The organism is Paraburkholderia sp. J10-1 (genome assembly GCF_905220165.1).
In the GTDB taxonomy this organism is placed as follows: domain Bacteria; phylum Pseudomonadota; class Gammaproteobacteria; order Burkholderiales; family Burkholderiaceae; genus Paraburkholderia.
Map to the genome: position 1 here is coordinate 115,344 of NZ_CAJMYW010000011.1, position 56,503 is coordinate 171,846.

Genomic DNA, 56,503 nt, shown 5'->3' on the forward strand with positions numbered 1-56,503 from the left:
GTTGAATCGATGAGGAGTGCAGGGAAATACGCTGTTGAAGTGCAGAGCAACACGTAGTTGAAGAGCAGGGCAGCATGCAGTTGAAGTACCGCGTCATCCAGCACTATGTTATTGCAGGTCCAGGCCGCTTACATCGGAACGGGTGTAAGCGGCCGTTGTTCGTTGCTACGTGCCGAGTGCCTGTTTCCTTTCGATCATTGATTCGCTGCGCCATTAGCGCTACCTTTACGTCTATCCTGGTCGTCGAGTTCCGGTCAACGAGAGGAGAATCGTTTCGTGAAGAGAGCGTGGGCTTTCCCCTGCATCGTTGCCTTGAGCGCGATCCTCTGTGGATGCGGCAAGGAGAGTTCGCGAAACGCCACGGAGGCATCGGGCGCGTCTGCAAGCCAGGCGCCGGCTCAGCCAACGCAGGGCGCAAGCGGCACACCCGCCGCATCGGGCGCGCAAGTAGCGGGCACGCTGGGCACCATCACCAGGACACAGTTGCCGGCGGAAGGAACCGAGACGCTACGGCTGATCAAAGCGGGCGGGCCCTTCCCTTTCGCAGACGACGGCGTGTTGTTCCGCAACAGCGCCGCTTTGCTGCCGAAGCATCCACGTGGCTACTACCACACATACACGGTTCGCACCCCTGGCATGACGGACCGCGGGCAGCGCCGGATCGTGTGTGGTGGACCGCGCAAGCAGATTGGCGACTGTTATTACACCGAAGATTACTACGCCAGTTTCAAGCGCATTGCGGAGTGAAGCGGGACTCTGATCTTCGTGAAGGGCTATTGTTTCAGCGAAAAGGGCCCTGGCGGCGAATGGCAACGGCTACGCCAGTCGCAAATCCCACAACACATCCAGGACGTGTTGCGTGGAACGCTCAACGTACCCCGCACGATATGCAATACCGAGCCGTCGCCACAAGGCTGGGCGCAGCGCACGCATGACGATGCGCTTGTCGGGCAGTGGCGTCGTGGCCTCATGTGGCAACAGCGCGGCGCCGTAACCTGCCGCTACCAGACTCTTGATCGCGTCGTTGTAGTTGAGCTGAATGCGCGGCGCAGGATGATGCCCTGCGGTCGCGAACCACTCCGCGGTCAGACGCGAGAGACGCGTGGTCGCGTCATTGAGGATGAGCGGTTGGGTGGCGAGCCATTCAGGCGTAACGCGGGCCGGACACCGCCAATGCGCCGGCACGAAGGCCATCACAGGGTCGCGGCGCCAGGGCTTGATCACGAGTCCGGCCACCGGGGGCTGAGGCAGCGCGATCAGCCCGACATCCAGCGTTCCCTCCACCAGCCGGGACAGGGTTTCTTGCGAAGTCAGCACGGCAATTTGAATGTCGATGGCGGGATGGTGCTTGCGCAGGACCTCGAGCGCTTGCGGCAGCAGGTGCGCGATCACGCCCGTGGACGCGCCGAGCCGCGCACGCCCTTCGAGCCCCTCTACCTGGCGCTGGATATCGTCTAACGCCTGCTCCGCGTCGGCCAGCAGCCGGCGCGCGCGTTCCACCAGCACCTCGCCGATAGACGTCGGCCCCACATGTCCGCGCTTGCGTAACAGGAGCGGAGCCCCAATGCGGTCTTCGAGTTCCGCGATATGAAGGCTGACCGTTGGCGGCGCCAGGTGCAATGCGCGCGCCGCATCGGCAAACGAACCACGGTCGGCAACGGCGACCAGAGTGCGCAAGCGGTCCAGGCTGATCTCTCGCATGACGGCGTCCAGATTCAGAAAAATTGAATGTTTGCGTTATGAAATTCAACTTTCTCTATTCTAGCCGTCCGCGCAACATAGGGGCTCGCTTTACCCGATACAACCCATAGTCAGCGGAGTCATGCACGTATGAGCTCTCCCGTAGTTTTCATCGACGGCGACCAAGGCACCACCGGGCTGCAAATCCACGAGCGGCTGCGCAACCGGACCGACATCAGACTGTTCACGCTAGACGCTGCGGAGCGCAAAGATTCGCGGCGTCGCGCAGAAGCCATCAACGCCTGCGACATCGCCATCCTCTGTTTGCCGGACGCCGCGGCGCGCGAGGCAGTGGGCGCCATTGTCAATCCTGCCGTCCGGGTGATCGACGCGAGCTCCGCCCACCGCACGCAGCCGGACTGGACTTACGGTTTTCCGGAAATGACGCCGGGGCAGGCTGAGCAGATTGCGAACGCATGTCGGGTCACCAATCCCGGTTGCTATCCGACCGGCGCAGTTGGCCTGCTGCGCCCGTTGGTGCAGGCCGGGCTCATACCGGACAATTACCCGATCAGCATTCACGCAGTATCCGGCTACTCCGGACGCGGGCGCGCCGGCGTGGAGGAGCATGAGGGGCCGCGAGCGGCCGACGCGCCTTCCTATCAGGTCTATGGTCTGGAACTCGCGCACAAGCACACGCCGGAGATCCAGCAGCACGCCTGCCTGGCGCAGCGTCCCATTTTTGTTCCAGCGTACGGAGCGTTCCGCCAGGGCATCGTGCTGACGGTGCCGCTGGCGCTGCGGCTGCTGGCACCGGGCGTGGATGGCGGCACGTTGCACGCTTGCCTCGCACGCCACTATGCCGGGGTCCCTCACGTACGCGTTCTGCCGCTGCACGAATCGAGCGCCTTGAAACACCTCGACCCGCAAGTGCTGAATGGTACGAACGACATGCACTTAAGCGTTTTTCATGACGTGGAACACGAGCACGTCCTGCTGTCCGCGGTCTTCGACAATCTTGGCAAAGGCGCATCCGGGGCTGCGGTCCAGAACCTGGACCTCATGCTCACGCGGCAGTAGTGGCCGATGGCTTGCGCTAGCGTTCGGCCGCGCGTGCGCCGTGCGGCCATTGCTTCGTCAGGCTCTTGTGGGCGGTCGTAAAAGCGCACCGTGAGGCACGCTTCTTCTTCTCGCGACTCAGCGATCGGCTTGCCGCTGCGTGAGATAGCGCTCGAGCGCATCCATGCTGCCACCCCAACCTTGAGACATGCTGGCGTGCGAAGCGTCAAAGATGGCTTCTTCGGCTTCGCTGGCGTCCAGCGCGCGCCATTCGAGGCGCATTAGCGTGCCACCTGCGACTTCGCTAAGCGTGGTTGTCGATAGCGTATACAGCGGCCACTCGCTGGCCATGGGGTGTCGCGTCACGCCACCCTCTGCGTCGCTGAATTGCACGACGACCACGATGCGCTCGGGGGGCGTCAATTCGCGGAACGTCCACTTGCCCCACATGGCAGAGGCGTCGGGCGCGCCGCTCGGCTTCATCGCGTAGTGAAAGACGCCGCCGACACACGCGTCCACCGTGCAGTGGGACATTTCCATTCCCGGCGGGCTCATCCATGCGGCAAGATGCCGGGCTTCAGTCAACGCGGCGTACACGAGTTCCCGCGGCGCGGAGAAGCGGCGCTCAAGGATGAAGGGTGCGGACACTTTTTCAGTCATGGTTGCGGGGCTTCCTGGTACGGGGTGAAGAAACGTTGGTGGTCTTCGCGTTGGGCTTCTTGGGTGCGTCCTTGACCTGCGCCTGTTGCAGTTGCTGCAGGTAGCTGTCGAGCTGGTCGAGGCGCTGTTCCCACAGCGCGCGATATTGCAGCGCCCAGTCGGCCGCCTCCTTTAGCGGCTCAGCCACAATGCGACAAGGCCGGAACTGACGGTCTCGTCCTTGCGTAATCAGTCCTGCATGCGCGAGAACACGCAGGTGCTTGCTGATTGCCGGCGGACTCAAGTCGAAGGGCTTGGCCAGATCGCCTACCGTCGCTTCGCCTTGCGCCAGCCTCGCGAGGATGGCGCGGCGCGTCGGGTCGGCCAACGCAGCGAAGGTGGCACTCAGGTGATCCGATTCCAATTACTTTTCCGTTTGTTTAATTAACCGATTGGCGAAGTATAGATGGCGCGGATTTTCGATGTCAATCTGGATCGGCAATTCGTAACCGCCTGCTCGCGAATTTACCCCCTTGCGGCAACGGCAATGCCCCAGCAAATCAGCAGCGCTCCCTGCGCGAAAGGAAGCCATCGCACTTGCGGAAGCATTTTTTCGAGCATCACGTAGATCGACAGCACGGCAATCCAGAGCACGTTCATCACGCCAAATACGAAGAGGAGCGTCATGAGTAGTCCGCAGCAACCTACGCAATACGCCCCATGACGAAATCCCATGACCCAGGCGCCGAAGGTGCCGTCGCGCCACTCGGTTAGAAGAAAGCCGAGCGGGGACACGCACCTGGCAAGGCACGCATGCTTCGCAGGCGTCAACTGGAAGACCCCGGCAATGACCAGAAGAGCGCCTGCAAGCCACGGCGTCGCGCTCACCATCATCGGCGTAACGAGTCGTGCCTCGAGCAAGCCCCACTGCACGAGCGTCGCAAAGAGGCTGAAGCCGGACCAGACGGCGAGGTAGCCGAGAACGAACACGCTAGTCTGCACGTATGGCCGATGTTGCCCGCGCCGCCGGCTGCTCATGGACGCGAAACCCAGCACCGTTGGCACGATGGACGGAAGCATCATGGCGGCCATCATGACGGCCCACATCGCCAGGACCAAAAGCAGGTCGATGGTATGCCAATGTGTCATGCGCGGCATGATGGCCATGGTCGCACCTACCTCCATGTGCTCCATGCCCCAGCTCATATACAGGAGGTAGGCCCACGCGAGCGCTGCGGCAGCCGTGAGCCCGGACAGCGCGACCGCCTGGTCGCGCCGCGGCCACCATCGCGTCGCGCGCGTACCCAGCAAGCCAGGTTCAGTCATGGTAGACGAACGGAGAATAAAAGCCGTTTCGGTCCGAGATTTCTCTGGTGAATCCGTGGTCAGTGAAGCGAAATTCCTTCGATTTTCCGATGACCGCCGCGAACCCCGGGACAGGCGTAAGCGGGTGATTGCTGATCGTGACGTCGCCACCGTCCTGACCCGCCAAGGCTTCGATTTCCATGGCTGCCACGTCGGGAATGTGGAGGCTGCGACGCTTCCCGTCCTGCTGATAACTGATGGCGGCCGGCCTGACGCCCATGACCTCGCCAATCATCGGGCCGAGCGCCGAAAGCGGTCCGCCGGCCTGACCGGAAAATATCTTGCCCAACACGTCGAGTTGCTCAGATGTGCCGCGTTCGTCCAGGTAGAGGGCGACTCTCCACTTGTTTTGCAACATGTGGCCCGGCGAATACGCAAACAGGGCAATGTTGAGGCCGTCCAGCGTCACGGCGGCGAACTTCCCCTGATCGATGTGCCAGCCGATCAGCACCGCGCAGTCTCCATCCGAAGGCGGTCCCAGGCAAACGCAACTGCAAGGGGCATAGCAATTGCAGCTCTCGAAATACGTACCGGCAACCTTCCAGCTCTCGGCCATTGTCTTCACCTCCGACGTCGGTCACGGACAGGATGTGCTCGCGTTCGGGCACGGAACATTCGCGCGCGTGAATATCGACTCCGGCACACCGGATCAAGCTTGCGAATTCCTTAAAGTCTAGGTCGAAACGGTCCAGGGTGAGCGTGCTTCATGCCTCGAGCTTTTTCGCTACTGCAGAAGCGGTGTATGTCCGCAAACAAGCTTGTCCTATTCACAATGGTGCGGGAGAAGCGCCAATTGAGAAAACCGGATGTGACGCCGGCACGGGGTCAAACCGTCGCCACGAGAATCGACTCGCCGCTCGCCGGTTTCAGGCCATCGCTACGGCCTGCGAAATAACGTGCGGTGAGGTCCGCGGTCGAAACATGCCGCGCATCGCGCAATCCCGCAACGCGTGCGAGCGCAAGCATCTCGTCCGGCGCAAAGAAGCTCACGAACGGCGTGCCCGCCGCCCGCGCGCGTTCATACACTGCGGCATGCTGCGAGCGCTCGGGCTCGTCGATGAGCTCGAGCGGCAAAAGAAACGTCATGACGAGCGTCGAGCCCGGGGCGAGCTGCGCGATCTGCCGCAGCGTCGCGAGGTTCGCTTCGCGCGTGAGGTACATCGAGACACCCGTCGACGCGATCACCGCGGGGCTCGCGGCATCGAACCCGGCCGCGGCGAGCCGTTCCCACCATGTCTCGCCAGCTTCGAAATCCACCGGCACGAAGCGCAGCCAGTCCTGCTCGCGAAACCCCAGCTCCATGAGCCGCTGACGCTTCCACGCCTGCGTGCCCGGCTTGTCCACTTCGTACACGTGCAGGCGCGAGGCGATCTCGGGATGGCGCTGCGCGAACGTGTCGAGTCCCGCTCCGAGAATCGCGTACTGTTGCGCGAGACCTGTTGCGGTCTGCTCGGCCACGAGGTCTTCGACGAAGCGCGCGCGCCCGACGATCGAAGCGCGATACCCGCGCGTGCCTTCGGGGTGCATGTCGGGCCGCTCGCGCCAGTTCGATGCGGGCGCGGCGATCTGCATGCCGGTTTCGTCTTCGAGCACGTAGGGCGCGTCGTCGACCTGGACGTGCAGCGCGCGCCACAGCGCGACGCGAATGGCAGTGCTGTCGGGAGCGGCGCTCTGGCTGGCGGTCATGGTTCGGTCCTCTGCGGCGGGTTTCGTCGCACGATTATCGCGCGCCGGGCTCCCGGCGGTGGGCCCCGTAAATGTCGGCGCTCACTTGCCGCAACGCCTCGATCATCACGCTCGCCGCAGGCGTGAAGAGGCGGTCCGCGCGCGTGATGATGCCGAAGTCGTCCATCTGGCAATCCATCGGCACGGGCAGGATCGCGACCATGCCGTGCGCCGCGTAGTAGTGCGCCACGTCTTCGGTGAGCACGGCGATCATGTCGCTTTGCTCCAGCACGCGCGTGATGAAGAGCAGCGCGGGCGTTTCCACCACGTTCGACGGGGGCGCGAGGCTCGCGCGCTGGAACATCAGCTCGAAGCGATGGCGCAGCACGCTGCCCACCGGCGGCACGACCCACGTGGCACGCGCGATATCGGCGAGCGCGATCGGGCGGGCTTCATCCGCGGCCTGCCCGAGCATCGGATGCCCCGGCCGAACCACGGCGCATACCGGCTCGCCCGCGAGCGGCTCGTAGCGCAACTGGAGCTTGTCGTGCTCGGCGGAAAGGCGGCCCAGCACGACGTCGAGCTTGTCTTGCGCCAGATGTTCGAGCAGCACGTTGCTGGCGTCGATCTCCACGGAAACGCGCAGGTTGGCATGTGTGCGCTTGACCGCCGCGACGGCGGCCGGCAGCACGCGCACGCCCGGCGAGGTGATCGCACCCACCGCGACGTGGCCAAGGCGCCCCGCCTTGAGCGCGCTCAGTTCCTCCTGCGCCTGGTCGAGGCTGCCCAGCACGGCGCGCGCGTGGCGGATCAGGGCGTCGCCGTACAGCGTGGGCCGCATGCCGCGCGGCATGCGCTCGAACAGCACTGCGCCAAGCATGTCCTCGAGCTCGCGCAGGAGCTTCGACGCGGCGGGTTGCGTCATGTTCAGCGCCGCCGCCGCGCGGTGAATGTTGCCTTCCTCGGCCAGCGCCACGACGAGGAGCAGTTGCCGCGTTTTCAGCCGCGTGCGCACGTACCAGGGGCTTGTATCGAGCATGTCTCCACCTGATTTCCCAAATAGTTTTAGGTGTTTATACCAATGCCGATTTCGATATCGGAAGCGTCCATTTTTTCATTGGAAGGTTATCAGACTTCTCCCTAGACTGTGCCGAATCCATCGCCCGGATGCATCGGCGAACTACCCGCTCCACAAGACGAACACGATGTCGGATACCAAACCCAAACTGCGCTCCCAACAGTGGTTCGGCACCACGGACAAGAACGGCTTCATGTACCGAAGCTGGATGAAGAATCAAGGCATTCCCGATCACGAATTCGATGGTCGCCCGATCATCGGCATCTGCAATACCTGGTCGGAACTCACGCCCTGCAATGCGCACTTCCGCAAGCTCGCGGAGCACGTGAAGCGCGGCATTTATGAAGCCGGCGGCTTCCCGGTCGAGTTCCCGGTGTTCTCGAACGGCGAATCGAACCTGCGCCCCTCGGCCATGCTCACGCGCAATCTCGCCTCCATGGACGTGGAAGAGGCGATTCGCGGCAACCCCATCGACGCCGTCGTGCTGCTGTGCGGCTGCGACAAGACCACGCCCGCGCTGCTGATGGGCGCCGCGAGCGTGGACGTCCCCGCCATCGTCGTGACGGGCGGCCCGATGCTCAACGGCAAGCACGAAGGACGCGACATCGGCTCGGGCACGGTGGTGTGGCGGCTGCACGAGGAGCTGAAGGCGGGCGAGATCGACTTGCACCAGTTCCTTTCGGCCGAAGCGGGCATGTCGCGCTCGGCGGGCACCTGCAACACGATGGGCACCGCTTCGACGATGGCCTGCATGGCCGAGTCGCTGGGCGTTTCGCTGCCGCACAACGCCGCGATTCCCGCTGTGGATGCGCGCCGCTACGTGCTCGCGCACATGTCGGGCATCCGCATCGTGCAGATGGCGCTGGAAGACCTGAAGCTCTCGAAGGTCCTCACGCGCGAAGCGTTCGAAAACGCGATTCGCACGAACGCGGCCATTGGCGGCTCGACCAACGCCGTGATCCACCTGAAGGCGATTGCGGGCCGCATTGGCGTGGACCTCGAACTCGAAGACTGGCAGCGCGTTGGCCGAGGCACGCCGACCATCGTCGATCTGCAGCCTTCGGGCCGCTTCCTGATGGAAGAGTTCTATTACGCGGGCGGGCTGCCGGCGGTGCTGCGCCGGCTCGGCGAAGCGAACCTGCTGCCGCATCCGGGTGCGCTGACGGTCAACGGCAAGTCCATCTGGGACAACGTGCGCGAAGCGCCCAACTACAACGACGAAGTGATTCGTCAACTCGACAACCCATTGATTGCCGACGGCGGCATCTGTATCCTGCGCGGCAATCTTGCGCCGCGCGGCGCGGTGCTCAAGCCTTCGGCGGCGACGCCCGAGCTGCTCAAGCATCGCGGCCGCGCCGTGGTGTTCGAAAACTTCGACCACTACAAGGCGACCATCGGCGACGAATCGCTCGATGTCGACAAGGACTCCATCCTCGTGATGAAGAACTGCGGCCCGCGCGGCTACCCCGGCATGGCCGAGGTCGGCAACATGGGTCTGCCGCCCAAGCTGCTGCGCCAGGGCGTGAAGGACATGGTGCGCATTTCGGACGCGCGCATGAGCGGTACCGCTTACGGCACGGTGGTCTTGCACGTTGCGCCCGAAGCGGCGGCCGGCGGCCCGCTCGCGGCCGTGCGCAACGGCGACTGGATCGAGCTGGATTGCGAATCGGGGCGCCTGCATCTCGACATCAGCGACGAGGAACTCGCGCGCCGCTTGAGCGATGTCGATCCGGCGGCCGCGCCTGGCGTGGCGGAGCAACTGGGCAAGGGCGGCTACGCGCGTCTGTATGTCGATCACGTGCTGCAGGCCGACGAAGGTTGCGATCTCGACTTCCTCGTGGGCAAGCGCGGGGCGGGCGTGCCGCGGCATTCGCACTGAGCGGTTGAGGCGCTGAGGCAGGGCGCGCCGGCGCCCTGAGCGCGCGGAGTCAGCAAAGGCGCGCGCCGGCGAGAAGACAGGCAGAGTTAGGAGACACGATGACAAATCCGCAGGTGCTGCAACACGATCAGCCCGCTGCGCTGGCAAGCGCCAGCAGCGAGGAAAAGCTCATCGTCGGCCATATCGCGCGCCGGCTTCTGCCTTTTCTCGCGCTGATCTACGTGGTGGCGTACGTCGACCGCACCGTGGTCGGCTTCGCGAAGCTGCACATGAACGCGGCTGTGGGCCTTTCCGACGCCGCCTATGGCCTCGGCGCCGGTCTCTTCTTCATCGGCTATTTCCTTTGCGAAGTGCCCAGCAATCTCGCGCTCGCGCGCTTCGGCGCACGCGTGTGGTTCGCGCGCATTCTGTTCACGTGGGGCGTGATCACGATGCTCATGGCGCTCGTGAGCGGCCCGAAGAGCTTCTACACGTTGCGCTTCCTGCTGGGCGCGGCGGAGGCGGGGCTCTATCCGGGCATTCTGTATTTCCTCACGCAGTGGTTTCCCATGCGCCACCGCGCGCGCGTGATCGGCTTGCTGGTGCTCGCGCAGCCCATTGCGGGCATCATCACCGGGCCGATTGCGGGCGCGCTGCTCGAAACGCACGGCTTTTTCGGCATGTCGAGCTGGCAGACGCTCTTCGTCGTGAGCGGCCTGCCCGCCGTGCTGCTGTGCATTCCCACGCTGCGCCTGCTGCCCGAGTCGCCCGCGCACGCGCGCTGGCTCGACGACACCGAGCGCCGCTGGATCGAGCGCGAACTCGCCGCCGACCACCGCGCCTACAGGCTCGACACGCACCGCAACCCGTTCAGCGCGCTCAAGGACCGCCGCGTGCTGCTGCTGGCGCTGCTGTTCCTGCCGTTTCCGCTGTGCATCTATGGTTTGTCGCTCTGGTTGCCTACCATTATCAAGGCGTTCGGCGTGAGCGATTCCACGGCCGGTCTGCTCTCCGCGGTACCGTATCTGTTCGCGGTGGTGGGCTTGCTGAGCGTGCCGCGCCATTCGGACAAGCATCGCGAACGCTATGGCCACATTGCCGTGGTCTCGGGCGTCGCGGCGCTGACGATGGCCGCGAGCGCGTGGTTTCACGCGCCGGCGCTGCAATTGCTGTTCATCTGCCTGACCGCTTTCTCGATCTACTCGATTCAGGCCGTGGTTTGGGCGCTGCCCGGCGAGTTCCTCACCGGCGCGAGCGCGGCCGTGGGGATCGCGACGATCAACTCGCTCGCGAATCTCGGCGGCTATCTCGGCCCCTATGGCATCGGGCTCATCAAGGACGCAACGGGCAGCCTGGCGGCCGGGCTTTACTTTCTCGCGGCCACGCTGGTGTTTGCGGTGCTCGTGACGTTCGCCGTGCGCGCGGTGCTGCGCACGCCCGGGCGCGGCACGGCAGAGCTGGCGAGCGAATCGTGAAGGCGCGGCCTGTCACCCTTTCTCAAGCAGGACTGAAGACATGACTACGAGCCGTACGCCCCGCTACCGGGGCATTTTTCCCGTCGTGCCGACCACGTTCACCGAAACCGGCGAACTGGATCTGGCAAGCCAGAAGCGCGCCGTCGATTTCATGATCGACGCGGGCTCGGACGGCCTGTGCATTCTCGCGAACTTCTCGGAGCAGTTCTCGCTCTCCGACGACGAGCGCGAACTCATCACGCGCACCGTGCTCGAACACGTGGCGGGCCGCGTGCCCGTGATCGTGACGACCACGCACTACGGCACCTCGATCGCCGCTGCGCGCAGCAAGCGCGCGCAGGAGCAGGGTGCGGCGATGGTGATGCTCATGCCGCCGTATCACGGCGCGACGTTCCGCGTGCCCGAACAGCAGATCTACGACTTCTACGCGCGCGTGTCCGACGCGATCGACATTCCGATCATGATTCAGGATGCGCCCGCGAGCGGCACGGTGCTCTCTGCCGCGTTCCTCGCGCGCATGGCCCGCGAGATCGAACAGGTTTCGTACTTCAAGATTGAAACGCCGGGCGCGGCGAACAAGCTGCGCGAGTTGATCAAGCTGGCCGGCGAAGCGGCCGAAGGCCCATGGGACGGCGAAGAAGCGATCACGCTGCTCGCCGATCTCAACGCTGGCGCGACCGGCTCGATGACGGGCGGTGGCTTTCCGGATGGCATTCGCCCGATTATCGAAGCGCATCGCGAAGGCCGCACCGACGACGCATTCGCGCTCTATCAGAAGTGGCTGCCGCTCATCAATCACGAGAACCGCCAGGCGGGCCTGCTGGCCTGCAAGTCGCTGATGAAGGAAGGCGGCGTGATCGAGTGCGAACTGCCGCGCCACCCGCTGCCCGCGATGAATCCCGCCACGCGCGCCGAGTTGATCGAGATTGCGCGCCGCCTCGATCCGCTCGTGCTGCGCTGGGGTAAATAAATCGTTCGTCATCCAGAATAAAAAATTTCCCTGAAACGAAGGGGCGGAGATACGTCATGAAAGCGTCCTATACGTTGGGCATCGTCGGCGTGGGCAAGATTGCGCGCGACCAGCATCTGCCGGCTATCGCAGGCAATCCCGGGTTTGAACTCGTTGCGGCCGCGAGCCGCAATGCAGAAGTGGAGAACGTGCGCAACTACAAGGACATTGGCGCGCTGCTGGCCGCCGAGTCCGACCTCGACGCCGTGTCGCTGTGCGCGCCGCCGCAAGTGCGTTACGCGCAGGCGCGCGCCGCGCTCGAAGCAGGGAAGCACGTGATGCTCGAAAAGCCGCCGGGCGCGAGCGTGAGCGAAGTCGAGGCGCTGCGCGAACTCGCACAGAAGCGCGGGCGCACGTTGTTCACCACGTGGCATTCGCGTTGCGCGAGCGCCGTGGAACCCGCACGCGCGTGGCTCGCCGCGCGCACCATCCGCGCCGTGCACGTGCGCTGGAAAGAAGACGTGCGCCGCTGGCATCCGGGTCAACAGTGGATCTGGGAACCGGGCGGCCTGGGCGTGTTCGATCCGGGCATCAACGCGCTTTCCATCGTCACGCGCATCCTGCCGCGCGAAGTGCTGCTGCGGGGCGCAACGCTGCATGTGCCGAGCGACTGCGCGACGCCGATCGCCGCTGAACTCGACTGCATCGACACCGACGGCGTGCCCGTGCGCGCCGAGTTCGACTGGCGCCACGGCCCGGTCGAGCAATGGGAAATCGATGTGGAGACAACGGATGGCCTGCTCTCGATCGCGGAAGGCGGCAAGCGCCTCGCGATTGCGGGCGAGCCGGTCACGCTCGAAGCCGAGCGGGAATATTCTGCGCTCTACGAGCGTTTTCACTGGTTGATCGCCCACGGCACCGACGACGTGGACGTACGCCCGCTGCGCCTCGTGGCGGACGCGTTCCTGCTTGGCAGGCACGTCGAAGTCGAGGCCTTTGGCCACTGAGCGCTTCTTTTATCACGATACACACGCAGCAAAACCACACCTGAGGAGACAGGAGCATGACCAGCAAGATCCGCCGCTTGACCCTTCGTGCCGCATTCGCGGCGATGTGCATCGCCCCGCTCGGCATGAACGTGGCGGCGCACGCCGACTCGCCCGTGAAGATCGGCTTCCTCGTGAAGATGCCGGAACAGGCATGGTTCATCAACGAGCAGAAGGCTGCCACGGCGCTCGGCCAGAAGGAGAACTTCTCGGTGGTGAACATCGGCACGCCGGACGGCGAGAAGGTGCTCGCCGCCATCGACAACCTCGGCGCGCAAGGCGCACAAGGCTTCGTGATCTGCGCGCCCGACGTGCGTCTCGGACCGGCCATTCAGGCGCGCGCCAAGCGCTACAACATGAAGTTCGTGACGGTGGACGACCAGCTCGTGGACTCGTCGGGCAAGCCGCTCGCCAACGTGCCGCACCTTGGCATGTCGGCGCTCAAGATCGGCAATCAGGTGGGCCAGGCGATCACCGACGAAATGAAGCGCCGCGGCTGGAAGCCGGAAGAAGTGGGCGCGCTGCGTATTACCGACTATGAACTGCCGACGGCCAAGCTGCGCACGGACGGCGCGACGCAATCGCTGCTGGCGGGCGGCTTCAAGAAGGAAAACATCTTCGACGCCCCGCAAAAGACCACCGACGACGAAGGCGGCTTCAACGCGGCGTCGCCGGTGCTCGCCCAGCATCCGAACATCAAGAAGTGGGTGGTGTTCGCGCTCAACGAAGAAAGCGTGCTGGGCGCCGTGCGCGCGACCGAGCAGCTGCACATTCCGTCGGCTGACGTGATCGGCGTGGGCATCAACGGCGCGGGCGAAGCGTTCGCCGAGTTCCAGAAGAAGCAGCCCACGGGCTTCTACGGCACGATCGCCGTAAGCTCGACGAACCATGGCAAGGACAGCGCCGAGAACCTCGTCGACTGGATTCGCGACGGCAAGCAGCCCGCCGCCGACACGCAGACCACCGGCAAGCTGATGACGCGCGAGAACTGGACGGCTGTGCGCAGCGAGCTGGGTATCTAAGGACTGCGTAGAAAGATCGACGCGATGCAAAGGGCAGGGATGCAATGACTGAAACGATGACGGATGCGAACGCGCAGGCAGCGGCGAACGCAGCGCGGGACGCAAGTGCGGGCGCTCAACAGGGGAATCGCGCGTATCTGGAGCTCGACGGCATTACCGTGAGCTTTCCGGGCGTGCGTGCGCTCGACCGCGTGGCGCTGGAAGTGCGTGCCGGCGAAGTGCATGGCTTGATGGGCGAGAACGGCGCGGGCAAATCCACGCTGCTCAAGGTGCTCTCGGGCGTGAACGAGCCGCAGGAAGGCACGCTGAAGCTAGGTGGCGTGGAGCAGCGCTTCACGACCACGAAGGCGGCGCTCGAAGCGGGTATCGCAATCATCTATCAGGAACTGCATCTCGTGCCCGAGCTGACGGTGGCGGAAAACCTGATGCTCGGGCAATTGCCCAACCGCTTCGGCGTGCTCGACGAAGGCACGCTCGTCAAGCGCGCGATGGATGAACTCCAGCGCCTTGGCGAGCGCATCGATCCGCGCACGCCGGTGAAGAATCTCTCGATCGGCCAGCGGCAGATGATCGAAATCGGCAAGGCGCTCATGCGCGACGCGCGTGTGATCGCCTTCGACGAACCGACCAGCTCGCTCTCGGCGCGCGAGACCGAGAACCTCTTTCGCATCATCAACGCACTGCGCGCGGACGGCCGCGCGATCATCTACGTCACGCACCGCATGGACGAAGTCTATGAGCTGTGCGACCGCGTGACGGTGTTCCGTGACGGCAAGCGCATCGAAACGTTCGATTCGGTGCAGGATCTCGATCGCAATCGCCTGATTGCCGCGATGGTGGGCCGCTCGATCGAGGACGTGTACGGCTATCGTCCGCGCGAAGCAGGCGAAGTGCTCATCGAAGCGAAAGGCCTGCTCGGGCCGGGACTGACCGAGCCGGTGTCGTTCACGGCGCGGCGCGGCGAGATCGTCGGCTTCTTCGGGCTCGTGGGCGCGGGGCGCTCGGAACTCATGAAGCTGATTTATGGCGCGACGCGTGCGAGCGCGGGTCACGTCGAACTCGGCGGCAAGCGCGTGAATTTCGCCAGCCCCCGCGACGCCGTGCGCGCGGGCCTCGCGCTATGCCCGGAGGACCGCAAACAGGAAGGCATCGTCGCGATCGCCTCGGTGGCCGACAACCTGAATATCAGCGCGCGCCGCCACTTCAGCCCCGCGCGCTTCCTGCTCGACGCCCGGCGCGAGCGCGATCTCGCGCAGGACTACATCAAGAAACTCGCGATCAAGACGCGCAACGGCGACACGGCCATCGGCACGCTTTCGGGCGGCAACCAGCAGAAGGTAATTCTGTCGCGCTGGCTCGCCGAACGCATCGAGGTGTTCCTGATGGACGAGCCCACGCGCGGTATCGACGTGGGCGCGCGCGCCGAGATCTACAACCTGTTGTACGAGCTTGCGGAAGCGGGCAAGACCGTGATCATGGTGTCGAGCGATCTGGCCGAGGTGATCGGCGTGTCGGACCGCATCATCGTGATGCGCGAGGGCCGGATAGCGGGCAGCCTGCCCAAAGCCGAAGCCTCACCCGACGAACTGATCAAGATGGCGCTGCCGCGCTAGCGCGCACGCTTTTTGTTTTTTGCCTTGCCGGTTGCGCGCGCAGCGAAATGAAGCGAAGCAGCGCAACCGATCCGAAACGATGAACCAGAAATGAGTGAAGCCATGCAGCCACAGGGCACGCCTACCGTCAACGAAGCCGCCGCGCCCATTACCCCCCAGCGCGCGCGTGCATGGGACATGATCAACAAATCGGGCATCGTGGTGGTGTTCGTGGTGCTGTTTGCGGTGCTATCCGCAACGGTCCCCGACTTCCTCACGACCCGCAACATTCAAGGCCTGCTGCTCTCCGTCACGCTGATCGGCTCGATTGCGGTCACGATGATGTTCGTGCTCGCGCTCGGCGAGGTCGATCTTTCGGTCGCCTCGATTGTGGCGTTCTCGGGCGTGGTGGCCTCCACGGTCATCACGCAATCGCATAGCGTATTGCTCGGCATTACGGCGGGCGTGCTCGCGGGCGGCGCGGTGGGGCTCGTGAACGGCGTGCTGATCGCGCGCTTCAAGATCAACTCGCTGATCGCCACGCTGGCGATGATGGAAGCGGTGCGCGGCCTCGCGTTTCTCACCTCGAATGGCGACGCCGTGATGATCTCGGAAGAGCGCTTCTTCGATCTGGGCGGTGGCTCGTTCCTCGGCATTTCGTTTCCGATCTGGAGCAATATCATCGGCTTCGTGGTGTTCGGCTTTCTGCTCAAGAAGACCGTGTTCGGCAAGAACGTGCTCGCGGTGGGCGGCAATAGCGAAGCGGCGCGCCTTGCCGGCCTGCCGGTCACGCGCATCAAGATCACGGTGTTCGTGCTGCAAGGGCTCATTACGGGCTTTGCGGGCGTGATGCTGGCTTCGCGCATGAGCCTTGGCGACCCGAAGACGTCCGTTGGCCTGGAACTCGGTGTGATCTCGGCATGCGTGCTGGGCGGCGTGTCGCTCACGGGCGGCGTGGCGACGATTTCGGGCGTGCTGGTGGGCGTGCTCATCATGGGCGCGGTGCAGGATGCCATGAGCCTCATGAACGTGCCGACGTTCTATCAGTATCTGATTCGCGGCGGCATTCTGCTGCTCGCGGTGCTGTTCGACCAGTTCCGCCGCAGCAAGCGCGCGGTGTGAGACGGGCAGCGGTTTTGATTCGCATCGGTTGCGGGTGAGGCTTCAAAAAACAAAAAATTGGATCTGTCGGCAGGGCGTTTCCTGGAGCGAACGGCGTGGCTAGCATGCTGGAGCGCTGTCAATCACGGCTTCAGGAACCCCGACCGATGCAGTTACATCCACCCGCTGGCATGGCACGACATGACGCTTTGCGCGGTCGATACGATCAACGTGCCGCTCGCCGCACGCGCGATCGACAAATCGCTGTCCTGATGCGCTTTCGGCGACGCCATCCTGTTCACGGACGTTATCGCGCCGACGCAAGCGCGCATCGCGACCATCGATCGCCTGCGCTACCGAAGACACTGGAGTGCCCGGGCGTTTCTTGAAGGCCTCGTGCGCATCGGCGTACAAGGCGAGAAAGCACGGCACAACGCGAACCTGTGCGAAAGCGCGTGAAGGGTCTTCCGGCGCAAGCGAGCTTGTTTGTCATCCGAAGTTTGCAAGCATCGCTTCAGTGTGCCGAAGCGGCACGAACGATGCGCGCGTAGCGCTTTAGATCCGTGCATCGCGGTGCAACGCCGCCATTGATGCCATTCGCATAAAGCGCAAACTGCACGCGCCGCCTTTGTTCGCTGGCGTACATTCTCGGCGCGCGTTCGCGGTGTAGTTTTTTCTTGCAAGATCCCCCAACAGTCCCGCGTTACGCAACTGGGATTCCGCGCTCCGCGCCGCTCGGCTAGTCGCTTCGTGCGCAGATTCTGTCGTCAGGCAGACCATTCAGGCAATGAAGTCGCGCCGTCATTTTATAGAGGATGCCGAAATGGTAGCGAATGGCGATTTTTCTCAATCCCTGCCGGTCGGAACGCATGCCTTCGATTGTGTGACGCCTGTGTCTTCCAGTGCGGCTTCAGGTATGAAGGCAGCCGGTTTCGGCGCCTGCATCCGCTATCTTTCGCGCTCGGAGACGCAGGGGGCTGTCGACCTGAGTTCCAGCGAGGCCAATGCGGTGCTCGGCGCCGGTCTTGCGCTCGGCGTGGTGCAGCACGTGAGCGCCGAGGGCTGGTCGCCTTCCGCAACGCTAGGCGCGACCTACGGAGCGAATGCGGCCGGCAATGCCCAAGCGGTTGGCGTGCCGCCGGATGTGACGGTATGGCTCGATCTCGAAGGCGTGAACAAGGCCGTGGGTTCCGGCGACGTCATCGCCTATTGCAACGCGTGGTTCGCAGCGGTCAAGAGCGCCGGTTATCAACCCGGCATTTACGTGGGAGCCAACTGCGGCTTGACGGGCGATCAGTTGTTCTGGAATTTGCAGACGCAGCATTACTGGAAGTCTGGCAGCACGGTACCCACGCTCCCCGAGCGCGGCTATCAGATGACACAGCGCATTACCGCAGCGCCAGACATGCTGTGCGGGCTGAACATCGACAGAAATCTGGCGCTTGCAGACAGCCTGGGTGGTCAGGCGACATGGTGGTGCCGCTGAGCGACAACGTTCGCGTTGCATGAATTGTTGAAGTGGATATTTAGTATGACTGCGTAATGGGAGAGAATCTCATGATCGCGAAAACGAAAGAGGAGGCGAACCGGGAGTGGGCGCAGCGCCTGTTCGCGGAAACGCACTGGTTAGCGAGGGGGCGGCTGTGGCTGCTGGTGCTCGTTGTGATCTTCGTGAACCTTGCGGGCGATGCCATTGCGTTGTTCGCCGTGAACTTGCCGAGCGCGCGCATGTCGTCTACGTCTGCAAGTACGGGTGCTGTTGCCGGCGATGCAGCGAAATCGAAAGCGGAAAATGCAGGGCAGAAAGCCGCGAACGCGCCTGCGCTGCAACCCGCGAAGGTCGCGTCCCAGACACCGCCCGCAGGTGCGCCGAAACTGGAAGGACGTTCGCACCGGTTCAGGATCAAGGTATGGCCGCTGCCGACCTTTCTGCTTGCGGCCCTGACCACGGCGCTCGCGTCGGCGCCGTTCGTCGCTTTTCTCACGCTCGGCTGGTATGTGCGCTATCGTGAGTTTGAGAATAGCCTCAAGTGCGCAGCGCTTTCTGCGTATCTCCAGCGCTTCTGGTCAAAGTGGCTGATCGATGCGATCAATGGTGCATTTCCGGGCACGATAGCTTCGACCTCGGCAACCACAAACGCCGCGCCGTCACAAGGCGACAGCAAGGATTGGCGCGTCCAGGCCGATAGCAACCTCCAGCTATGCGACCAGTTGTTTTCGCACATCTACCACCAGCAATACGGTCTCGGGCCTTTCGTGCCGCCGTATTGCATTCTCGTCGTAATGGTCTATGCAGCGTCCGCGATTGTGGGTTGGGTTTATATGTGCGCGCCGTGCGGCAGCGCGAGCGCAGCCACCTGCCTGTTTGGATTGACCGTGCCGGGCATTCTGGCCGCGTTCGGCGGCGCTTTCTTCTTTGTCGCGAGTGATTCCGTTCTTGCGGTGAGGCGCCGCGCGCTCAACGTTTCGGATATCTACTGGTATTCGCTGCGGCTTCTGCTCGCCATTCCGTTCGCATTGATAGCGGGCGCGATTGACGGCGCAGGCACGGGGGCGACGCTGCTGACATTCGTCATCGCCACCTTGCCGCTAGGCGAGATTGTGAAGCAGGTGCGGCGCGTAGCGGCAAAGAATGTGACGACCTTTGAGGCGGAAAAGGATCAACCCGATCAATTGTTGAATCTGAGTGGCGTGACGAAGTCCGTTTCGCAAGCGCTGCAGGTCGAAGGCATCGAATCGATCGAGCAGGTGGCGTCGGCGGATCCCGTCACACTCTCCATTCGCACCGGGTTCCCGTTTCGCTTCACATTGCGCCTGGGTTCGCAAGCGATCGTGCGCCGTCATTTAGGGGACGACGCCGCGAAACTGCTGCCAATCGGTTTGGGCGATGTCGTACCGATTTATCTGCTCGTGCAGGCAATGGACGGCAAGGGGGCGCCCGCCATCCCCTTGCCGCCTGGCGCCGTGCCTCAGCCCGACGAGAAGGACCTCGTCATCACGAACGCCGCCGCGCGCCTCTTTCCCAATGACGTCCCTGCGCAGCGCGAGGCCATTGTGAAGATGAAATTCCGCCAGATCGCGGCCGAGGAGTACACGCTCATGCTGGCGAAAATCACGCCGCTCGACCCCGCCCTCTAACGCACGGTGAAATTCGAAGGAGACGACCATGTCTTTCGACTACCCGTTGGCCGTCCTGCAGCCAGGCGACCTGAACAATGCGCGCGGCGACGTCCTGACCGAATCGACGTGGCGCTTCCTCGCGCAAGGCGACTCCTGGTTCTCCATTGGACAATTGCCGCCCTGGGCCACTTCGAACATCCTTTTCAGCCTGCGCTTGCCGAACAGCGCGGCGGCGCTTTCGCTCGCTTCGCCGGGAAAAACGCTCGCGCAAATGGTGGATTGGACCCGAGAGGTCAAGTTCGTCACCTACCTGGCGGGCGGAACGCTCTCGTACAAATGGGATGCCATTCTGCTCTCGGCGGGCGGCAACGATCTGTTCGACGCAATTCTGACGTTGCCGACCGAAACCGATCCCGCGAGAGCGGCAGTACGCGTGCTTCAGGCGCCCAATCTCGTGCCCGCGGGCACGGATGTGAAGCGTTACGTGAGAAGCGCCGGGCTGAGCGCGTTTTTCAACCTGCTGGTGGGCTACTTTGCGCAGATCGTGGCCAAGCGCGACGACCCGAAAAGTCAGTCCGCAGGCGTGCCGATTTTCGTGCACACCTACGATTGCCCACAGCCGCGCGACGCGCAAGCCGGGCCCGGTGTCGGCCCCTGGCTCGCACGCGCGTACACCGCCTATCAGATTCCGGCCGTGGACTGGCTGCCGCTCACCACGTATCTGATTCAGCAATGGGCGCAGTTCCTGGCGTCACTGAACGGTTTGCTCGCCGCGAGAGGCGTGGCGAACGCGAACTTCCGCCCGGCCTATCTGATCGGTACGCTCAACCCCGCGCCGGCAAGTTCGCGCGGGCCGACGGGCGACTGGGAAAACGAAATCCACCCGTCGCCGCAAGGCTACGCGAAGCTCGGCATGGCGTTCGAAAAGCAGATCAACCTCGCGTAGCCCTCGAATCAGGTTTCCAGTCCCGCTCCGCCCAGAATCGATTTGGCATCGGCGCGCGCGTTGTCGAGCTGCACGACGCTCGCTTGCCGTGCCGCGAGCGCGTCGCCATGCTCGATGGCCGTGAGAATTGCCTTGTGGCGCGGCAACGAAAGCGCATGCGTGTTGGGATGGCGGCTCGTGAGTTTGATCGACTCGGAAAGCGCGAGTGAGAGCATGTTGCCGATATACGCCAGCATGTTGTTATGCGTGGCGGCCATGATCGCGCGGTGGAATTCCAGGTCGGGCTCGAGCAGGTCGGCGGCGGTTTGCGCCTTTTCCATGCGCGCGTACGCAGCGGAGATGCGCGCGCGGTCTTCGTCGGTGGCGGAAATCGCGGCAAGCGCCGCGGCGGCGGGCTCGATGATCTGCCGCACGGTCATGAGCGAGCGGAAGAACTCGCCTTCGGGAATGCTGTTGACGGTCCAGTACAGCACGTCGGGGTCGAGCATGTGCCATTCTTCGCGCGGCCGCACCACACTGCCCACGCGCGGCTTCGATACCACGAGCCCTTTGGCGACCAGCACGCGCGTGGCCTCGCGCAGCACAGGGCGGCTCACGCCATAGGTTTCACACAGTGTGGGTTCTGCGGGCAGGCGCTGCCCGGGGGCGAGCGTGCCACCCACGATCTGCATGCCGAGCTCCTGCACGATGCGCGCGTGCATGCTCTTGCGTTTCTCTAGATTGCGGTAATCCATGATTGTCCGGCCGGGGGCTACCCGATCGGAGCGTCCCCCTGTTTGTAGAGCCCTTTACGCGCTGGTGGCGCGCATGGCCCGATATTCCCGCCGCACGATGTCCATCAGTTCAGCCACCGATGTATTGGCGCTGTGCTGTTCGTATGTCACGCGGCCTCGCTGCATCAACATGATGCGATCCGCTATATCGAGCGTCTGCGCATAGTTGTGCATGATCATGATAATCGATAGGCCGCCTTTTTCCTTCAAACGCATGATGAGATCGATGATCAGACCCGCTTCCCGTGCGCCCATCGCGGCGAGCGGCTCATCGAGCAGGAGGATTTTGGCGTTCGAATGGACGGCGCGCGCCACCGCGATGGCCTGGCGCTGGCCGCCCGAAAGCCGCTCCACAGGCAGATCCACAGAAGGCACGTGCACGCCGATGTCGTCGAGCAGTTGCGCCGCACGCGCACGCATCTGCTTGTGGTCGAGCAGTCTGAAGGGGCCGCGCCGCACGATCTCGCGGTTCAGGAACATGTTGTGATAAATGCTCAGCGAATTGGCGAGCGCGAGGTCCTGATAAACGCATTCGATGCCGAGCGAGCGCGCATGATCCACCGAGCGCAGCAGCGTTTCGGCGCCGTCGATCTGCAGCGTGCCGCTTGTCTGCTGGTGAAAACCCGTGAGGATTTTCACGAGCGTGGACTTGCCCGCGCCGTTGTCGCCGAGAATGCCGAGGATTTCGCCGCGGCCGAGCGTGAGCGAGACGCCGTCGAGCGCCGTGACCGCGCCGAAGCGCTTCACGATGTTGTCGCCGCGCACGGCGAGCGGGGCGTCGGCTGTGGCGCTTGCCCCGCTCATACCGGCCGGGGAGGCTTGCGATTCGTCCATCATCGGCTCCCTTTGCGGCGCAGGCGCCCAACGTGGATGTTGAAGATCATGGCCGCGAGAATGGCGGCGCCAAGAATGATGTTGAACGTGAATGCGTTGATGCCGATGAGGGTAAAGCCGTCGTTGAGAATGCCGAGCACCGCCGCGCCGATCAGGCCGCCCACGATCGTGCCCGAGCCGCCCGTGAGCGGCGTGCCGCCGATCACGGCCGACGCCACGGCGAGGAACATGATCTGGTTGCCGCCGGCCTGCGGGTCGATCGAGGTGATGCGAAAGCCTTCCAGAATGCCGGTGAAGCCCGCGAGCACGGCGGCAATGATGAAGTTGCCAAGGCGCAGACGGTTCACATGAATACCGGCTTCGCTCGCGCCTAGCGGATTCGCGCCCGCCGCCTGCGTATGCAGGCCCCAGCGCGTGTGGCGCAACAGCACGTGCATGGCGAACGCGATCGCCACCGTCCAGAGGATCTCGCTATAGCCCCACGCACCCATGAAGGCCGCGAACTCGGGCGAGCCCGGCGTCTGCACCGGCGTGCCGCGCGAGACCGTGAGCGTGATGCCGTTGATGAGAAAGAGCGTGCCGAGCGTGGTGACGAACGAGGGCAGCCGCAGCCACACGGTCACGGCGCCATTGACGAAGCCGATGATCGCCGCGGCCACGAGCCCCGCGATGACAGCGAGCCACATGGGCGCGCCGGCGTCGTTGGCGAACACCATCATGAACGGCGCGAAGGCGAACACCATGCCTGCCGAGAGATCGATGTCGCCGCCGATCATCAGCATGATTTCGCCGAACGCGATGATCGCCACCGGCGCGATGAACTGCGAGAGGTTGACGAGACTCGCGTTGGTGAGCAGAAAATCGCGGTTGGAAAATTCGAAGTACGCCGCGAGGATCACCGCTACGAGCAAAATGCGCAGCTCGGGCGCCCACGCGGAGAGCCATTGCCCGCGCGGGCGGGCAGCCCGCGCGGAGACTTCTGCCTTGCCGGTTTCGTTCACAGAGTTCATTACGCGTCGTTCATTGCCCGTGGGTCGTTACGACTTGATCCCGCCGCTCATCGGCACGATTTGCGGCTTGGTGGTCTTGCCTTCGTAACGCGTCGAGGTATTCAGGTACGGCTCGACGGTGTCCTTCGTCACGAACTTCAGGCCCGTGTTCGTATCGGCCGGGCCGACCAGGCCGCCCGATGCGAGCGTCACGAACGCCTGCATGACCGTATAGAAGCCCTGCACGTACGGTTGCTGGTCGATCGTGAAGTCGAGGAAGCCTTCGTGAATGAGCTGGACCGTCGTGGGCAGCAGGTCGAAGCCGCCGCCATGCACGCCCTTCGCGGGCAGGTTCGATTCCTTCATCACCTGTGCCACGCCCTGGGTGCTGCCCGCGTCCACGGCGAACATGCCCTTCACGTCCTGGTGGCCGAGATAGAACGACTTGATCTTCGAAAGCTCTTCGTTGACGGTCGCGCCCGTGGCCACGGTCTGGATGTCGATCTTCTTGCCGGACTTCTTGATGGCGTCGCTCGCACCGTCCAGGCGCGGCTGGATGTTGAGCTGGCCGGGCGTGGCGATGAAGAGCGCAACCATGCCGCTGTCGATGAGGCTCACGATGCGCTCGCCCATCTGGTAGCCCGAGAGATACAGGTCCTGGCCGATATAGGCGAGGCGCGGATTCTTCTTTCCGCGCGGCGCATCGGCGTTATAGGCGAAGACCGGGATGCCCGCGTCGAGCGCCGCCTGAATGGGCTTGTCGAAGGCGGTGGGGTCGACGATCGGCACCGCGATCGCGTCGGCTTTGGCCGCAATGGCCGAATTCACGGCGCGCACCATTTCGCCTGCGTCGGACGTGGCGGAGCCTGTCCACTGATAATCCATGTTGAGCAGCGAGCAGGCGTCCTGAATGCCGTATTGCGTCGGCACGAAGAACGGATTCGTGGTGACGTGATTGACGAACACGATCTTCCACTTCTTGTGCGAAGGGAACCCCGATTCGGCCGCCTGCGCCGTGGAAATCAATCCGCCGCCGCCCACGGCGCCGAGCAGCGAAAGCGCCGCGCCCAGTCCCGCACCCTGCATCAGGCCGCGCCGGCCCGTGTCGATCAAGCTCTTGCCGTCTTTTGCGTCATCCCGATCCTGCGCCATGTCTTCCTCCGGTCTTGTCTTCGTGGTCGATGTAGTCGACTTTTCGTCGAAAAGCGTGCAGATACTGGCCAGTACCGGGGTTCGCGTGCGCATGGCGCTCATTGAATCGAGTCATCACGCGCGAGACATCCGTAGCGAACGCGGGTTCGCCAGGCGCCGACGGTACCGCAAAAATCTTAGTGCAGCGTGATGAGGCCTCCTAATCGATGTATACCCGTAACTAATCCATAAGGCCGCAGCGACGATGACAAGCGCCTTACGCGCCGCCCTTCGCTTCCTGCATGTGTGGCGGCGGGCTGGCGAGCTTGGCCTGGTCCATCGGCGTGGCGGTTTGCGTGCGCGGACCGGCAGTGCGCGGCGCGCCGCGTCCCGTGCCGGTGGACTTGCGGCGCGCGGCATGGCGCTCTGTCGCGCGCTGCATGAGGCAGAACGCGCAGAGCAGCGCGCCGATCACAATGCGCGTCCACCACGAACTGAGCGTGCCGTCGAAGGTAATGAGCGTCTGGATCGTGCCGAGGATGCCCACGCCGAACACCGAGCCGATCACATAGCCCACGCCGCCCGTGAGCAGCGTGCCGCCAATCACCGTTGCCGCAATGGCGTCGAGTTCCATGCCTTGCGCCTGCAGCCCGTAACCCGAGAGCACATAGAGCGTGAACACCACGCCTCCGAGCGCCGAGCAAAAGCCCGAGAGCGCGTACACGCCGATCTTGGTGCGCGCGACCGGCAGGCCCATGAGCAGTGCGGAGCGCTCGTTGCCGCCGATCGCGTAGACGTTGCGCCCAAAGCGCGTGAAGTGCGCGATGACGATGCCCGCAACGAGCATGGCGATGGCCGTGAGCGACCCCGTGGTGAGCGAGCCGCTGCCTACGGGGATGTTGAATTCGGAGAGCGCGTGAAAGCCGGGGTCGTTGATCTGGATGGATTCGGTGGTGATGAGAAAGCACGTGCCGCGCGCGAGGAACATGCCCGCAAGCGTGATGATGAAAGGCTGCAGCCGGAAGAAGTGGATCAGCGCGCCCATTGCCGCGCCGTAGAGCGCGCCGCAGAGCAGCACAAGCGGCACGACCACGAGCACGGGCCAGTGCAGCTTTTCGGTGCCCACGGCGCAGAGAATCGTGGTGAGCGCGACCACCGCGCCCACCGAAAGATCGATGCCGCCGGAGATGATCACGAACGTCATGCCGATGGCGACGATCAGCAGGAACGCGTTATCGACCAGCAGGCCGAACGCCACCTGCAGCGAGAAGAACCCGGTGTACATGACCGAGCCGAAGCCGAACAGCACGGCAAAGAGCACGACGGTCACGACGATGGGCAGCACGCGCGGATCGACGAAGCGGGTCGCGCCGCGCCGGCACGCTGCGAGCGTGTTCGAGAATGACAGGGCAGGGCGGTTCATGCTCGGCTTCCCCCGTATGGGTGCGCTTCGTGCTCAGGCGCGCGCGCGGCGTGCGAGAGCAATACGCTTGAGTTGTTGGAACGCGAAGGTGCGCGCGGCGGGCGACTGGATCAGGCACACGAGCAGCACGACCACGGCCTTCACGACGAGCGTGGCCTCGGGCGGCACGCCGATCGAATAGGTGGTGTAGGTGAGCGTCTGAATGATGAGCGCGCCGAGCACCGTGCCCGCCAGGCTGAAGCGCCCGCCCAGCAGCGACGTGCCGCCGAGCGTCACCGCGAGAATGGCGTCGAGTTCGAGCAGCAGGCCCGCGTTGTTGCCGTCCGCGCTGCGCACGTTCGAACTGATGAGAATGCCGGCAATCGCTGCGGTCACGCCGCAAAACGCGTACGCGCCGAACACCACGGCTTGCGACGACAGCCCCGCGAGGCGCGCAGCCACCGGATTCACGCCGATCGAGCGGATGAAGAGCCCAAGCGCCGTGCGGTTGACAATGAGCGCGGTGAGCACGGTCACGGCGAGCGCGATCCACACGGCGCACGGAATGAGCGCGAAATAGCCGCCTCCCGCGAACAGATAGCCCGGCGCGCCGATCGGGATGATCTGGCCGCCCGTGAGCAACTGCGCCACGCCGCGCCCCGCCACCATGAGAATGAGCGTGGCGATGATCGGCTGCATGCCGACGAACGCGACGAGCAGCCCGTTCCAGATGCCTGCAAGCAGACCCACGGCGAGCGCCGCGCCGAACGCCATGCCCACGCGCGAAGGATCGGCGGAGAGCACGGTGGCGGCCGCTGCACCCGCAATCGCCACGACGGCGCCCACGGAAATGTCGATGCCGCGCGTGGCGATCACGAGCGTCATGCCGAGCGACACCACGACGAGCGGCGCGGCGCGCATGAGAATGTCGATGGGCGCGCCGAACAGGTGGCCGCCCAGCATCGTGATCGAGAGGAAGTTGCCGCGATGCGCAACATCGACGACGAAAAGGGCGATGAGCGTGACCGCGGGCCACACCAGCGGATGCCGGAGGACGAGCGAGAGCCAGGCGGGAAGGGCGGGGCGCGTCATCGACGGTCTCCGGCAATGAGGTCGTAGACTTCGTGCTCCGAGCGCGCCGCGCCCGAAAGCTCGGCCACCTTGCGGCGGTCGCGCAGCACGGCAATGCGATCGCTCACGCGCACCACTTCGCTGATCTCCGACGAAATGAACAGGATGCCGAGGCCTTTCGCGCAAAGCGCGCGCACGCGGTCCATGATTTCGAACTTGGCGGCGACGTCGATGCCGCGCGTGGGTTCGTCGAGTATCAACAAACGCGGCCGGGTCGCGAGCCAGCGCGCGAGCAGCACCTTTTGCTGATTGCCGCCCGAAAGCAGACCGATGGGCTGCTCGGCATCGCGCGCCTTGATGCCGAGTTGCTCGATATATTCGTTGGCCAGTTCGCGCTGGCGCGAGCGCCGGATCATGCGCCACCAGCCCAGTTGCGCCTGCAGCGCGAGCACGATGTTCTCGCGAATCGACAGATCGGCGACGATGCCTTCCTTCTTGCGGTCTTCAGGACAATAGGCCATGCCGTGACGCACGGCGTCGCGCGGCGAGGAAAGCTTCACGGGCTTGCCGTTGATGTGCACCGTGCCAGCATCGGCTTTATCCGCGCCGAAAAGCAGGCGCGCGGTTTCGGTGCGGCCCGAGCCGAGCAGGCCTGCCAGGCCCAGAATCTGGCCCGGCTGCACTTCGAGATCGAGCGGATTGAGCACGCCGCGGCGCGCCACGCCTTGCGCGGCGAGATACGGTTCGGCATTCGTTGCCGCCGTTTCGCTGTGCGCGGCTTCGGCGTGCGTGAGCCGCTCGCCTGCGTTCTGCAGGCCCACCATCTTCGCGACTAGCGTTTGCACCGGCAGATCGGCCGCGAGATAGTCGCCTTCACGCTCGCCGTTGCGCATCACCGTGATGCGATCGGAAATGGCGTAGGTTTGCTCCAGAAAGTGCGTGACGAACAGAATCGCAATGCCCGACGCTTTCAGCTTGCGCAACACGTCGAACAGGCGCGCGACTTCGCCTTCGTCGAGGCTCGAAGTCGGTTCGTCGAGAATCAGAATGCGCGCATCGACGGACACGGCGCGCGCAATCGCCACCATCTGCTGCATGGCGATCGGGTAGGTGTCGAGCGACTGCGTGACGTCGAGCGAGAGATTCAGTTCCGCGAGCGCTTCTTCAGCGCGGCGATGAATCGTTTTCCAGTCGATCAGGCCGCGCTTGCGCGGCTGGCGGCCCGCGAAAATGTTCTCGGCAACCGAGAGGTTGGGGCAGAGATTGACTTCCTGGTAGAGCGTCTGGATGCCGGCGGCCTCCGCCATCTGCGGCGTCGGGAAGTGCACCGCCTGGCCCGCGAGGCGTATCTCGCCAGCCTCGGGCTGGTGCACGCCGGTCAGCACGTTGATGAGCGTGGACTTGCCGGCGCCGTTCTGCCCCATCAGCGTATGAATTTCGCCGGGGTACAGACGAAAATCGACCCGGTCGAGCGCGCGCACGCCGGGGAAGGTTCGGGTAAGACCGACGGTTTCGAGTATCGGGGAAACGCTCATGGGCAACCGTGAAAGAGGCCAGCGCAAGCCCGTTATTCATGTGAACAGGCCCTCGAGCGCGCGGGGCGCCTCGTGAACCCTTTAAATACTAAGGGCTACGAAGCACACCGCGCCGCTTGCACCGAGTTTAGTACTTGCGCGTCGGCAGCACCTGCGCCGCCACGTCCATCGGGAACACCGTTTCGTTCGTCACGATGCGCTTGGGCAACTGCTTGCCCGCCACCACGTCTTTCACGGCGCTCATGAGTTGCGGCCCGAGCAACGGGCTGCACTCGACGTCAACATTCATCTTGCCGGCGATCATCGCCTCGAAGCCGCCCTTGGTGGCGTCGAACGACACGACGCTGATGTCCTTGCCCGGCTTCATGCCGGCTTCTTCCATGGCCTGGATCGCGCCGAGCGCCATGTCGTCGTTATGCGCGTAGACCACGTTGATCTTGTTTCCATAGGTCTTCGCGAACGCTTCCATGACCTGCTTGCCGCCAGCCAGCGTGAAGTCGCCGCTTTGCGACGCGATGATCTTGAACTTCGGATCGTTCTTGATCACTTCCATGAGGCCCGAGTGACGGTCGTTGGCCGGTGCGGAACCCACCGTGCCCTGCAGCTCGACGATATTGATCGGGCCGGGGTTGTCCTTGTAGTGCTCTTCAAGCCACTTGCCCGCGCGGCGGCCTTCTTCCATGAAGTCCGAGCCGATCATCGTCACGTAGAGCGACTGGTCTTTCACGTCGATGTTGCGGTCCGTGAGAATCACGGGAATCTTGGCGCGCTTGGCCTCCTGCAGCACCGGCTCCCAGCCCGATTCGACCACGGGCGAGAACGCGATCACGTCCACCTTCTGGGCGATATACGAGCGAATCGCCTTGATCTGGTTTTCCTGCTTTTGCTGGGCGTCCGAGAACTTGAGGTTGATGCCGGCGTCTTTCGCGGCCTGTTTGACCGACACCGTGTTTGCCGTGCGCCAGGCGCTTTCCGCGCCGACCTGCGCAAAACCTAGCGTGATCTGCTTGTCTTCGGCGTGTGCAACACCCGCCGCCAACGAGAAAGCGGCCGCCGCAGCGACCAGCCCGCCTACCATGCGTGTTGCCAGTTTCATGCGTGTCTCCGATGTAGCTCTGTGCGTTGTATTTCTTTAATTCATGGCGCTACACCCGCGTCCATCACGGCCGGACAGTATCACGAGAAGTATCGCGCCATCCCTGGCCTCCGGTTATATCCTTTCGATATACCGTTGGCCGCCCCTGCTGACCACAATAGACAAACTATATGCAACGTCAGGAACGGTTTCGATTAGCGTTTTCCCGATAAGCCTGACTCATATAGTCATGCTATTTATTGGACTTTCTCACTAAGTGGGCAAAGCCATGAACACCCGTAAGCCCAAGCTTCGCTCGGCCGCGTGGTTCGGCACCACGGACAAAAACGGCTTCATGTACCGGAGCTGGATGAAGAATCAGGGAATTCCGGATCACGAATTTGCCGGCAAGCCGATTATCGGCATTTGCAATACGTGGTCGGAACTCACACCCTGTAATGCGCACTTTCGCAAGCTCGCCGAGCATGTCAAGCGAGGCATCTACGAAGCCGGCGGATTTCCTGTCGAGTTTCCTGTGTTTTCGAACGGCGAGTCGAACCTGCGGCCCACGGCCATGTTCACGCGCAACCTCGCATCGATGGATGTTGAGGAATCCATACGAGGCAATCCCGTCGATGCGGTCGTGCTGCTCGTAGGTTGCGACAAGACCACGCCGGCGTTGCTGATGGGCGCGGCGAGCTGCGACGTGCCGGCGATTGCCGTGACGGGCGGCCCGATGCTCAACGGCAAGCACGAAGGGCGCGATATCGGCTCGGGCACCGTGGTGTGGCAACTGAGCGAGCAGGTGAAGGCGGGCAAGATTTCGATCCACGAGTTCATGTCGGCGGAGTCGGGCATGTCGCGTTCGGCGGGCACGTGCAACACCATGGGCACGGCTTCGACCATGGCGTGCATGGCCGAAGCGCTCGGCGTTACGCTGCCGCACAACGCCGCGATTCCGGCTGTGGACGCGCGCCGCTACGTGCTCGCGCATATGTCGGGTATGCGCATTGTGGAGATGGCGCTTGAGGACCTGCGTCTGTCGAAGCTGCTCACGCGCGAAGCGTTCGAGAACGCGATTCGCACGAACGCGGCCATCGGCGGCTCGACGAATGCGGCGATCCACCTGAAGGCGATTGCGGGCCGCATAGGCGTGCCGCTCGAACTCGACGACTGGACGCGCATTGGCCGCGGCACGCCGACCATCGTCGATCTGCAGCCCTCGGGCCGCTTCCTGATGGAGGACTTCTATTACGCGGGCGGCTTGCCTGCCGTGTTGCGGCGCCTCGGCGAAGCAAACTTGTTGCCGCATCCCGACGCGCTTACCGCCAACGGCAAAACGCTCTGGGAAAACGTGCGCGAAGCGCCCATTCATAACGCCGAAGTCATTCGCCCGCTCGACAATCCGCTCGTGCAGGACGGCGCGTTGTGCGTGCTGCGCGGCAACCTCGCGCCGAACGGCGCGGTGCTGAAACCTTCGGCGGCCACGAAAAAACTGTTGAAGCATCGCGGGCCCGCGGTGGTATTCGAGAACTTTGACGACTACAAGGCGCGCATCGCCGACCCCGAACTCGACGTCACGGCCGATTCCGTGCTCGTCATGAAGAACTGCGGGCCCAAGGGTTATCCGGGCATGGCCGAGGTGGGCAACATGGGCTTGCCGCCGAAGCTGCTCGCGCAAGGCGTGACCGACATGGTGCGCGTGTCGGACGCGCGCATGAGCGGCACGGCGTATGGCACGGTGGTGCTGCACGTCGCCCCTGAAGCGCGCGCAGGCGGGCCGCTTGCGATCGTGCGCGACGGCGACTGGATCGAGCTGGACTGCGAGAAGGGCGTGCTGCGCATGGATATCGGCGACGAGGCGATCGCTGCGCGGCTCGCCGAATGGGCCGCGAATCAGCAGCCCATTCCCGCCGATCGCAGCGGTTATCGCAAGCTCTACGTCGAGCACGTGCTGCAGGCCGACGAGGGCTGCGATTTCGACTTCCTGGTGGGCTGCCGCGGCTCGGACGTGCCGAGCCATTCGCATTGACCTCTCTCGCGCGGAACTTGCGTTGCGGCAGACGTAGGTTCCCGTCCTTGCATCGAAAATTAAAACTTCGACGAGTCTTTGTCGGCGTTTCCCTACCTTCGTTTTCCTGATTGTTTAAGGTCTTGCGCAACGTTTGATCGTGTGCACGCAAAGGCTTGTCATGCGTCATATGCGGCGGTCAACGCGAAAACATGGGTCGCGTTAAGCGGAGGCCAGCCGGCGGGCTGGCGCCTGTGACCTATTCAGCCATTCGCGGAGATTCGCCATGAAACAACGATGCATGCCAACCCGTCTTCGCTCATGGCGATGGCGCACGAGCGCGGCGGGCGCACTCGCCGCGCTGGGGCTGCTTTCGGGCTGTGTCGCCCAGCGGCCGTTCAGCATGCCCAGTTACGAAGCCGGGGCATGTGTGAGCGCCGCCGCCGGTTACTACTGCGTGCAGCCCGGCGATTCGCTCGACTCGATTGCGACTTCGTTCGGGCGGCGGCCTGGCGAGATTGCGCAATGGAACGCTATGGAGGCGGCTTCCACCGTGCGTGCAGGGCAGATGCTGCGCGTGGGGCCGCCGTCGGGCGTTGCGAGCGTTTCGCCCGCGCCGCCGTTCGCGGCCGCGCAGCCTGAGGGCGCCGCGAATCGCTTCGTCTGGCCAGTTGCAGGCACCGTGGTGCGCGAGTTCGGTGCGCAAGGTTCGCGCGGCATCGAGATCGCCGCGCGCCCCGGCACGCCGGTCAAGGTAGTGGATGGCGGCCGGATCGTCTACGCCGGCGACAAAATCAAGCAATACGGCCTCATGGTCATCGTAAAGCACGACGACCACTTCGTCACCGCGTATGGCAACAACCGCCGGCTCATGGTGGCCGAAGGCGCGAGCGTGCCGCGCGGCACGACCATCGCCGAGATGGGGACGGGCCGCGACGGCCAGGCGGTGTTGCAGTTCGAAATGCGTGAGGATGGCCGCCCCGTGGACCCACTCGCGTATTTGCCGCCGGGGTCGGGGCCGGTCACGCCCTGATGGTGCCTTTCGATATGATTTGGAATCCGTAACAAATCGGCTGGCGCGCAAAAGCGCAACCGTCAGGCCGCTTTTGGCGCACGCTCATCGACGCCGAGGCAGTCCAGGCCCAGAAGCGTGGCCTCGACGGCTTCGTCGAGCGGCGTATGAGGCTCGCGCCCGAGTTCCCTCACGAGCCGGGCGTTGTCGAGCTGCAACGGCTCGCGCCACAAATAGCGCATCTCCATCAGTTCGCGCAGCGTCGTCACGAAGGGCGAGATGGCGCGCACGAAGGCCCAGGCGAAGGGCTTGCTTTGCGGCTTCAGCCCGTGATTGCGGGCGACGCGGCAAATCGCTTCGACGATCTGCGAGCCGTCGGCGTCCCAATGGCCGGCCATGTGGAACGTCGCGAACGCGGGCAGCGTGTCGCGCTTCCCGATCAGTTCGAGCATCGTGCGCGCGACGTCGGGCACGTACGACCACGCGTGGCCCACGCCGCGCGTACCAGGCTGGCGCACGACCTGCACCGGCGCGCCACGCTTCACGAGCCCTTGCGCAAACCAGCTATTGCCCACGCGCGGCCCGAAAAAGTCACCCGCACGCACGACGATCGAGCGCACGCCATGCTCGCTCGCGGCCCGCATGCGCCGCTCCAGTTCCACACGAATCGCGCCCTTGCGCGTGAGCGGCTGCTGCGGCGAGTCCTCGCGCAGCAACGGGAAGGTGTCGGGCCCGAAGTTGTAGACCGTGCCAGGCAGCACGACGGTCGCGCCCGCGGCGGCCGCGGCGGCGAGCGTGTTGTCGATCATCGGCAGCACGACCTGCGCCCAGCGCCGGTAGCCTGGCGGGTTCACCGCGTGCACGATCACCGAACAACCCTGCGCTGCGCGTACCACTGCTTCGTGCGAGAGCACGTCGCCGTCGAGCCATTCGATCGCGCTTGCCGCAACGGCACCCGTGGCCGGCGCGCCGCCGCGCCGCAGCGCGCGGACTTGCCAGCCGGCGTCGAGCAACTGGCGCGCGACCTCGCTGCCGATTCCGCCGTTTGCGCCAAGCACGAGCGCGCGGTTCTGTCGATGGATGGGGCTGGCGTTCATGCCGGTTCTCCTTGCGGGTGAGCTGTCATGAAGGGCATTCTGCGCCGCTTGCCGTCAATAGAAAATTGCCGAAAATAGGCGATAGGCTATACATTTACGTATAGCCTGCGATCTGAATAGGGAACCGGACATGGCCGACAAGGAACCGAACTGGGAGTGGTACAGGAGTTTTCTCCAGGTCCTGGAGAGCGGCTCGTTGTCGGCCGCCGCCCGCGCGCTGGGCATCACGCAGCCGACTGTCGGGCGGCACGTCGACAGTCTGGAAGGGGCGCTGGGACTCACGCTGTTTACCCGTTCGTCCGATGGATTTTCGCCAACCGCGGCGGCCAATGAACTGAGGCCGTACGCTGTCGACATCGCAATGACCACGGCCGCATTGCGCCGCGCGGCAAGCAGTCATGGGTCGGGCGTGCGCGGTACGGTGCGGCTGACGGCGAGCGAAGTCATCGGCGTTGAGGTTCTGCCGCCGATACTGGCAGCCCTGCGCCACGACTATCCGGAACTGTCGATCGAACTGGTGCTATCGAACAAGGCTGACGACTTGCTCCGTCGTGAAGCGGACATCGCGATACGCATGTTCCGGCCCGTGCAGGAGGCGCTGGTCGCCAAACGGATTGGCGCGATCGAAGTCGGCTTGCACGCCCACGAACGCTATCTGGCGCTTCATGGCGCGCCCAAGTCGATGAAAGAGTTGGCGCGCCATACGATCATCGGCTTCGATCAGGAAAACGCGTTCATTCGCTCGCTCCAGTCCAGGTTTCCGGCCTACAACCGCAACAGCTTTGCATTTCGGGCCGACAGCGATCTTGCCCAGTTGGCCGCGATACGCGCGGGTTTCGGTATTGGCGGGTGCCAGTCGCCATTGGCAGCAAAAGACCCGAAACTGGTCCGTGTTCTGCGCAAGGAGTTCTCGCTGACGCTCGATACGTGGGTGGCGATGCATGAGGACTTACGCACGAGCGCGCGCTGCGCCGTGACCTTTGCAGCGCTTGCGTCGGGGCTGAATGCGTATATCCAGGGACAAGGCGCGTAGCGGCCGCCTCAACGCGGCGCGCGTCCGGCCCGCGCATACGAAGCCAGCATCGTCGCGAGTTCCTGCGCGGCAGGCGTGAGCGGCACGGCCGCGCGCTGGAGCAGACAAACCTGCTGCGCCGCCGGCCGCTCGGCGATCTTGATGCGGGCAAGCCGTTCGGCAAACGGCCCGCGCCGCGCGACCACCGACGACTCCAGCGCAAGGCAATCCGTCTCGCTGACCCAATGCAGCGTTTCGAAAAGCCCCTCAACCGTCGCGACGATGCGCGGCGGCGGCAAGCCGTGGTCGGTGAAGAACGTCGTGAGCCGGCTCGAAGCGAAGGCGTCCGCGATATTGGGCGAGCGCGTTGCGAGCCAGTCGCAATGCGTGAGCGCGCGCAGCGAGCGCGCGCCCGCCTTCGGATGGTCGCGGCGGCAAACGACCACCGGGTCCGACGGGTAAAGCTCCGTCACCGAAAGATCGGTCGTATCGGTCTGGTCCGAAACGAGCGCGAGCGCGAAATCGAGCGTGCCTTCGCGGATCCACGAAATCATCATGCGTGAGGTGCCCGTGCGCAGGCGCAGCGCCACGCGCGGAAACCGCGTGCTGTACTGGCCGAGCACGGGCACGAGCGCGTCCATGAGCGGGTCGGTCGTGAGGCCGAACGCCACTTCGCCCGCGTAGTCGCCGCGCAACTGCTGCGCCTCTTCGCTTGCGCGCTCGCACTCGCCGAGAATCGACGCCGCGCGCACCAGCAGGCGCTGCCCGAGCACCGTGAGTGTCACGCCGCGATTCGTGCGCGTGAGCAGGGCGCCGCCCAGTTCGGCTTCGAGATTCTGCAGCTGCTGCGTCACGCCGCTTTGCGCCACGCCGAGCGCGCGCGAGGCCGCCCGCACACTGCCGCGCTGGGCGACGGCGACGAAAACACGCAACTGGGAAAGCGTGAGACTCATGGGCGACGATTTTCGGTGATCGGTAGATGTGATCATGATAGATGAATCCGGGCTTTTCCCGAACGCTGCGGCGTCCTACCATCGGGCGGGCAAGAGACTCCCTACTTTCCGCCGCCGTTCATCACGCGTTCATCATGAAAAAAATCCCGTCGATCTTGCTTTCCCTTGCACTGGCCTTGAGCAGCGGTGCCTTCGCACGCGAGGGCGACACCGTGCGCCTCGGCATTGATCCGACTTATCCGCCCATGGACGCCAAGGCGCCCGACGGCTCGCTCAAAGGATTCGACGTCGATCTCGGCAACGAGATTTGCCGCCGCATTCACGCGCGTTGCCAGTGGGTCGAACTGGAGTTCTCGGGCATGATCCCGGCGCTGCAGGCGCGCAAGATCGACGCGATCATGTCGTCGATGGCGATCACCGCGAAGCGCGAGCAGCAAATTCTCTTCACGTCGAAGCTATTCCAGTTCAAGTCGCGGCTCGTCGCGCGCAAGGGCGCCCCGTTTGGCGCTACCGCGCAGTCGCTGGCCGGCAAGTCGGTCGGCGTGCAGTCGGGCACGCAGTTCGAGACGTATGCGCTCGCGAACTGGGCGCCGGCGGGCGTGCACGTGGTCACCTACAAGAGCCAGGAGGAGGTATTTGCCGACCTCGTCAACGGCAGGCTCGACGCTGCGTTGCTGGGCTATGTCGAAGCCGACTACGGCTTCCTGCGCACGCCGCAGGGCAACGGCTTCGCGTTTGCCGGCGGCCCGATTGCGATGGGCGACCGCGGCACGGGCATCGGCATGCGCAAGGACGAAACGGCGCTTGCCACGCAGATGAACGACGCGATTGCGGGCATGCTGAAGGACGGCACCTACGCGCAGATCGCGCGCCGCTATTTCGACTTCGATCCGTACGGCAACTGAGCCGCCGCACACTTCGCCGCTCACTTATTTGAAACCGCATTAAATCCATGAACCAGCAATCGACTCCGCTTTTGAGCGCCACGCCGGGCACGCACCGCGAACTGACCAGCTTCCATTTCGGCCCCGCCGACGCGCACCAGAAGATCTATATCCAGGCGTCGCTTCACGCCGACGAAACGCCCGCCATGCTGGCGGCAGTGTTGTTGCGCGCGCAGCTGGCGGAACTCGAGGCGCAAGGCGCACTCGCCGCGCAAGTGGTGCTCGTGCCGCTCGCCAATCCCGTGGGTTTGAATCAGCACGTGCTCGGCCAGTTCATCGGCCGGTTCGATCTTGCGAGCGGCAAGAACTTCAACCGCCATTTCCACGCGTTTCCCAAGCTGCTCGCACGCGCGAAGGAGACGCTCGGGGCGGACGTCGATCGCAACCGCGATCTGATCCGGCAGCTGATGCGCGAAGCGCTGGACGCGCAGGCGCCGCTCACGGAATTCGACTCGCTGCAGTTGGCGCTGTTGAGACTCTCGCACGACGCCGATCTCATCATCGACCTGCATTGCTCGCTCGAAGCGGTTATGCACGTGTACACGAGCGAGGCCGGCTGGCCCGATGTCGAGCCGCTCGCCCGCTACCTCGGCTCGCGCGCGCAGCTGCTGGCGACCGACTCCGGCGCGCAGGCATTCGACGAGGCGCATAGCCTGCTGTGGTGGCAACTGCGTCAACAGATGCCGGCCACGCAGCCCGTGCCCGCCGGCCCCACTGCGGTGACGGTCGAGTGCCGCGGCCAGCGCGACGTGTCGTGGGAAAGCGCGCAGCAGGACACCGATGCGCTGATCGACTACCTGCGCTGGCGCGGCGCGCTCGTCGGCGGCGACGTGAAGCCGCTGCCGGAACTGCTGATGCCGGCCACGCCGCTCGCCGGCAGCGCGCAATTCTATGCGCCGCGCAGCGGCATTCTCGTGCACCGCGCGAAGATCGGCGACTGGATCCGCGAGAACGACCCGCTCTTCGATATCGTCGACCCGATGACAGGCGAGACGCAGACGGTGAAGAGCACCGCGGAAGGCGTGTTCTATATGCGAAGGGCGATTCGCTTTGTCACGGCCGGTGCGCCTCTCGGCCGTGTAACGGGCACGCGGCCGATACGCAGCGGCGTGCTGCTCGGGGCTTGAGGCGAGGGGATGCCCGTCAGGCTTGACGGGTTTTGTGCATCGGCACGATCACGCGCACCCAGAGTCCGCCCTCGGGGTGATTGCCGATCTTGAGCTTCGCGTTGCACAGGCGCGCAAGGCGCCGCACGATCGACAGGCCCATGCCCCAGTGCGAGTCGAGCCCGAGGCTTGCCGCGCGCGAGGCGAGCATCGGCGGCGCCAGCGTGCCGCCCTCGGGCAGGTTCGCGCCGGTGCCTTCGCCGTGATCCCGCACGCTCAAGGTCCACGAGCGCGGCCCGCGCGCCGTGCAGATTTCGATGGGCGGCTCGCCGTGCGCCTGCGCGTTGCCGACGAGATTGTCAACGAGCCGCACGAGCGCGGAGCGCGGCAGCGAGAACGCCTCGCCGGCGTCGAGGCGAAGCACGATGCTCGCGTCCGCGTTCGCGCCGTAGACGAACCGGTCCTTCAGATACGCGTCTACGTTCACCGGCGCATGATTCGCGCCGCCCTGGCCGGCGGTGTCGACGAACTGGCGCGCGAGATCCTGAAAGAGGTCGATGTCCTCGACGAGGGCCACGCGCAGATTCCAGCGCGTGACGGTCATGGCATAAGCGCGCAGCCGCGCAACCCGCGATTCGACCTGCCGCAGGAAGGCGGCGAACGTGGCCGACTGGTCTTCGACCGTGCCGCTGCGGCGGCACAACAGATCGCCGATCGCGCGGGCGAGGCCGTGCAGTTTGCGCGGGCAGTCCACGAGCGTGGGGGCGGGCCCGGTGCCGCTCGTCGCGATGCGCAGCGTCGCAATCATGACGAGCAGATCATGGCGTACCGTCCGTAGCCACCAGGCGCGCAGCGCGAGCAGAACCACGCAGAGCGCCGCCATGAGCGCCACGAATCGCGCATCGAACCAGCGGGCGACTGTTTTCAGGCGCGTGACGCCGGACGAGCAGGCTTCGCGCAGATACGAGCCGTTCGGCGCCGCCCCCGCATGCGGTGCCCAAATGGCATCGCGCAAATGCGGCAACGCCTCGCCGCCTAGGTCGACAATGGTCGGTTTGATCGACACCAACGGGGCGATCCCACGCACGCTCGCGCCTTGCGCGGCCAGTTCCAGTTGCAGTTCGGCTTCCTGCTGCTGTGAGGCGTGCGTCGCGGCGGCCGGATCGAATGCCGTTTTGCCGAAATTCAAGGGCGAGTCGGCATCGAGATATCGAAAACCGGCTTGCAACAGCATCAACGACGCAATCCATAGCAGGAAAATGCGGGCAAACAAGACAATCACCTTTCTTTTTTTGACATCGAAGTTTGGTTTGCGCCTGCGGGCGCACGGTTGAGATAGCCGCAAATCCGGCTATGACGGGTATTGTCCTCGAAGCGCGAGAACTTCGATTCGTGGAAAAGCGCTGGAATATGCGCCGTTTTTCCCTTTGAGCGGCGCTGGTGGCGACTCGCCGAACAGTATTTGGGAAGGGAGGCGTCCGTGGCAGGCGCTCGAACGCGCGGTGATCGGGGTTCTTTCAGCCAGCGGGGTGGCGTGAGCATTCGGAGTCCTTGATAAAATCGCCGGACTCTCGAAAGCTCACGCATGCCCTGTTGCGTCAGGCCGGCTGGCGCAGCGTCCTGAACGTCGCGCGAACTTCTTCCGTGAACGCAGCAGGCTGTTCCCATGCCGCAAAATGGCCGCCCTTAGGGAGTCGGTTGTAGTGGATGAGCTTGGGGTAGGCGCGTTCCGTCCAGCTCCTGGGCGCGGCGTAGATTTCGTCCGGGAATACGCTCACGCCAACGGGCAGCTCCACGTGCTTGGGCTCGAAAAAGTTGAGCTTGTTTTCCCAGTACAGGCGCGCGGAGGAGACCGCCGTCTTCGTCAGCCAGTAGAGCGTGACGTTGTCGAGCACGTCATCTTTCGTCAGGCCTTCGGGCTGGCCTGCGAATACGCGTGCGATCAGCGCCTGTCCGCTCGCGTCGTGGTCGAGCATCCACGCAGCGAGGCCCACTGGCGAATCCTGGATGCCATAGAGCGATTGCGGGCGGTTCGCCATTTCGAGCGCGTAGCCCAGACCGTGCTTGTAAAAGTAATCGAGCTGGTCGTATGCGTGCTGTTCCTCCGGCGAAAGTCCGGTGGGAGGCGGCGTGCCGTCTTTGAGCGATCTGGCGATAGCGTCGGGCACGGTTGCGGGCATGTTGGTGTGAATGCCCACGAGTCCCGCAGGCTTGAGCAGCGCCAGCTGTTCCGTCACAGCGTTGCCCCAGTCGCCCCCTTGCGCCGCGTAGCGCGTGTAGCCGAGCCGGTTCATCAGCACGGCCCAGGCGCGAGCGATACGCTGGGGGTCCCAGCCGGTCTTCGTCGGCTTGCCCGAAAAGCCGTAGCCGGGAAGCGAAGGAATGACGACATGGAACGCGTCGGACGGACTTCCGCCATGATCGGTCGGATTGGTGAACGGCTCGACGATCTTCAACTGCTCGATGATCGAGCCGGGCCAGCCGTGTGTGACGATGATCGGCAGCGCGTTCTCATGCTTCGAGCGCGCATGGATGAAGTGAATGTCGAGCCCGTCGATTTCCGTGACGTATTGCGGCAGTGAGTTGAGCTTCGCTTCCACCTTGCGCCAGGTGTAGTCGGTGGCCCAGTAATTGGCGAGCCTTTGCATGGTTGCGAGCTGCACGCCTTGCGATGCGTCGTCCACTGTTTCGCGCTCCGGCCATTGCGTCGCGACGATCCGGCGGCGCAGATCGGTCAGCGCCGCTTCCGGCACGTGCACGCGAAGCGAACGAATGGAAGACGGATCGCCGGCAGCAATCTGCGTGATGCCGCTCGCGGAGGGCTTCGATTCTGCGAAGGCGAGCCGGCTCATTGCGACACCTGCGGCCAGCGTTGCTGCGGCGCCGATGAAGCGCCGGCGCGAAAGAGGTGCGGGATGAAGATCGTTTGACATGCCAATTCCTGATAGAGATGTTGTACCGTGGTGGGCAGGAAACATCAGGCGTGCGCACGCACCTCGGCAAACAAGGTATGCGTCGTATTCCTAACTATTTACGCTAGAAACCGGGCTGCAAAAAACTGCGCGCGCCGGTGCAGCGGCTATTCGGTGTCGAGCGAACGAATCAGATTGGCGCGCAGGTTCACGATCGCCTTCTGTAGCTTCATGAAGTCGTCGGGACCCAGTCCGGTGGCTTCGGTGAGATCCGCGATCTTCAGGCTCTTTTCGCGCAGCTTGCGGCCGCTGGCGGTCAGGCTCACACGCACCTGGCGCTCATCCTCCGGATCGCGCCGCCGTTCCACATACCCCATCGCTTCGAGCTTTTTCAGCATCGGCGTGAGGGTGTTGGATTCGAGAAAGAGCTTCTCGCCCAGGCCGCTCACCGTCTGGTTGTCCTGCTCCCAGAGCGCGATGATCGCGATGTACTGCGGATAGGTCAGCCCGAGTTCGTCCAGGATCGGCTTGTACGCCTTGCCGAAGGCCAGATTGGTCGAGTACACGGCGAAGCAAAGATAGTCTGCGAGCGGCGCGGGCTTGGCGCCCGGCGCCGGGTGATCCGTCGATTTCATGGTCATCCTCTTCAGACGAAGGCCTCAATGGCTCGCAAACTTGAATAAATCGCTTGCGATTATATCGTAGGCCGACACCGGTTTCGCCGTACACCGCCACTGCGATGCCCGGCGAAACAGCCACCACGCGGTGGCGCGATCAATGGTGGGCGAAGAGGCTGTTTCGCTCCATTGAGACGCGGCTGCCCGCGTCCGTGCCGACATCGGCCATGCCGCCGAACGCGGTGGCTGCGCTGCCGCCTTCGGTGCGCTCCGCGGCGAGCGTTTGCACGCTTTGGCCGCGTTGCGAAGCCGGTGCGCCGACTTCGGGGCGATAGGCCGGGGCCGGGCCATAGCCGCTGGCGAATGCGGGGGCGGCTGCGCTAGCCGAGAGGGCAATGAGGAGTGTGGCGATGAGTCGGGTTTTCATGATGATGTCTCGCTAAGTGAAGTTCAGTGGGTTTCGGTGAACGCGGTCATTGCGTTTGCCGCTCACGCGGTCACGACCTTCAGGCTCACGTCGATGTTGCCGTGCACGGCCTTCGAGTACGGGCAGATTTGATGGGCGCTGCGCGCGATGGCCTCCGCCACGTTCTGCTCGACGCCCGGCAGCGTGACAGTGAAGTGCGCGCCGAGGAACCAGGCGGCGCCGGTCTGGCCGATATCGACCTGGATGTCCACCGCCGCGTTGGGCGGCAACGTAACTTTCTTCAGCGAAGCCGCAATGCCGAGCGCGGAGATATAGCAGGCAGACCATGCGCCCGCGAACAGCTGTTCGGCGCGCGGGTGCGGTTCGGTGCCGACGATGTCGAGCGTTTCGCCGCTTGAAGACGTGAGCTCGAGGTCGACCACGCCGAATTCGCCGCGTTGCGCCGCAGGGTCGTGGTTGACGGTGGTGTGGGTGTTGCCCGAGAACAGGACTTTGTCGATCGTTGCCATGATGCGTTCCTCAATGAAATCAGGGATTTAGTGCTATGCGTCGCATAAGATCGAATCGCATGCGATGCATAATGGACGAGGGATTCCGCTTTGTCAAGCGCATAAGATTAAATCGCATACGATTTATATGGGGTTGCTTCGGGAGAGAATCGTGCGCTGAGACGTTATCGATCGTTTGAGTGATCGTTCTCGATCGAGCCCTTTTGGGGCGGCGCGTCAGGGAGGCGGCGCGGCTGCCCGAGCCGCCTCAGAAGAATGCGGGCGCCTACGCGGCCAGTTCGATGGCGGGCTCGCAGAGAATGGGGAAGTTCACTGAATTGGCGATATAGCACTGCTCGTGCGCCGCATGATGCAACCGTTCGGCGAGGCTGCGGTCGTCGCTCGCGCGGATCGTCACGCGCGGGCGCAACACGATCTTCGTGAACGCGCCGCGCTGCGGCGTATCGGCCATCGTGCCTTCGGCCGTGTCTTCGTAGGCGAGCACCGCGATGCCCGCCTCCGCGCACAGATGCAGATACCAGAGCTTATGGCACGCCGAAGCGGAAGCCACGAGCAGGTCCTCGGGATTCCAGCGCGCGGCGTCGCCGCGAAAGGCCGGATCCGACGAGCCCGGAATGTCCGGCTTGCCGCTCGCGCGTATCACGTGATCGCGGTCGTAGTCGCGATAACCCGAGGTGCCCGTGCCGCGATTGCCTGTCCATTGCACCGAAACGCGGTAGGTGTGTTCGCCATGCGCCATGCTGACTCTCCGTGTTGCATCGAAAAGGGTACGTCATTATGAACGCTTTCGGCATTTTGGTATACCATTATGCCGAAATCGCCCAAATGAAAAACCAGCCAGGAACCGGCCAGACACACATGGAAACACGATTCGACTCTACAGCGGACGCGGTTGCGTCCGGGTTGCGCGATCTGATCGTCAGCGGCGAGCTGGGCGGTGGCGAGCGCCTCGTTGAGCGCGACCTCGCGGAGCGTTTCGAGGTGAGCCGCATTCCGCTGCGCGAAGCCATCCAGCGGCTCGCGCGCGAGGGGCTCGTCGAGATTTTCCGCAATCGCGGCGCGGTCGTGCGCATGCTCACGGCGCACGACGTGGAGGAGATCTACGGCTTGCGCGTGCTGCTCGAAGGCGACGCGATCTTTCACAGCGTCAAGCGCATCGACGACGAAACGCTCGCACGCGCGGAACTCGTGCACCGGCTGCTGGGCGAGGCGGCCGCCACGCAAAAGCAGGGCGATCTCAACCGCGAGTTTCACGAGCTGCTCTATGGCGCATGCGGCAACGCTCGCCAACTGGCGGCTATTCGCGAACTGCGCGCGCAAGTGGAACGCTACGAGCGGCTGCAGAATACGCTGCTTGCCGATACCCCCTCCTTTCAGCACGAACACGAGGCGATTCTCGAAGCGTGCCTCGCCCGCAACGCGCGCAGCGCGCGCGCCTTGACCGTGGCGCATATCGATTCGGCGAAGCGCGTCGTGCTCGCCGTTGTGGAGCGCATGGCGGCACAAGGCTAGGGCGCATACACCGCGGCGTTCACGCGCATTGCACCGGTTTTTACGACATTTTTTCTTGTGACCCTTCCGGGCAATCCCTAGACTGGCTGCATCGAAACGACAGGAGACGCCATGTCGATCTCGCGTGCAACCCAGCGCCCGGATGAGCCGGTCACCTCCGTGCTGCCCGGCCTTGGCCGGCTCGTGCTGAGGCGCTTCGATCCGCGCCACGACTCGTGGGAAGCGCTCACGCGTTTGCTGCATCGCGCGTTCTCGCGGCTCGCATCGCTCGGATTGCATTGCGCCTGCGCCGACCAGGCGGCGAGCCTCACGCGTGAACGCGCGCTGGCGGGAGACTGCTTCGTTGCGCTCTGCAATGGCAGGATCATCGGCACGCTCACGGTGGAAGGTCACGATAGCCATTCGCAGTGCGAACATTATCGCCAGCGCAGCGTGGCTTCGGTGCATCAGTTCGGTATCGAGCCTAAATGGCAAAGCCGCGGCATTGGCCGTGCGCTGCTCGATTTCGCGGGGCGTTGGGCGGCTGCGCGCGGCTACACGCAGCTCGCGCTCGACACGCCGTTTCCCGCCGCCCACCTCATCGCGTTCTACCGCGCGCAAGGCTTCAGTCTCGTCGATGTCGTGCGCTTTGCCGGCCGTGGCTACGACAGCGCCGTACTCAGCAAAGCCGCTGCGGCGCGTTGCAGCGTGGAGTTTGCACACCTGCACGGCGCGTTGCGGCACTGCACGTCGCCGGGCCCGCTCGTCTGAGCGTGCGCCACCCTCACGCCTTGTGCGTGCGCGCCGCTTCGCGTTCCAGATAGCGCAGGAATTCGTCGGCGGGCATGGCCTTCGCATAGAGCCAGCCCTGCGCGTACTGCACACCGTGCTCGCGCAAGTATTGCGCTTGCGCTTCGGTTTCCACACCCTCGGCGACCATCAGCAGGTCGAGGCTGCGGGCCATGTCGATCACGTGCGGCACGATCTTGTTCATTTCCTCGCCGCTCGCGAATGAGCGGATGAACGAGCGGTCGATCTTGATGCCATCCACCGGCAGTTCCTGCAGATACGAGAGACTCGAATATCCCGTGCCGAAGTCGTCGATGAAGATTCGGTGGCCCGCCGCGCGAAACGCCTCGATAACGGGCGCGGAGCCGGCTGTGTCGATGAGCGTGCGCTCGATCGCTTCGAACCAGATCTGCTCGGGGCGCACCGCATATTTTCCGAGAACGGGCTTGAGGGTTTCGAGCACGCGCGTGCCGGCGAGATCCTTGCCGGCGAGGTTCAGCGAGACGTGCAGATCGCGGCGCCGGGCCAGCACGGCGCCCACGCTCTCGAACACCGAGCGCACGACCTGGTCGGTAATGGGCTCGACGAGACCGAGCGATTCCGCCATGGGAATGAACGTGTCTGGCGCGACGACGGAGCCGTCTTCGAGCTTCCAGCGCACGAGTGCTTCGGCGCCGACGCAGCGCCCGCTTTCCAGCGAGACGAGCGGCTGCAGCCACGCGACGAACTGGCGCCGCCGGATGCCCTCCAGTATCGCGCTGCGCGGCGTGCGCAGCTTGCGGCGCCAGCGCATGACGAGCCACGTGCCGAATACGCTCAGGACGAGCGCCGGCGGCAACAGCGTCTGGAGTTGCGCGGGCAGGTCGCGGCGCATGCGGTTCTCGGGCTCGTACGCGACCACGGCAATGGGAAAGCGGCTCGAGCGCTCCACGACGTAATAGCGGCCCTCGAAATACTGGCTGTTGCTGGTGCGCTTGAGCGCTGCGCGAACAATCGCATCGTCGACGTGTGCCCAGCTTGTAATGATGCCGCCGTCCTGCGTTTCGAGCACGGCCAGCTGGATGGCGTCGTCGAGCGGCACGATGTCGAGGTAAAAGCGCGGATCGATCACCACGACGTGATTGCCGAGACGCAAGTTGAGCATGCGCCGCTCGTTGTCGCGCTTGCCGACTTCGCTATGCCAGGCGGTGAAGCCGTCGGCGTAGGTCCATTCGGGTGGCGGCAACGCGGTATCGACGTCGCCGCGTTGCGAGCTGCAGCGCAACCGCGCGCCATCGGTCCAGACGACTTCGCGAATGTATCGAAACTGTTCTTCGACATGGCGTAGCCGCTGCAGGTGGTCGCTCGTGCAGGGATCGTCGCCGTATGGCATGAGCTGGTGCAGCGCGGACTCCGCTTCGGCCGTCACGAGTTCGGCGCGCAGCAGCGCGCGGCTCGAAAAGACATCGACCTGGTCGCGCTTCTGGCGTTCGTCGACGGCGTCCGACGCGTACACCGCGGCCATGAGCGTTGCCAGGACGGCGAACGCCACGACACAAAACGTCGTCAGGGCGGTGAGTCGGCTGCTCATGATGGACGGTCGGGCTCCGGCGTCGCGAACGAGGGCGACGCGCGGCCTTCGACGTTCGCCGTTGCCGATGGTAGCGTCTTTCCGATGGCGGCGACGCGCTGCTGTGCGGTGCGGGAGCACACTCGCAGGGCGGCCGGCTCTCCCGCTCATGCATGGCGCATGAACGTGGCCTGCGCAATCGTCAGGCTCGCGCCGGATCGATCGATCGGGAATCCTCTGCAACGACGCGATTGCGCCCGCCTTCCTTCGCGGCGTAGAGCCGCCGGTCGGCCACCGACATGAGCGCTTCGTAGTGGGCGGGGCAATCGGCGGGACTGGCCGCCACGCCGATCGAAACGGTGAATGCGATCGCATCCGCGTCCTGATTTGCGGCGTCGCCCGGCGCGCTGGCCGCGTGCGCTTCGACCGCGCGGCGGATGCGCTCGGCTACGGCCGCCGCCGTGGCGAGATCGGCGCCGGGCAGCAGCGCCGCGAACTCCTCGCCGCCCACGCGCGCGGGCATCTCCGCGCTGCGCAGGTTCTTGCGCAGGATGTCTGCGAATATCACGAGCACGCGGTCGCCCGCCGCATGGCCAAAGCGGTCGTTCACGCGCTTGAAGTAGTCGATATCGAGCATCAGCATGGCCACGGCAGGCGTGGCCGCGTCGCTGCCGCCTTCGCGGGCGGCGCGCTCCAGCGTCTCGTCGAAGACCTCCTGGAAGCGCCGCCGGTTCGCGAGCCCGGTGAGCGGGTCGCTGCGCGCGAGCGTTTCGAGCCGCGAACTTGCCTCGACGTACTGGCCGAATATGTTCTTGACGATGAACAGCGTGCCGACGAGCAGCACGGCGATCGCCAGCCACGCGACGATCAGCGGGCTGCTGAACACGCGGTGCGCCGCCGCGAGCGTGAGCGCGGAGTCGTCCGTGCTCGCGAGCAAGATCCAGTGCGTGTCCCCCACGTGCTGGAAGAGCAGGTAGCGCCCGCCTCGCTGAGCGTAGCCCTGGCCGCGTTGCATCCAGTCCGCCGCCTGTGCGCGCGCCATGTCGATGAGATACGGATCGAAGCTTGCGGGATGCTGTGCCGTGATCTTGCCATCGACGAAATAGACGAGGTCGCCGTTCTTGTTCAGGAGGCCGAATTCGGCAGGCTCCTCGTCCTCCGTCAGGTTGGTGGAGGCGAGCTGGAGCGCGAGCAGGCGCGAGGGCGCGACGTCCATCACCACGGCGCCGCGAAAGCGTCCGTTGGCGTAGACAGGCGCACTGAGCGTGGAAATCGCCTCGCTTCGTTTTGTTTCCGTATAGATCGGAGTCCAGACGATGCCGTTTCCCGGATTCCGGCCGGACAGATGCAGGCGGTAGTAGGGCATCGTGCTGAAGCGCCGCAACAATTCGGGCGCGGGCGCGTCCGGGCGCTCGGGCGAGAGCACATACAGGCCGTTGGCCGAGATGTACGCGACCGTGCTTTGCACCGCGTCGGCGTGCTGGCTGATCGCAAGCAGCGGGCTGATCGAGCGCGCGAGGACGATGTCGGCGGGCAGCGTGGCCGTGTCGCGGTGAAAGCCCTCGATTCCCGTGAGTCCTTGTGCGTTGGTGCCGAAAACGAGCGGTCCGTCCATCGCGCCGGGGACTTGCCATGCGAGCTTGTCGCTGTTGCGCAGCGCGGCCTGCACGGCCGGATCAAGGAGACCTGCGCGCTGCTGGCTCGGCGAGGCGAGCACGTGTTCCGCGTAGTCGCGCAGGAACAGCAGGCGCCGGCGCTCTGCGGAGATCAGCGCGTCCACGCCCACGGCCCGCACCTCCAGGTCACGCTGGCGACTATGCAAGTCGTTGCGCGTCATCTGGTAGAGCTGGCGCAGGCCCACGCCGCTCACCAGCGCCATGGCGGCGAGAAAGCACACCGTCACCACGAGGTGCGGGCGTTTCATGACCATGCTGGAAAAACCGTGCGGCCGCGTGCGGCCAGGCGTGTGCTGCATGAAGCCCCCGGGACAGCGAATGGACGCGCGCGCATCGCGGTGCGGCGTGGCCCGGCGGCGCGGTTCCGGGCATCGCGATGAGCATAGCATCGCGCGCGAGAACCGCGCCGAACGCCGCCTCACAGGGCTCGGAGCGCCCAGGGCGGCACTCAACCGCGCCAGGCGGAATGACGGATCACGCTGCAGAAGTTGCCGGCGTGGAAATGCGGGTCCTTGTCTGCGAGCACGTCGGCCTTCACGTTGCCGAAGGTGGTGGCGGGCTTGTGCTTGATGCCGTCATAGAACGTCTGAATGATGTCTTCCTTGAAGTGCTCGCTGCGCGGGTGTGCGTGAACCACGGCCTCGCGCTCGATGTCGCTGAAGCGGTCGTAGGCAATGCCGAGCACGTCCATTTCGACGCCCGCCGTGACGAGCGCGATCACCGGATGCATGTGCTCGGGAATGCCCGGCGTCGTATGCAGCGCGATGGCGGTCCACACGAGGTCGATGTCGTGCTGCGAGATGCCGTGGCCGCGCAGGAAGTCGCGCGCGGCGTTCGCGCCGTCCACTTCGAAGCGTTCATGGTCGCTGCTGTGCGCATGCGTGAGGCCCATGTCATGAAACATGGCGCCCGCGTAGAGCAGTTCGCGATCGAACTTCAGGCCGAGCCGCCGGCCGGCCAGCGCGCCAAAGTAATAGACACGGCTCGAATGATGGAAAAGCAGCGGCGATTCGGTATCGCGCACGAGTTCGGTAATTTCGCGAGTGAGTTTGCTGTCGGGAATCGCGACATCGGCGAGGGTCGGGGTCATCGGGGTGCTCCGTCGGGGTGGGTGATGACCTCTATTCTGGGCGGCGCCAGGGTTGTCCTCAATCGACGGATACCGTTGTTTTCTGCCAATTCGACCGATTTTGGGCCATCGGGGATTCACGGCGCATAGCGGCACTGCCGTCAACCGGAAAATTTCGCCGCAACCCGGGATTAGCGGCGATAATCGGCAAAATCGATTCGATCGGCGCGCATTTCATGCGCCATGCATGGGCGGCGTATGGGCTGCGAGATGCGGCCCGCGAATCGCACATTGGGCGCACGGGGACGCTGAAGGCAACGCGCCGCGCCAACCAGGCTGGTAAGAACAAGAACCCACGCGACAGACTATGTATTCGATCCTGCCAGCGTTCGTGTCCGCATTATTTCTCGGATTCGGCGTCTACGTGCTCCTGACTGAGGGCTTCACGCGCCTCTCGGTGCCGTTCGCCTTGATGTGCGCGACCACGTTCTTCTGGCAGGGCACCTGGGCGTTTCTGTTCCAGACGTCCGACCCCGATCTGTCGGCCGTGCTCGTCAAGGCCGGTTACTTCTTCATCCTCTTTCTGCCCACCACGTTCTATCACTTCGTGACCGAAGTGAGCGCCCGGCGCGGCGAACGCCCGCTCCTCATCGCGTCCTACCTGCTCAGTGTGCTGCTCGCGGCGCTGTTGCTGTTGAGCGATGCCGTCGTGGACGGCTACGGCACGTTCTTCTTCGGCAAGTATCCGAAGGCGGGCATGCTGCATCCCGTGCATGTGGCGCAGACAGTGCTGCTCGCGTGCCGCAGCGCATGGCTGCTGTATGCCGCTCGCCGCCAGACCCAGGCGCACGACCGCCGCAAGCTGCTCGACCTGTGCTTCGTGAGCCTCGGCCTGTACGCGCTTGCCGCCACCGACTACGCCGTGAATTACGGGCTCGCGTTCTATCCCGTGGGCGCGGTGTTCATCGCGATCAGCCTTGGCATACTCGCGGTCACGATCGTGCGGTTCGGCCTGATGCGCCCGTACCTCATCGCGGCCACGGTGGCGCACGAGGTTGCCACGCCGCTCGCGGCCATCGGCATGCATGCCGAGGAAATCGGCAACGTGCTGCCCGAGCTCATGCGTGGCTACCAGTTGGCCGTGCAGCACCAGTTGTGCGTGGACGGACTCTATCCGGGGCAGTCGGAGCGCCTTTCCTCGCTTGCCACGTCGATACGCCGCCAGGTGGACAGCACGAGCACGGTGGTCGAAATGTCGCTCGCTTCGTTCACGCTCGACCGGCTCGACCGGCGCAGCTTCGAGACCTACCCGGTGCGCTCATGCGTGAACGCCGCGCTCGAGCGCTTTCCGTTTCGCACCGGCGAGCGCGATATGGTGGAGGTGGCGCCTATCGACGCCCAGCTGAGTTTCTCGGGCTCGGATTCGCTGGTCGTGTTCGTGCTGTTCAATCTGCTCAAGAACGCGCTCTTTGCGATTCACGCGGAAATCGCCGAACGAAGCGACAAGATCAGCGACTACGTGGGCCGCGTGGAGATCAGCGCGACGAGCGAAGCGGGCTTTTGCGTGCTGCGCTTTACCGACAACGGCTGCGGTATTCCCGCCGATATTCTGCCGCGCGTGTTCGATCCGTTTTATTCGACCAAGGCGCACGGACGCGGCGCCGGCATGGGCCTCACGTTCTGCCGCCGCGTGGCCGAAGCGCTGGGCGGCACGATTGCGTGCGAGTCCGAGCCGCACGTCCACACGACCTTCACGATCCGCCTGCCGGAGCCCGGCACGAGCGCTGACCGCGCGCTGCACGACGCACCGGCGAAACCCCGCCGTTTTCCGGCGGGGCAGGATTTCGCAGGCTAGTTCATGTAGCCGGGTTGAACGTGCTCAATGCGCGCTTAGTTCGAACCCGAAGGCAGGACCAGCTCGTATTCCTTCACGCGCTCGATGATGCCGGGCGGAAAGCGGCGAATGCGCTTGTCGGTGCCGGCGAAGAGAATCTGCTGATAGCCGAGCGAAACGGGCCGCCCGTCCACGCAAAAGCGGAACACGAGATACGCGGAGCACTGACGCACCTGGAAGGTGTTGAGGTAGCAATCCACGCGCTGGAACGGAAAGGTTTCCTGCACGTATTCCTGGTGGGCGCGCTTGGTGACGAACACACCGCCCGAGGCGAGCAGATTGTTGTGAATGCACTCGTGAAACCAGCGTTCGCGGCAAATGCCCTGCCATTCGAAATAGCGGGCGAAATACGTGTTCATGAACGCGTTCGAGTCCTTCAGGTAAATATCGATGACGTGATGAAACGTTTTGGTCGGCGTAGCTTCCATGATTTCGTCGGAGAATCCGGCGGTGCCACGGGACAGGACGGCGGGAATGGATTCGCGTGCGTACATCAGAGTAACTCCAGATAGGGACTGCAGGCGGCAGCCGCGCGTGCCTCCGCTGAGAAGGAGGCATGCACCATTCTCTTCGTGTTCCTCTTCATCCAGAACCGTGCTCCCCACATACGCAAACCGCTTCATGCTCGCTGGCTGCGATAACGTTTGCGCATGCCTGCGCTGAACGCACCGTTGCGGCTTCGGGTTGCTGTGTCCAGGCGACACGCCGCATAATCGATATGTTTTCCTCGCGGTGCAGCTCCGGGTATCGGGCGCACCGCATGAGGCGCAGTGTGCTTAACCGAGATCCAGCATGAGTTCCATCGTCAGACAGCCGGTCTTTCATCCCGTTTCCGTCGTGTTTCTCGACGACAGCCCCGACTTCCTCTACGCGTTGCGCGGCCTCTTTCCGGGCGCGGGCACGGACCGCTACTTCACGAGCGCCGCACAAGCGCTGGCCTTCGTCGCCTCGCACGAAGCGCGGCAGAGCGCGCGCAATCCCGCTGCGGGCGCTGCATGGTCGGAGTTCGAGAAGCGGGGCGGCAACGCGCTGGGCGAGGACGTGATGGCCGACGCGGCGCGCTTTGGCGATATCGCCGCGCTCGTCGTGGACTACGAAATGCCGGAGATGACCGGCGTTGAGTTTCTCGCCGCCGCGAAGGACGTGGCGTGCACGCGCATCCTGCTCACGGCCACGGCCGACGAATCGCATGCGGTGGAGGCGTTCAACGCGGGGTTGATCGACTTCTACGTGAAGAAGTCCGATCCGGCCATGACCCGCAAGTTGCGCGGCGCGATCGACGATGCCAAGCGCAAGTTCTGCGCACGGCGCGGCCATATCGGCGTGCATGGCGTGGGCGCGATCTACGCGAACCGGCGTATTGCCGATGTGCTGCACGAAGTCGCGCTGCGCGAGCGGATTGTCGAGTACTACTGGCGGCCCGAGCAGAATGCCGTGCTGACGTTCGACGCTGCGGGCAACGCCGGTGTGTTTCTCGCGTGGGATAGCCACGACTGGGCGGCGCAATGCGATGTCGTGGCCGACGAAGGCGGCCCCGCGGCGTTGCGCGAGGAAATGGCGGCGCGCCGTATCATGCCGGTCTTCTGGCCGAACGAGGCGTACCGGCCCGGCATGTCCCGCGTGGAGTTCGCGACGCCGCAGCCGGTGCCGGGACTCGACGACACATATACGAGCTGGACGCGGATCGACGACCCGGGCCTTGTGCCCGGGCTGATTACGTTTGCTGCGTGGCGGGCGCAGCAAGGCGCGCCGGGTGAGGGCGCAAGCCTTGCGTGATGCCGTTCCAGGCCGCGCCTAGAACGTTTCCCAGTCTGCGGTTTCGTTGGACGCGGTGGTCGCGGGGCTGGCCGTTGCCGCCTTTGCCGCTGCGTTCGTGGTCTTGGGTGCCGGCGTGGTTTCCACTGCCTTCGCAGCACGGGCAGGGGCAGGGCGCTTGAGCGGTGCTGCCGGGCGCACGGCACGCGCGCTTTGAGCAGGCGCTCTAACCGTTGAAGCAAGCGCCGGCTCAGCCTGCGCCCCGACCCGGAACACTGTCACGACCTCGCGCAACCCATTGGACTGCGCCGCCATCGACTGCGCCGCGGCCGATGCTTCTTCCACGAGCGCCGCATTCTGCTGCGTCACTTCGTCCATCTGCGCGACGGCGCGGTTCACCTGCTCGATGCCGGTGTGCTGCTCCTCGGAAGCCGCTGCGATTTCGCCCATCAGGTCAGCCACGCGGCGTGCCGAAATCACCACCTCGTCGATCGTCTTACCCGCTTCGTCAACGAGCCTGGTGCCTTCCGATACTTGCGTGACCGACTGCCCGATCAGGTCCTTGATCTCCTTGGCGGCTGTCGCGCTGCGCTGCGCGAGGCTGCGCACCTCGCCCGCCACGACGGCGAAGCCACGGCCCTGGTCGCCGGCGCGCGCCGCTTCCACGGCCGCGTTGAGCGCGAGGATATTGGTCTGGAAGGCAATGCCGTCGATCACGCCGATGATCTGCTCCACGCGCTGCGAGCTGCTCGAAATCTCGTTCATCGTTTCGACCACGCGGCGCACGACTTCGCCGCCGCGCGCGGCGACTTCCGATGCGTTCACGGCGAGCGTATTGCCCTGGCGCGCGTTGTCGGTGTTGTGCTTGACCGTGGTCGTGAGTTCCTCGATGCTGGCGGCCGTTTCTTCGAGCGAGGCGGCTTGTTCCTCGGTGCGCGAGGAAAGGTCCAGGTTGCCGGCAGCGATTTCCTTGGCACCCGTCGTGATCGATTCGGCCGAAGTCTGGATGCGATGCACGGTTTCGACCAGCTGGCGCTGCATCTGCTGCATCGAGTGGAGCAGGCTGTGCTGGTCGCCGGGCGCGAGGTTCACATGCGCCGTGAGATCGCCTTCGGCAATGCGCTGGCAGATCTGCGAGGCATATTCCGGCTCGCCGCCAAGGCTTTGCCGGATCGTGCGGATGAGCCACATGAGGCCGAGCGTCACGGCTGCGCCGATCACCGTCACGAGCAGGAGATTGCTGATCAGCGCGCTGCGGAAGGCGTCGTCGATATCGTCGGTATAGATGCCGGTGAAGAGGTGCCAGTCCCAGCCCGGCACGAGGACCGAATAGCTGATTTTTTCGACCGGCGCGCTCTTGCCCGGCTTCGGCCACCAGTAGCTGCTGTAGCCGTCGCCGCCCGCGGACGAGCTTTTGACGATCTCGAGCGCCACATGCGTGCCGCGCGGGTCCGTCAGGTCCGCCTGGCTCTTGCCTTCCATTTCAGGCTTCGGCGGCACGAGCAGCGCCATGGCGTTGCTGTCGTAAATGCCGAAGTAGCCGCTCTTGTCGTCGCCGTAGCGCATGCCGCGCAGTGTGGCGATGGCGAGACGCTTCGCGTCGTCGGCGCTCATATGGCCGGCGTCCGCTTCTTTCTGGTAGTACGAGACCGCGCCCAGTGCGGTTTGCGTTTCCTGCTCCACCAGGTTCTTGCGGTCCGTCACCATGCCCGAGCGCGTCATAAAGGCGTTGGCCACCACCATCACGACGAGCGAGATCCAAAGCAGCCCGACGATGCTCCAGGCTTTCTGATTCAACGTTATTCGCTTCACGTTCGTTATTCTCCAGCCATCTTCGATTGTTTTTTTCGTAGCGATGCACAGGTGCAGCGCCATCGTGTTTAACGGATGGTTGGAACGGAACCTTAAATTTGCTTATTGGTTCTTTGCGCTGGATGCGGTTTGCGTGTGTTGATTCTTTCGTCAAGCTTTCGCTCGCGGCGCAGCCGTAGAAGCCCGCACGACCAGCCGCGGCGACGAGACCACGCACACGCGTGCAGCCGCGCCCGCAGCCGAATCGGGCGCTTCGACTAGCTCCGTCAGCAACTCGACGGCCAGTTCCGCCGCCTCGATCGTTGCGACCGCAACGGTCGTGAGCGCGGGCCGCGATTCGCGCGCAAGCTGAATATCGGTGATCCCGACCACCGAAAGCTCGCGCGGCACGTGAAGGCCGAGATCGGCGGCGGCCTGCATCGCGCCGAGCGCGGGCAGGTCGTTGGTCGCGAAGATTGCGGTGAGGTCGGGGTGCCGCGCCAGCAATTCGCTCGTGGCCGCGTAGCCGCCTTGCGTCGTGTCCGGCGCATAACGCACGGGCGCGCCCGCGCCGTCGAGCCCGGCCGCCTGCATGGCCGCGACGAAGCCGTCATAGCGCGCCGCATGGATGCCGGAAACCTTGCTGCCGACGATCGCGCCAATGCGCCGATGCCCAAGCGTCAGCAAATGCTGTGCGGCAAGCTCCCCCGCGCGGCGGAAATCCACGGCCACGCACGGCAGGCCAGGCGGGTCGAGCGGGCGCTCCCACATGCACAGCACGACCGGCGCGCCGCGCCGCACGGTGGCGCGCAGGTCGGAGAAGTCGAGATTGGCGTTCATCACGAGCACGCCCGCCGAGAGCGTGCCCGCGATCTGTTCGAGGTAGGCGCGGCCCGTTTGCGGGTCGCCGTCCGTATTGCAGATGATGAGAAAGCGCCCACTGCGCCGCAGCGCATTTTCAACGGCGAGCGCGAACTCCGGGTAGAACGGGTTCGCGATGCTCGACACCATGAGCGCGATGGTCGGCGGCCGCCCTTCGGCGAGCGCGCGCGCCGACAAATGCGGGCGATAGCCGAGCGCCTCGACTGCTTCGAGCACACGCTGGCGCGTGGCTTCGCCCACGCGGCCGCGCTCGCGCAAGACGTTCGAGACGGTGGCGGGCGTCACACCGGCGCGGCGCGCGACTTCGTTGAGGGTCGGCATGCGATCTCAAAATATGGGAAGGCGATTCAACATTTGCATGATTGTGACGGGCACTGCAACATTGGCCCGACAATCAAAACGATTACCGGAGACAAGGCAGCCAGATCGCACACGCGATCGCTTTTTTATGGCCTGCTGATTAAGCGCTTAATCTCCGTGTCGTGCCGATTAGAACATGGAGACGGGACGATGGCGAGCATTTCGTTGCGCGGCGTTCAGAAGGCATACGGCGAGAATGCGCCGGTGATTCGCAACGTCGATCTGGAGATCGGCAGGAACGAGTTCTGTGTATTTCTCGGCCCATCGGGCTGCGGCAAGTCCACGCTGCTGCGCATGATCGCGGGCCTGGAAGACGTGACCGACGGCGATATTTCGATCGGCGGCAAGCTCGTGAACGACGTGCCCGCCGCGCAGCGCGGCGTGGCCATGGTGTTTCAGAGCTACGCGCTGTTCCCGCACATGACCGTGTACGAGAACATGGCGTTCGGCCTGAAGCTCGCGAAAACGCCGAAGGCCGAGATCGATCGCAAGGTGCGCGAAGCTGCGCGCATTCTTCAACTCGAAGCGCTGCTCGAGCGCCACCCCAAGGCGCTTTCGGGCGGCCAGCGGCAGCGCGTGGCGATTGGCCGCGCGATCGTTCGCGAGCCCGGCGTGTTCCTGTTCGACGAGCCGCTTTCCAATCTCGACGCAACGTTGCGCGGCCAGACGCGTATCGAGATTGCACGCCTGCATCGGCAGTTCGAGCAGGCGAGCGTGGTGTACGTGACGCACGATCAGATCGAGGCGATGACGCTCGCCGACAAGATCGTTCTTCTGCACAGCGGTAAGGATACCGAACGATACGGCAGCATCGCCCAGGTCGGCGCGCCGCTCGAGCTTTATCATCGGCCCGCGAGCCGCTTCGTGGCGGGCTTCATCGGCTCGCCGCGTATGAATTTTCTGCCGGCGCGCGTGACGGCCATCGAGGCGAACGGCGTGAGCATCGCGCTCGACGGAAGCGGCGAAACGCTGCGGCTGCCGGTGCAGGGCGCGCGGCTTGCTGTGGGCTCGCCTGTTACCTTCGGCGTGCGGCCCGAGCATCTCGAACTGGTGGGGCAAGGGGTTGTGCCACGCACGTCGGGCAATGATCAGGATGCCTTGACGATCACGCGTGCCATCACGCTGGTCGAGGAACTGGGCGAGCACAGTTACGTGCACCTCGATCAGCCCGGCGGCGCGGTGCTCGTCGCCAAGGCGCCCGGCGACGCACGGCTAGCTAGCGGCGACGCCGCGCAGTTCCGT

51 protein-coding genes (1 of these 51 running past the window's edge) are annotated in these 56,503 nt (G+C 64.4%); 22 read left to right on the forward strand and 29 right to left on the reverse strand.

The window, feature by feature from the left end:
• Positions 1-276 precede the first annotated feature (276 nt).
• Positions 277-747 carry a ribonuclease gene (locus U5A65_RS29015; RefSeq protein WP_321914074.1) on the forward strand — a complete coding sequence of 157 codons (471 nt, stop codon included), beginning with the start codon at positions 277-279 and terminating at the stop codon, positions 745-747.
• 69 nt (positions 748-816) lie between these two features.
• Here the strand turns inward: U5A65_RS29015 and U5A65_RS29020 are convergent, their stop codons facing one another.
• Positions 817-1,701, reverse strand: coding sequence for a LysR family transcriptional regulator (locus tag U5A65_RS29020; RefSeq protein ID WP_321948649.1), 885 nt, complete (start codon positions 1,699-1,701; stop codon positions 817-819).
• 129 nt (positions 1,702-1,830) lie between these two features.
• On the opposite strand from U5A65_RS29020, the gene argC reads away from it, so the two are divergent.
• Positions 1,831-2,760 carry an N-acetyl-gamma-glutamyl-phosphate reductase gene (gene argC / locus U5A65_RS29025; RefSeq protein ID WP_321948650.1) on the forward strand — a complete coding sequence of 310 codons (930 nt, stop codon included), beginning with the start codon at positions 1,831-1,833 and terminating at the stop codon, positions 2,758-2,760.
• Between the two features lie 117 nt (positions 2,761-2,877).
• On the opposite strand, the gene U5A65_RS29030 is transcribed toward argC, so the two are convergent.
• From U5A65_RS29030 to U5A65_RS29055, 6 genes are all read right to left on the reverse strand, one after another.
• Positions 2,878-3,399: an SRPBCC domain-containing protein gene (locus U5A65_RS29030; protein ID WP_321948651.1), complete on the reverse strand. Its 522-nt coding sequence runs from the start codon at positions 3,397-3,399 to the stop codon at positions 2,878-2,880.
• The gene (locus U5A65_RS29035; RefSeq protein ID WP_321914070.1) at positions 3,392-3,802 is read right to left on the reverse strand and encodes a metalloregulator ArsR/SmtB family transcription factor; all 411 of its coding nucleotides are present in this window, start codon (positions 3,800-3,802) and stop codon (positions 3,392-3,394) included. Before U5A65_RS29035 ends, U5A65_RS29030 begins: the two co-directional genes overlap by 8 nt.
• Before the next feature lie 101 nt (positions 3,803-3,903).
• Positions 3,904-4,704, reverse strand: coding sequence for a DUF2182 domain-containing protein (locus U5A65_RS29040; protein WP_321936666.1), 801 nt, complete (start codon positions 4,702-4,704; stop codon positions 3,904-3,906).
• A complete protein-coding gene (locus U5A65_RS29045; RefSeq protein WP_321914068.1) occupies positions 4,697-5,299 on the reverse strand; it encodes a DUF1326 domain-containing protein in 603 nt (200 codons plus the stop codon). The genes U5A65_RS29040 and U5A65_RS29045 overlap by 8 nt, the downstream gene beginning before the upstream one ends.
• 269 nt (positions 5,300-5,568) lie before the next feature.
• Positions 5,569-6,429, reverse strand: coding sequence for a class I SAM-dependent methyltransferase (locus tag U5A65_RS29050; RefSeq protein WP_321914067.1), 861 nt, complete (start codon positions 6,427-6,429; stop codon positions 5,569-5,571).
• Between the two features lie 34 nt (positions 6,430-6,463).
• Positions 6,464-7,447, reverse strand: coding sequence for a LysR substrate-binding domain-containing protein (locus U5A65_RS29055; RefSeq protein WP_321936668.1), 984 nt, complete (start codon positions 7,445-7,447; stop codon positions 6,464-6,466).
• Positions 7,448-7,613: 166 nt separating this feature from the next.
• Between U5A65_RS29055 and U5A65_RS29060 the strand changes: the two genes are divergently transcribed.
• The 10 genes from U5A65_RS29060 to U5A65_RS29105 all read left to right on the forward strand — a co-directional run bounded on the left by U5A65_RS29060 (position 7,614) and on the right by U5A65_RS29105 (position 20,595).
• Positions 7,614-9,365 carry an IlvD/Edd family dehydratase gene (locus U5A65_RS29060; RefSeq protein WP_321914065.1) on the forward strand — a complete coding sequence of 584 codons (1,752 nt, stop codon included), beginning with the start codon at positions 7,614-7,616 and terminating at the stop codon, positions 9,363-9,365.
• 98 nt (positions 9,366-9,463) lie between these two features.
• Positions 9,464-10,819 (forward strand): MFS transporter, encoded by a 1,356-nt coding sequence (locus U5A65_RS29065; RefSeq protein WP_321914064.1) that lies wholly within the window; start codon positions 9,464-9,466, stop codon positions 10,817-10,819.
• Between the two features lie 40 nt (positions 10,820-10,859).
• Positions 10,860-11,789, forward strand: a complete 930-nt coding sequence (locus U5A65_RS29070) for a dihydrodipicolinate synthase family protein (protein ID WP_321914063.1) — start codon at positions 10,860-10,862, stop codon at positions 11,787-11,789.
• 56 nt (positions 11,790-11,845) lie between these two features.
• Positions 11,846-12,775 carry a Gfo/Idh/MocA family oxidoreductase gene (locus tag U5A65_RS29075; RefSeq protein ID WP_321914062.1) on the forward strand — a complete coding sequence of 310 codons (930 nt, stop codon included), beginning with the start codon at positions 11,846-11,848 and terminating at the stop codon, positions 12,773-12,775.
• Positions 12,776-12,831: 56 nt separating this feature from the next.
• On the forward strand, positions 12,832-13,836 hold the full coding sequence (locus U5A65_RS29080) for an arabinose ABC transporter substrate-binding protein (protein ID WP_321914061.1): 1,005 nt from the start codon (positions 12,832-12,834) through the stop codon (positions 13,834-13,836).
• Between the two features lie 44 nt (positions 13,837-13,880).
• Entirely contained in the window at positions 13,881-15,449 is a 1,569-nt protein-coding gene (araG, locus tag U5A65_RS29085; RefSeq protein WP_321948652.1) for an L-arabinose ABC transporter ATP-binding protein AraG, read from the forward strand.
• Between the two features lie 90 nt (positions 15,450-15,539).
• Entirely contained in the window at positions 15,540-16,550 is a 1,011-nt protein-coding gene (gene araH / locus U5A65_RS29090) for an L-arabinose ABC transporter permease AraH (RefSeq protein ID WP_321914059.1), read from the forward strand.
• 895 nt (positions 16,551-17,445) lie between these two features.
• Positions 17,446-18,015: a glycoside hydrolase domain-containing protein gene (locus tag U5A65_RS29095; RefSeq protein ID WP_321936673.1), complete on the forward strand. Its 570-nt coding sequence runs from the start codon at positions 17,446-17,448 to the stop codon at positions 18,013-18,015.
• A gap of 71 nt (positions 18,016-18,086) precedes the next feature.
• Positions 18,087-19,667, forward strand: coding sequence for a hypothetical protein (locus U5A65_RS29100; RefSeq protein WP_321948653.1), 1,581 nt, complete (start codon positions 18,087-18,089; stop codon positions 19,665-19,667).
• 28 nt (positions 19,668-19,695) lie between these two features.
• A complete protein-coding gene (locus U5A65_RS29105; protein WP_321948654.1) occupies positions 19,696-20,595 on the forward strand; it encodes a hypothetical protein in 900 nt (299 codons plus the stop codon).
• An 8-nt stretch (positions 20,596-20,603) separates the two neighbouring features.
• Here U5A65_RS29105 and U5A65_RS29110 read toward each other — a convergent pair whose 3' ends face one another.
• The 8 genes from U5A65_RS29110 to U5A65_RS29145 form a co-directional block, all read right to left on the reverse strand.
• A complete protein-coding gene (locus U5A65_RS29110; protein WP_321914052.1) occupies positions 20,604-21,329 on the reverse strand; it encodes a FadR/GntR family transcriptional regulator in 726 nt (241 codons plus the stop codon).
• Positions 21,330-21,383: 54 nt separating this feature from the next.
• Positions 21,384-22,202, reverse strand: a complete 819-nt coding sequence (locus U5A65_RS29115; RefSeq protein WP_415765805.1) for an ATP-binding cassette domain-containing protein — start codon at positions 22,200-22,202, stop codon at positions 21,384-21,386.
• Positions 22,202-23,212, reverse strand: coding sequence for an ABC transporter permease (locus tag U5A65_RS29120; RefSeq protein WP_321948655.1), 1,011 nt, complete (start codon positions 23,210-23,212; stop codon positions 22,202-22,204). Before U5A65_RS29120 ends, U5A65_RS29115 begins: the two co-directional genes overlap by 1 nt.
• Positions 23,213-23,239: 27 nt before the next feature.
• Positions 23,240-24,343 carry a sugar ABC transporter substrate-binding protein gene (locus U5A65_RS29125; RefSeq protein ID WP_158763405.1) on the reverse strand — a complete coding sequence of 368 codons (1,104 nt, stop codon included), beginning with the start codon at positions 24,341-24,343 and terminating at the stop codon, positions 23,240-23,242.
• A gap of 256 nt (positions 24,344-24,599) precedes the next feature.
• The gene (yjfF, locus tag U5A65_RS29130; protein ID WP_321914050.1) at positions 24,600-25,745 is read right to left on the reverse strand and encodes a galactofuranose ABC transporter, permease protein YjfF; all 1,146 of its coding nucleotides are present in this window, start codon (positions 25,743-25,745) and stop codon (positions 24,600-24,602) included.
• A 33-nt stretch (positions 25,746-25,778) separates the two neighbouring features.
• A complete protein-coding gene (locus U5A65_RS29135; protein WP_321914049.1) occupies positions 25,779-26,816 on the reverse strand; it encodes an ABC transporter permease in 1,038 nt (345 codons plus the stop codon).
• Positions 26,813-28,330: a sugar ABC transporter ATP-binding protein gene (locus U5A65_RS29140; RefSeq protein WP_321948656.1), complete on the reverse strand. Its 1,518-nt coding sequence runs from the start codon at positions 28,328-28,330 to the stop codon at positions 26,813-26,815. Before U5A65_RS29140 ends, U5A65_RS29135 begins: the two co-directional genes overlap by 4 nt.
• Positions 28,331-28,457: 127 nt before the next feature.
• Complete coding sequence (locus U5A65_RS29145; RefSeq protein WP_415765808.1) at positions 28,458-29,426, reverse strand: ABC transporter substrate-binding protein; 969 nt, start codon at positions 29,424-29,426, stop codon at positions 28,458-28,460.
• A 268-nt stretch (positions 29,427-29,694) separates the two neighbouring features.
• Here U5A65_RS29145 and U5A65_RS29150 point away from each other — a divergent pair, with 268 nt between their 5' ends.
• Complete coding sequence (locus U5A65_RS29150; RefSeq protein WP_321948657.1) at positions 29,695-31,437, forward strand: IlvD/Edd family dehydratase; 1,743 nt, start codon at positions 29,695-29,697, stop codon at positions 31,435-31,437.
• A gap of 280 nt (positions 31,438-31,717) precedes the next feature.
• Positions 31,718-32,449, forward strand: coding sequence for a peptidoglycan DD-metalloendopeptidase family protein (locus U5A65_RS29155; RefSeq protein ID WP_321936678.1), 732 nt, complete (start codon positions 31,718-31,720; stop codon positions 32,447-32,449).
• Between the two features lie 62 nt (positions 32,450-32,511).
• On the opposite strand, the gene U5A65_RS29160 is transcribed toward U5A65_RS29155, so the two are convergent.
• Positions 32,512-33,525: an NAD-dependent epimerase/dehydratase family protein gene (locus U5A65_RS29160; RefSeq protein WP_321948658.1), complete on the reverse strand. Its 1,014-nt coding sequence runs from the start codon at positions 33,523-33,525 to the stop codon at positions 32,512-32,514.
• Between the two features lie 130 nt (positions 33,526-33,655).
• Between U5A65_RS29160 and U5A65_RS29165 the strand changes: the two genes are divergently transcribed.
• Positions 33,656-34,558, forward strand: a complete 903-nt coding sequence (locus tag U5A65_RS29165) for a LysR family transcriptional regulator (RefSeq protein WP_321948659.1) — start codon at positions 33,656-33,658, stop codon at positions 34,556-34,558.
• An 8-nt stretch (positions 34,559-34,566) separates the two neighbouring features.
• Here U5A65_RS29165 and U5A65_RS29170 read toward each other — a convergent pair whose 3' ends face one another.
• On the reverse strand, positions 34,567-35,490 hold the full coding sequence (locus U5A65_RS29170; RefSeq protein ID WP_321936713.1) for a LysR family transcriptional regulator: 924 nt from the start codon (positions 35,488-35,490) through the stop codon (positions 34,567-34,569).
• 134 nt (positions 35,491-35,624) lie between these two features.
• On the opposite strand from U5A65_RS29170, the gene U5A65_RS29175 reads away from it, so the two are divergent.
• Positions 35,625-36,395 carry a transporter substrate-binding domain-containing protein gene (locus U5A65_RS29175; protein WP_321948660.1) on the forward strand — a complete coding sequence of 257 codons (771 nt, stop codon included), beginning with the start codon at positions 35,625-35,627 and terminating at the stop codon, positions 36,393-36,395.
• 47 nt (positions 36,396-36,442) lie between these two features.
• On the forward strand, positions 36,443-37,561 hold the full coding sequence (locus tag U5A65_RS29180; RefSeq protein ID WP_321948661.1) for a succinylglutamate desuccinylase/aspartoacylase family protein: 1,119 nt from the start codon (positions 36,443-36,445) through the stop codon (positions 37,559-37,561).
• A gap of 16 nt (positions 37,562-37,577) precedes the next feature.
• Here the strand turns inward: U5A65_RS29180 and U5A65_RS29185 are convergent, their stop codons facing one another.
• The 6 genes from U5A65_RS29185 to U5A65_RS29210 form a co-directional block, all read right to left on the reverse strand.
• Positions 37,578-38,813 (reverse strand): sensor histidine kinase, encoded by a 1,236-nt coding sequence (locus tag U5A65_RS29185; RefSeq protein ID WP_321948662.1) that lies wholly within the window; start codon positions 38,811-38,813, stop codon positions 37,578-37,580.
• Between the two features lie 325 nt (positions 38,814-39,138).
• On the reverse strand, positions 39,139-40,473 hold the full coding sequence (locus U5A65_RS29190; protein WP_321948663.1) for an epoxide hydrolase: 1,335 nt from the start codon (positions 40,471-40,473) through the stop codon (positions 39,139-39,141).
• A gap of 146 nt (positions 40,474-40,619) precedes the next feature.
• A complete protein-coding gene (locus U5A65_RS29195; protein WP_321914039.1) occupies positions 40,620-41,087 on the reverse strand; it encodes a MarR family transcriptional regulator in 468 nt (155 codons plus the stop codon).
• 139 nt (positions 41,088-41,226) lie between these two features.
• On the reverse strand, positions 41,227-41,496 hold the full coding sequence (locus U5A65_RS29200) for a hypothetical protein (protein ID WP_321914038.1): 270 nt from the start codon (positions 41,494-41,496) through the stop codon (positions 41,227-41,229).
• A 62-nt stretch (positions 41,497-41,558) separates the two neighbouring features.
• A complete protein-coding gene (locus tag U5A65_RS29205) occupies positions 41,559-42,005 on the reverse strand; it encodes an Ohr family peroxiredoxin (protein ID WP_321914037.1) in 447 nt (148 codons plus the stop codon).
• A gap of 265 nt (positions 42,006-42,270) precedes the next feature.
• Positions 42,271-42,744 carry an OsmC family protein gene (locus U5A65_RS29210; RefSeq protein ID WP_321936684.1) on the reverse strand — a complete coding sequence of 158 codons (474 nt, stop codon included), beginning with the start codon at positions 42,742-42,744 and terminating at the stop codon, positions 42,271-42,273.
• A gap of 119 nt (positions 42,745-42,863) precedes the next feature.
• Between U5A65_RS29210 and U5A65_RS29215 the strand changes: the two genes are divergently transcribed.
• Positions 42,864-43,517 carry a GntR family transcriptional regulator gene (locus U5A65_RS29215; RefSeq protein WP_321948664.1) on the forward strand — a complete coding sequence of 218 codons (654 nt, stop codon included), beginning with the start codon at positions 42,864-42,866 and terminating at the stop codon, positions 43,515-43,517.
• A 111-nt stretch (positions 43,518-43,628) separates the two neighbouring features.
• Positions 43,629-44,267, forward strand: coding sequence for a GNAT family N-acetyltransferase (locus tag U5A65_RS29220; RefSeq protein ID WP_321948665.1), 639 nt, complete (start codon positions 43,629-43,631; stop codon positions 44,265-44,267).
• Positions 44,268-44,280: 13 nt separating this feature from the next.
• On the opposite strand, the gene U5A65_RS29225 is transcribed toward U5A65_RS29220, so the two are convergent.
• From U5A65_RS29225 to U5A65_RS29235, 3 genes are all read right to left on the reverse strand, one after another.
• Positions 44,281-45,855: an EAL domain-containing protein gene (locus U5A65_RS29225; protein ID WP_321914033.1), complete on the reverse strand. Its 1,575-nt coding sequence runs from the start codon at positions 45,853-45,855 to the stop codon at positions 44,281-44,283.
• 181 nt (positions 45,856-46,036) lie between these two features.
• Positions 46,037-47,758, reverse strand: a complete 1,722-nt coding sequence (locus tag U5A65_RS29230) for a diguanylate cyclase (RefSeq protein WP_321948666.1) — start codon at positions 47,756-47,758, stop codon at positions 46,037-46,039.
• A gap of 200 nt (positions 47,759-47,958) precedes the next feature.
• A complete protein-coding gene (locus U5A65_RS29235) occupies positions 47,959-48,600 on the reverse strand; it encodes an HD domain-containing protein (RefSeq protein WP_321914031.1) in 642 nt (213 codons plus the stop codon).
• Positions 48,601-48,946: 346 nt separating this feature from the next.
• Here U5A65_RS29235 and U5A65_RS29240 point away from each other — a divergent pair, with 346 nt between their 5' ends.
• Positions 48,947-50,434 carry an ATP-binding protein gene (locus U5A65_RS29240; protein WP_321914030.1) on the forward strand — a complete coding sequence of 496 codons (1,488 nt, stop codon included), beginning with the start codon at positions 48,947-48,949 and terminating at the stop codon, positions 50,432-50,434.
• A gap of 35 nt (positions 50,435-50,469) precedes the next feature.
• Here U5A65_RS29240 and U5A65_RS29245 read toward each other — a convergent pair whose 3' ends face one another.
• Positions 50,470-50,967: an acyl-CoA thioesterase gene (locus tag U5A65_RS29245; RefSeq protein ID WP_069265858.1), complete on the reverse strand. Its 498-nt coding sequence runs from the start codon at positions 50,965-50,967 to the stop codon at positions 50,470-50,472.
• Between the two features lie 298 nt (positions 50,968-51,265).
• On the opposite strand from U5A65_RS29245, the gene U5A65_RS29250 reads away from it, so the two are divergent.
• Positions 51,266-52,249 (forward strand): response regulator, encoded by a 984-nt coding sequence (locus U5A65_RS29250; protein WP_321914029.1) that lies wholly within the window; start codon positions 51,266-51,268, stop codon positions 52,247-52,249.
• Positions 52,250-52,267: 18 nt separating this feature from the next.
• On the opposite strand, the gene U5A65_RS29255 is transcribed toward U5A65_RS29250, so the two are convergent.
• The gene (locus tag U5A65_RS29255) at positions 52,268-54,025 is read right to left on the reverse strand and encodes a methyl-accepting chemotaxis protein (RefSeq protein ID WP_321948667.1); all 1,758 of its coding nucleotides are present in this window, start codon (positions 54,023-54,025) and stop codon (positions 52,268-52,270) included.
• A 165-nt stretch (positions 54,026-54,190) separates the two neighbouring features.
• Complete coding sequence (locus tag U5A65_RS29260; protein ID WP_321914027.1) at positions 54,191-55,222, reverse strand: LacI family DNA-binding transcriptional regulator; 1,032 nt, start codon at positions 55,220-55,222, stop codon at positions 54,191-54,193.
• Between the two features lie 189 nt (positions 55,223-55,411).
• Here U5A65_RS29260 and U5A65_RS29265 point away from each other — a divergent pair, with 189 nt between their 5' ends.
• Positions 55,412-56,503, forward strand: partial view of a sn-glycerol-3-phosphate ABC transporter ATP-binding protein UgpC gene (locus U5A65_RS29265; protein WP_321948668.1) — the 5' portion only. Its footprint extends 81 nt past the window's final position; 1,092 of the gene's 1,173 nt are visible here — the first part of the coding sequence; its start codon is at positions 55,412-55,414; its stop codon lies off the right edge, out of view.

What these genes read in the sequence shown, in the direction of transcription:
- U5A65_RS29020 (WP_321948649.1), bottom strand. Translation starts at nt 1,701, where the DNA reads ATGCGAGAGATCAGCCTGGACCGCTTGCGCACTCTGGTCGCCGTTGCC.
- argC (WP_321948650.1), top strand. Translation starts at nt 1,831, where the DNA reads ATGAGCTCTCCCGTAGTTTTCATCGACGGCGACCAAGGCACCACCGGG.
- U5A65_RS29030 (WP_321948651.1), bottom strand. Translation starts at nt 3,399, where the DNA reads ATGACTGAAAAAGTGTCCGCACCCTTCATCCTTGAGCGCCGCTTCTCC.
- U5A65_RS29040 (WP_321936666.1), bottom strand. Translation starts at nt 4,704, where the DNA reads ATGACTGAACCTGGCTTGCTGGGTACGCGCGCGACGCGATGGTGGCCG.
- U5A65_RS29045 (WP_321914068.1), bottom strand. Translation starts at nt 5,299, where the DNA reads ATGGCCGAGAGCTGGAAGGTTGCCGGTACGTATTTCGAGAGCTGCAAT.
- U5A65_RS29050 (WP_321914067.1), bottom strand. Translation starts at nt 6,429, where the DNA reads ATGACCGCCAGCCAGAGCGCCGCTCCCGACAGCACTGCCATTCGCGTC.
- U5A65_RS29055 (WP_321936668.1), bottom strand. Translation starts at nt 7,447, where the DNA reads ATGCTCGATACAAGCCCCTGGTACGTGCGCACGCGGCTGAAAACGCGG.
- U5A65_RS29060 (WP_321914065.1), top strand. Translation starts at nt 7,614, where the DNA reads ATGTCGGATACCAAACCCAAACTGCGCTCCCAACAGTGGTTCGGCACC.
- U5A65_RS29065 (WP_321914064.1), top strand. Translation starts at nt 9,464, where the DNA reads ATGACAAATCCGCAGGTGCTGCAACACGATCAGCCCGCTGCGCTGGCA.
- U5A65_RS29070 (WP_321914063.1), top strand. Translation starts at nt 10,860, where the DNA reads ATGACTACGAGCCGTACGCCCCGCTACCGGGGCATTTTTCCCGTCGTG.
- U5A65_RS29075 (WP_321914062.1), top strand. Translation starts at nt 11,846, where the DNA reads ATGAAAGCGTCCTATACGTTGGGCATCGTCGGCGTGGGCAAGATTGCG.
- U5A65_RS29080 (WP_321914061.1), top strand. Translation starts at nt 12,832, where the DNA reads ATGACCAGCAAGATCCGCCGCTTGACCCTTCGTGCCGCATTCGCGGCG.
- araG (WP_321948652.1), top strand. Translation starts at nt 13,881, where the DNA reads ATGACTGAAACGATGACGGATGCGAACGCGCAGGCAGCGGCGAACGCA.
- araH (WP_321914059.1), top strand. Translation starts at nt 15,540, where the DNA reads ATGAGTGAAGCCATGCAGCCACAGGGCACGCCTACCGTCAACGAAGCC.
- U5A65_RS29095 (WP_321936673.1), top strand. Translation starts at nt 17,446, where the DNA reads ATGAAGGCAGCCGGTTTCGGCGCCTGCATCCGCTATCTTTCGCGCTCG.
- U5A65_RS29100 (WP_321948653.1), top strand. Translation starts at nt 18,087, where the DNA reads ATGATCGCGAAAACGAAAGAGGAGGCGAACCGGGAGTGGGCGCAGCGC.
- U5A65_RS29105 (WP_321948654.1), top strand. Translation starts at nt 19,696, where the DNA reads ATGTCTTTCGACTACCCGTTGGCCGTCCTGCAGCCAGGCGACCTGAAC.
- U5A65_RS29110 (WP_321914052.1), bottom strand. Translation starts at nt 21,329, where the DNA reads ATGGATTACCGCAATCTAGAGAAACGCAAGAGCATGCACGCGCGCATC.
- U5A65_RS29115 (WP_415765805.1), bottom strand. Translation starts at nt 22,202, where the DNA reads ATGGACGAATCGCAAGCCTCCCCGGCCGGTATGAGCGGGGCAAGCGCC.
- U5A65_RS29120 (WP_321948655.1), bottom strand. Translation starts at nt 23,212, where the DNA reads ATGAACTCTGTGAACGAAACCGGCAAGGCAGAAGTCTCCGCGCGGGCT.
- U5A65_RS29125 (WP_158763405.1), bottom strand. Translation starts at nt 24,343, where the DNA reads ATGGCGCAGGATCGGGATGACGCAAAAGACGGCAAGAGCTTGATCGAC.
- yjfF (WP_321914050.1), bottom strand. Translation starts at nt 25,745, where the DNA reads ATGAACCGCCCTGCCCTGTCATTCTCGAACACGCTCGCAGCGTGCCGG.
- U5A65_RS29135 (WP_321914049.1), bottom strand. Translation starts at nt 26,816, where the DNA reads ATGACGCGCCCCGCCCTTCCCGCCTGGCTCTCGCTCGTCCTCCGGCAT.
- U5A65_RS29140 (WP_321948656.1), bottom strand. Translation starts at nt 28,330, where the DNA reads ATGAGCGTTTCCCCGATACTCGAAACCGTCGGTCTTACCCGAACCTTC.
- U5A65_RS29145 (WP_415765808.1), bottom strand. Translation starts at nt 29,426, where the DNA reads ATGAAACTGGCAACACGCATGGTAGGCGGGCTGGTCGCTGCGGCGGCC.
- U5A65_RS29150 (WP_321948657.1), top strand. Translation starts at nt 29,695, where the DNA reads ATGAACACCCGTAAGCCCAAGCTTCGCTCGGCCGCGTGGTTCGGCACC.
- U5A65_RS29155 (WP_321936678.1), top strand. Translation starts at nt 31,718, where the DNA reads ATGCCAACCCGTCTTCGCTCATGGCGATGGCGCACGAGCGCGGCGGGC.
- U5A65_RS29160 (WP_321948658.1), bottom strand. Translation starts at nt 33,525, where the DNA reads ATGAACGCCAGCCCCATCCATCGACAGAACCGCGCGCTCGTGCTTGGC.
- U5A65_RS29165 (WP_321948659.1), top strand. Translation starts at nt 33,656, where the DNA reads ATGGCCGACAAGGAACCGAACTGGGAGTGGTACAGGAGTTTTCTCCAG.
- U5A65_RS29170 (WP_321936713.1), bottom strand. Translation starts at nt 35,490, where the DNA reads ATGAGTCTCACGCTTTCCCAGTTGCGTGTTTTCGTCGCCGTCGCCCAG.
- U5A65_RS29175 (WP_321948660.1), top strand. Translation starts at nt 35,625, where the DNA reads ATGAAAAAAATCCCGTCGATCTTGCTTTCCCTTGCACTGGCCTTGAGC.
- U5A65_RS29180 (WP_321948661.1), top strand. Translation starts at nt 36,443, where the DNA reads ATGAACCAGCAATCGACTCCGCTTTTGAGCGCCACGCCGGGCACGCAC.
- U5A65_RS29190 (WP_321948663.1), bottom strand. Translation starts at nt 40,473, where the DNA reads ATGTCAAACGATCTTCATCCCGCACCTCTTTCGCGCCGGCGCTTCATC.
- U5A65_RS29195 (WP_321914039.1), bottom strand. Translation starts at nt 41,087, where the DNA reads ATGAAATCGACGGATCACCCGGCGCCGGGCGCCAAGCCCGCGCCGCTC.
- U5A65_RS29200 (WP_321914038.1), bottom strand. Translation starts at nt 41,496, where the DNA reads ATGAAAACCCGACTCATCGCCACACTCCTCATTGCCCTCTCGGCTAGC.
- U5A65_RS29205 (WP_321914037.1), bottom strand. Translation starts at nt 42,005, where the DNA reads ATGGCAACGATCGACAAAGTCCTGTTCTCGGGCAACACCCACACCACC.
- U5A65_RS29210 (WP_321936684.1), bottom strand. Translation starts at nt 42,744, where the DNA reads ATGGCGCATGGCGAACACACCTACCGCGTTTCGGTGCAATGGACAGGC.
- U5A65_RS29215 (WP_321948664.1), top strand. Translation starts at nt 42,864, where the DNA reads ATGGAAACACGATTCGACTCTACAGCGGACGCGGTTGCGTCCGGGTTG.
- U5A65_RS29220 (WP_321948665.1), top strand. Translation starts at nt 43,629, where the DNA reads ATGTCGATCTCGCGTGCAACCCAGCGCCCGGATGAGCCGGTCACCTCC.
- U5A65_RS29225 (WP_321914033.1), bottom strand. Translation starts at nt 45,855, where the DNA reads ATGAGCAGCCGACTCACCGCCCTGACGACGTTTTGTGTCGTGGCGTTC.
- U5A65_RS29230 (WP_321948666.1), bottom strand. Translation starts at nt 47,758, where the DNA reads ATGAAACGCCCGCACCTCGTGGTGACGGTGTGCTTTCTCGCCGCCATG.
- U5A65_RS29235 (WP_321914031.1), bottom strand. Translation starts at nt 48,600, where the DNA reads ATGACCCCGACCCTCGCCGATGTCGCGATTCCCGACAGCAAACTCACT.
- U5A65_RS29240 (WP_321914030.1), top strand. Translation starts at nt 48,947, where the DNA reads ATGTATTCGATCCTGCCAGCGTTCGTGTCCGCATTATTTCTCGGATTC.
- U5A65_RS29245 (WP_069265858.1), bottom strand. Translation starts at nt 50,967, where the DNA reads ATGTACGCACGCGAATCCATTCCCGCCGTCCTGTCCCGTGGCACCGCC.
- U5A65_RS29250 (WP_321914029.1), top strand. Translation starts at nt 51,266, where the DNA reads ATGAGTTCCATCGTCAGACAGCCGGTCTTTCATCCCGTTTCCGTCGTG.
- U5A65_RS29260 (WP_321914027.1), bottom strand. Translation starts at nt 55,222, where the DNA reads ATGCCGACCCTCAACGAAGTCGCGCGCCGCGCCGGTGTGACGCCCGCC.